Origin of the sequence: Synechococcus sp. YX-04-1, from assembly GCF_030546365.1 — a bacterium.
Taxonomy (GTDB): domain Bacteria; phylum Cyanobacteriota; class Cyanobacteriia; order PCC-6307; family Cyanobiaceae; genus Parasynechococcus.
Window position 1 is genome coordinate 1 of sequence record NZ_JAUONZ010000008.1, and the last position, 54037, is coordinate 54037.

A 54037-nucleotide genomic window follows, 5' to 3' on the forward strand; every position below is an offset into this window, starting at 1 on the left:
GGTCCTATGCCGACGCCCCGGAAATCGACGGTCTTGTCCATGTCGAAGGCCCCGGCACCGAAACCCTGAAACAGGGCGACATCGCCCGCGTCACGATCCGCGAAGCCGACGAATACGACCTCTACGCCGAACCGACGGCATAGGGTAGGACAGCCGCCGTCCTCCCATGGTTGGGCCCGCCGGCCGGTGGGGCGCCGACAAAGTCTTTTGGGCAAAGTCTTTTGACTCAGCCGAATCCTGCGTTAAACACTGTTTCAAAATTGTGACAGGGCGGGTCCTTTCACAGCGCATTTCGGATGGGCTTCGATGCTTTTGCAGGCGAAATCTGTGCAACAGGTCGCCTCGCTTCCTTACATTTTCGTGGGGGGCGAGCCGCAGGTGCTGTTGATCACCTCGCGGGAGCGGAAGCGCTGGATCATCCCCAAGGGCTGGCCGGTCAAGGGGCGGCCCGCGGGCGCCGCGGCCGCGCTGGAAGCGGCGGAAGAGGCCGGGGTATTCGGCATTATCGCGCCGGAACCGATCGGTTACTTCGACTATCTGAAGCGCATGCCGACCGGATATGACGTGCCGGCGTCGGCGGTTGTCTACCCGTTGCTGGTGCTGGAGCAGCGGCTGGAATGGGCCGAGCGCAAGCAGCGCAAGCAACGCTGGTACACCCTGGATGAAGCGGCGCGACGCGTCGAGGACAAGCAACTTGCCGCGCTGATCGGCGGGTTGCGGCGGGATGGATACGGCGCATTGAAGGCGCTGGCAGAAGGTATGGTGGATGGCGCGTCTTAAGGGTTCTCTCGATAAAGACCTCGAAAAAATCGTTCATGTAGAATCCGCCGCGCGGGCCCTGTCGGGGAATTACGCGGCGCTGGGCGTGGCGATCGTTTTCCTGGGCCTGTCCGGTGTCGTGGCGGGTTCGGTCTCCGGCGTTTCAAGCGATGCAACCATTGTCGTTTTCGCGGCGATACTGGGGGGCTATATGGCCCTCAATATCGGTGCGAACGACGTTGCGAACAATGTCGGCCCCGCCGTTGGCGCGCGGGCCCTGACCATGGTCGGGGCCTTGTTGATCGCGGCGATCTTCGAAAGCGCCGGCGCGTTGCTGGCGGGCGGAGATGTCGTCGACACGATCTCGAAAGGCATTATCGATCCGGCTCTCGTTCCGGACAGTGAGACCTTCGTCTGGGCGATGGTCGCGGCCCTGGTTTCATCCGCCCTATGGGTCAATCTCGCGACCTGGATCGGGGCCCCGGTTTCGACGACGCATGCGGTTGTCGGCGGTGTGATGGGGCGGGCTGGCCTGAGCAGCATCGTCAGCCCAGACACAGTCACAACAATGGTGAGACCCCCTAGCAGGATTGGGTAGACGGGCTGAAGGTTGAGCCAGCCGAACTGTCCTGTGTGCAGCTTGAGCAGCCAGAAAGCATCAATGTTTTTCTCCAGCAGCAGGCTGTAGAGGGAGCCGGTTCCAGCGGTGATCAGCAGCGGTGCTGCGGCGATCGGCACCAGTCAGCGATGGATGCGCCGCGCCTGTCGACTGGTTGTTCTGGACCCTTTCATTGCTTGCGCAGATGTTGGTGGAGTTCCCGTTCATCACTGCAAGGCATCCAGCGACCGTTGTTCTCGTGAACGCTGCTGCAACCGATTTCAGCCGCCCGCTGCCTGGCTTCGGCTTCGGTGCCATAGAGCCCCTTGCCGTGGGCCATCCCTGGTGTTTGGTTCATTAAAAGGGCCAAAACGCCGAAGCCGAGAGCCGATAACGGTTGGATGGCGCGCATCGGTTCAGAAGCCTTCGCAGTGTTCGACGGCTTTGAGGTAATTCATCTTGCCGGGATCTGTTCCTCCCTTGGGATTGATGCTGGACCGCAGGGCGATCTGTGCGTCAATGCAGCGGTTGTAGCGATGGGTTTTGACCGCTTGCGGGATCAGCAGAACCGCGATGCTGATCAGGCTCAGACTGCTGATGGCCGCCAGCACGGGGTAGGCGTGGGCTCGCACCATCTCGCGAGCCGTGAGCTGTTGTTGGTTGTGATCGACCATGCGTCGCTTTTTGGGTTCCAGCGTATGGACAGCCTTACGCGTTGATTGGCATCGAGCAACGTGGCTGTCAGCCAAAACCTCGACCCGCAACATCGGAGGGTTCTCCCGCAATTCGAAACTCGATGTGATCGGTGGCGGGGTCGTAGAGGGTGTAATGCCTCCCCCCGCCGATGCCGATCACGCTTCGCTTGGGCACAGCCTGTTCGCTCTGATGTTCACCGGCATGGTCTTTGACGTGGGATTGGATGGACCCACCGGAAAGCTCCAGTCGGAATTGACGCTGACAGCGCGCCGTAAACAGCCGGTTCACATCCAGCCGTGTCAGTCGATCCAGCAGCACCAGGGCTGAAGTGTCTTCCGTCAGCCGGTCGCCGACATCAGCGGAGCTGCCATGAATCAGAGCGCAGTCGAGTTCGATGAAGCCGAACTGCAGTGATGCCAGCCAGTTGAGATGGTCGGTGTCTACCGCAGCAAGAAGCTCGCCGACCGCAGCCTCGCCTTGCTCTGCTCTCAGGCCTTCAGCCTTGCGTTCGCCGCGGTAACCACACTCCGCCAGAAGTTGCTCTTCCCACCAGCCGTAGATGCAGTCGGGCTGAAGATCAGCGCGCTTCGGCTGCCTCAGGCGCTCGAGCAGTGCATTGCACTTGCGTTGTGATCCGATCAGATCACCCAGAACGAAGAGATTGGCAACACCCCGCTGTTGCTTTAACTCCTTCTGAATCTGCTCGTACAGATCGAGGTCTCCTTGGAGACCACTCACCAGGGCCCAGCGTTCCATCAGCGCTCACACACGTGGCTGGCGTCTTCAGCCCGCTCGGCGTATTCGAAGCCGTGGCTGAGCCTCCAGGCAAACACCTCAGGTAAGCCCGCATCAACGATCGCTCGACAGGTTTTGGCGACGTCGTAGTCGACCTCTCGAATCGTCACCTCTCCGGTGTTGTCGTTATGGATGACATAAGTCGCTTTGGTGCTGCCATGACGCGGTTCCCCAACGGAACCTGCGTTAACGATTTGCCGCATCGGCAGTTCCAGCTCCTGCTCTGTTGGTGCGCCTTGAGCGCGTTGTTGCACCTTCACCCGAATGGACCCCTGCCGTAGCTCGCGCACATAGGGCTGGTGGGTGTGGCCGCAGAACAAGGTTTCCGCCCCTGCAGTTTCCACCCGCTCAAGGGCCGCAAAAGCATTCATGTCAGGCAACAGATATTCGTGCTGACTGTTCGGACTGCCATGCACAAACAGCAGCCTGTCGCGCCGCAGTGTCATTGGAAGTTCAGCCAGAAAGGCCTTGTTCTCGTCCGTCAGCAGCTCGGCTGTCCAGTGATGGGCGCGATGGCCTCGTCGTTCCGCCAGCTGGGAGGGATAGCTGCATTCACAGGCATTCAGACCGTCAATGATGTCTTCGTCCCAGCACCCCTGGCAGCTGGGAATTTCGCGCTGACGCACCAGTTCCACCACTTCATTGGGTTGGGGTCCATAGCCGACAAGGTCGCCAAGGCAGGTGATGGTTTGGATGCCCTGGGAGTCGATGTCGTCGAGCACGGCCTCCACGGCCGCAAGGTTGGCATGCAAACAGGAGATGACGGCGTGGTTCATGTCGATCAGCCTTGCGATGTGGGTTGTTGTTGCTGGAGCTGTTGTTGCTGTATGGCGAGCACGTCATCCGCGAGCAGACAGTCGTTGATGGTGGCTTGCATGCCTTCAGGGTTGAGTGCCTTTCCCTGAACAACGAGCTCTGAGGTTCGACTGGGGCGACCTTGCGGCGGTGCTGTGGTGTCCAGGGGCAGGAACTGGGATGACTCCTGGGAAACCATCCAATTGCAGAAAAATGCCCGCCCGTCAGGAAGATTCATCAGGCCTTTGGCTCGGTACACATCGCCGTAGGCACCGTTGACGAGTTCAAACCAGAAGCTGCTCAGGCTGTTGGGATCCCAGACAGAACGGGCAAGGGAGGTGTGCCAGGCCTCGAGCTTGCTGAACTCCAAGGTGTCCTTAGCGGGCAATTCAGGGTCTCGCCCGAAGTGCAGCAGTTGGTCGGGGTGCAGCTGCAAGGCCTCCAGCTTGGAGCGAACGTCGTCTCCGAGACCTTCAATGCCCTTCTGGCTGGGGGGATGAAACTGCTGCACTTCGATCAGGGTCAGCCCATCGTTGTCCTGCTTCAGTTCCGCACCATTGGACGGCGTCGGCTCTTCAAGTCTGGGCACTTGGTCTTTAAGCCAGGCCAGGTCGATTCCGCTGTCTGCCCCCTGCTCGAGACCTGCTTTCTTGTCTCCCTTCAGCCGCAGGTAGGCGCAGGGGCCTTGATGCTGCTGAAGCCTTTGGAGCGCCCAGGTTGTTTTCCCGCACCCCGGAGGGCCTGAAATCAGGCATACCTGACCCATCGCAACCCCCTCGAAATTCGAGAATCATTCTCATTATGAGCCGTTGTCGCCGCCTTGTCCCGTCCTCTTCTTGTTGTTGGACGCTTGGTATCGCTTGCTGTGGCGCTCCCTGCTTCTCTCGCTAAGGTCGTCAGAACCCGGTTTTGATCTATGCAGGCCTTGGAGTTCCTCGCCCTCGTGCTGGTGAACTTGGCTCTGACGGTTTATCTGGTTGAAAAGGGGACCAAGTTCTGGAAGGAGCAGCGCCGCCTGAAGCGCCTTGTCAACCAGCATCCTGAAATGAACGGGGTGCATCCCGATGAGGATGGTCTCTTTGTGTTTGAGAGCGATGATTCGCTAAAGGTGCTTGTGCTGGAGAACGATCAGCCCGGTGCTGATGAGCCCTTCTACGTCAGAGAAGAGGATCTCGAAGAGGAGTGAATGGTTTGGTGCAGGAATGGAACGATGAGTTCATTACCCAGGCTCAGCACGAGCTCAAGGGGATGGTGGCTGACTGGAAATATGACTACGGCGTGAGTGACCGAGATTGTTCGGCCATGTTGCTTTGGATGCTGATCAAGCTCAATCCCGACGCCAAGATTGATGCCGGCCTATTGGATTGGTGAACTGACCACTGGCTAGGTGCAATCACTGATGCCGTTAAGTTCCTGGGAATACACAATGAATGAGTAACCCCCAGCTCAGAACAGGGGGAAACTGCGTCGAACAGGGGGGGATTAGGGAACCCTCCCTTTTTTGTGCCCTGCCTGCAGTGTGTTGGTCCGGCGCTAGATCTGGGGTCTGGCCACAAAAAAGCCCGCCGAAGTGGCGGGCCGGGTGATGGGGGACCCCAATATAACGACCATGGCCACCATATGCAGCGTCTGTTTGTGATCAAGGGCGATGCATAAGTGATATTGCTCCCCCTAGATCTGGGGCTTCAAGAGTATTATCGAGCCATCGGATCAAGATCTGGTGCAGTTGGCCGGGTGATGGGGATTGCTCCGGCTTGATGATTCGCTCCATGGCTGGGGAGAATTTTTTTGTTATCGATGTGAGCGGTTGTGTTGCTCCACTTCAGGCACGTTGCGGCTCAGGTAAAGGGCGTTGCTGAGCCCCATCACAACGGTGCACCCGGCCGGTCCGCAGACCCGATACAGATGATTGCCGATCGATTCCACTGTTCCGTTGCCTTGAACGGAGTAGGGCAGGCGCAGGGTTTCGGCCATGGGATCACGCTTGAAACTGGAGTCGTCCTACGGATCCGCGATTGGACCTGACTGCGACAACCGATACGGGTTTGATTTTCTTCGCGTCTCTCAGCATTCCTTAAGAATCGACTTCCGGGACTGGTGGTGCCTTAGGTGCCTGGAAAATCGCTTGTCTTAAGGCGATTGAGGTGATCGCGCACCTCCAGATCCGGCATGCGCATCACCCGTTGCAGCAGGTTCTGCCGATGGGCGTAGACCCCTTTGCACCCCTTGAGCGGTTCAATCAGCAGATCGAGTTGTCCACACATCACCCACTCGAGGGGTTGTGGGCGCGGATCCAAGGAGATGTCTCCCACTTTTGAGGGGACGTCGTCTCACCACTCCCCTTAACGTGACATGTCTTCTGGGGTTCCGATGAAGGTTCTGCAATCCGTTCTGGCGGTGCTCTTGGTGCTGGTGCTGGGTTGTGCAGCAACCTCAACCGTGTCTGCTGCAACGATTGAGGAGTCGGCCAGTGTTGATCTGATTGCCACGCTGGAAAAGGCTCGGGATGTGCGCGAGCAGGCAGACCTCAAGATTCGGGAAAATCTCAAATTGATGGCGTCGAGTTGTCTGTATATGAGTGATTCGTTGAAGGAGTTGATGGCTCTGGAGAATCAGTTTGAAGACCGCCAGATCGAAGATTTCACCGTAGGAATGGCGGACGCGGTTGAGCTGGAATTACTCGATGAGGAGTCACGCAAGATCAAAGCGCTCTACCGCAGATCTCACTGTGATGATCCGATCATCCTGCGGGAGCAACTTCGGCAGGCTGATCAAAAGCGCAAGGCCTGATTCAGCAGCAGACCCCCGGTCCCTGTGACGGAAGGGGCCGGGGGTCTGTGTCTGAACAGTGTTGTTCAGGGTTGACGTGGCCGTCCCGTTCCGATGAACAGGCGGCCTAACTCGCTCGTTTGTGCATGACGCAATCCATCAGGTATCGCTGAAGGAAGGTCGAAGCGTCTGGCTTATGGCGCCTGGGGCCATGTTCCAAGGGGTCGGGTGATGGGAGCTCCTTAGGGCACCTGGCACGGTGCAGATGGAGTGCCGATCGGCCTGGCCTTTCGCACAAGGCCTGTCGAAGGGCTCACCCAACAAGAGGTGTGAAAACTGTTGGAGCAGGGGCCTGAAAGTCAGCTTGCTTCTGATGTCTGCTCGGTTGGACCGTCGTCTCGCATGGACGCCTCCGATCTCGATGCACACAGTCTTGGGGCTGGGCCAGGCCCTGACAATCCGCACGAACACGCATTGCCTTTCAGGGGAGAAATAGCTGAAAGTGGGGGTGGCGTGGCAGACATCTCATTAGCCTTAACCACCGTGCGAGGCTGATGACCATTCCCTTCGGCACGCCTGAGCCTTCGGATGGTCTGCTGAACAAGTCGGTGTCTTCCACCCGACTTCGCGCTTGGTTGAACACTCGTCTCCGCCAGCTCGCGGTGGGGCAGCGGATTCAGGATGCGCGTGCCCTGCGAAATGAATTTCTGGTGGAGTGATGTTGATCGCGTGCTGCTTGGGTGAGCGTCAGAGCTCGTCCTGCTCACCCTCCACACGGCTTCGATCGATCCAGGCACACATTTGCCGAAGTGCAGCTTCATCCATCTCCACCAGATGATCGGCCCACTCCTGCATGATCAGTTGGAGGTGATCAGGATTGTGGATGGTGAGCTCCGGGCCCATCAGCACGTATTTGATGCTGAGCAGTTTCCAGGCCTGGGCCTCGAGCAACCAGGGGTGAGCTGCCAGTAACCGTTCCACCCGGCTGATCGGCTGATATTCACTGTCCATGGGCTGATTCAGTGCCGAGACACCTACGCAGCCTTCTGGCTTCGCTGATGGGCCTGAAGCGCAAGAAAAAGCGCGCGGGGATTGCCGTAACGGTCAGGGAGGGCCTGATGCAGTCGGTTCAGTCGTTGCCAGCAGACGCTCTCTCTGGCCTCTCCTTCTTTCACGCCATCCGCCACCAGGTATTCCATGGCGCGGGTGTACAGCGCTTCAGTTTCCCGCAGTTCTGCCAGGGACGGTTCTTGGGTGAAGGTGACTACTGCCATCTCGTCGCGATATCACTGATCGCTACCCATTGACGCCTGGGCAGGGTCTTGACCTCTACCCCCATCTGGGGTGAATCGTTCGCTCAGATTTGAACCATCCCGCAGCGCATTCCCTTCAACACCGCCTGAACCCGGTTGTTCACTTCAAGGGTGCGCAACAGCCGCTTGGTGTAGGTACGCGCGGTCTCTTCGGTGACGATGAGATCTTCGGCAATTTCCCGGTCGGACATGCCGCGGGCGAGGCGGTCGAGAACTTCGTATTCCCGTGGTGTTAGTCGCGGGCAGCTGAGATAGGGAAGTTCATCCGAGCGCAGGGATGGGCTGCGGTAGGAGTGATGCCCCATTACCGCAAGCACTGCTGCCTCAAGGGGTTTGCGGTCTTCGATGATGTCGGCTTCCGCAACCACGGCTTCCAGCCAGGGTGCATTGTCGTACTCCACCGGAATGGCATCGCTCAACGCCAGCACCACAACTTTCAGGCCGGGTTGATGTTCTCGGGCTTTGCGTGCCAGCTCAAAGCCATTGCCTTTTTCAAGCAGATCCGTGCAGAGAAGCAGCTCAAATGAATTCCTTTTGAGATAACTCAGGCAGGACTCTTCATCAGTGACAGCACATCCAATGCGAGATCTTTCGCTGAAACTTTCGCAGAAACAGCGCAGGAAGAATCTCCCCTTCATTGCTAAGGCAATGCTTCCGTTGATGGCAACGGAAAGCAGGGGCTCTTCGTCGGGAGATGAGGGTTCGCTCTGCAGGTATGGGGTCAGATCCATGGGATTCCCTGCATCTTTTATCCATCTTTGCGGGCCACCCGGCCCATATGGTTTCGACCGTCGTCAGTCGTCATAGACCCGGCATTCCGGAGCCTCGGGATTCAGGTCGCAATGGACCTCGAGGGAGGTGGGATCCTTGTGCTCATCGGGATGGTGGCTTCGATAGGTCTCGAGCCCTTCGAGTTCGGTGGCGTAGTGACGCGCCTTGGCCTGGTCTCCGCTCGCTTCCGCCTTGGCTAGTTCCTCACGGTCTTTGGCGATGTGGGTTTCGATTGATTCCACGCTCAAAATTGCAATCAAAGGCATCTAACGCACTTACTGGATCGTTCAGCTACCCCCATCCGGGGACAGAGCGATTGTCCCCATATGGGAGGCGATGCAATGGCCTCATGCGCTGCAGAGTTCTCTATGGAGCGCGAAGAATCCATGAGCACATCCAACCTCAGCATCGGAGAGCTCGAGGCCAAGTATCCGCTGTACTGCAAGGCCTTGAAGATGCTGATCAAGCAGAGGAAAACAAGTGCTGAACTTGAGCGAACACTCTGTTGGGATCGTTTGCGATTGTTGCACCGCTCCTTGCCAAGGCAATACAAATCTCCTGAGCGGTTGATGTTGATGATCCAGGCCGAATTTTTGTCAGAGACCGATGCCTAAGGAGGGATGATGTCAATCGAAGCTGATTCCATCAAGGCCCAAGTCGTGATCGAGGTGATGCAGAGGATTACAGCCCTTGATCAAGCGCAACGCTATGAAGACAGCTACGCGCTGACTCAGGAATTCAGGGAGTGGTTGCTCGACCCTCGGATTCAACCGAGCTCGAGGCAGGCCAAGCCATAAACGTTGCGGTCGTGGCCCTCCGGCATCAGGCCCTTGTACATGCGCACAGTCGAGCCCATTGGTTTGAAGCCCTTCGCTGTCGTGATCGTTTTGGCAGACGGGTTATGCCCCGGGGTGTCGATCAGAACGACTCCCTTATGTCGGTCGATGGCGTTGTTCAGCAACAGCGATGCCATGGCGGGATCTTCCGCCAGCCAGGGCCCCACCCGCCAACCTGCACCGATCGGGAGCAGGCAGGGCCGAATGCGCACGTAGCCATGGCACTCTCCCTGAGGATCCCTGGCCACAAAGACGTCTCCTGCCCGGTGGCGTAACCACAGTTCAAGGAAATGGGGACGCGGGCTGATTTCGTGGCGTTCGTCGTAGAGCTGAATCGCCTCGATTGAGATTTCACGCAGTGGCACAACGGTGATGTCGCTGCGGTGGAGCAGGGTGGTGTTCGGGTGTTGTGGTTGATCACTGCGGCAGAGCATCTGCCGGCGTGTGGTGACGCAGTCCTTCTGAAATCCGGCTTTCTCGTAAAAGCCCACCATCTGGACTGCGGCTTCCAGGCCGATGCACTCCACGCTGCTGAGGGTTTTCAAGGCGTGTTGCCAGAGGCGACGGCCGATTCCCTGCCCCCGATGCTGCGGCTTCACCACGAACAGGCCGATGAAGGCGTAACTGGGGTTGTAGGTGACTGCGGCGATGCAGCCCACCGGCGCATTGTCTTGCCAGGCAAGCCAGATTCCCTGACGGTCGGTGTTGGCATAGATCTCGATATCCCCAACCCCTGGAGCGAAATCCTGTTCACGGGCCATCCCTGTGACCACGTCGAGGTCAGATGGCGTGAACGGTTTGATCTCCAGCATCAACATTCAGTTGGCGTCAGGCGGCCTGAAGAATCGAATCCACACTGGTTGGGTAACGGCGCACATAGGCATCGGTTTCCATGGCGACGATGCGCGCCTCATGGCGATTGGCCGCCTTGAGTTGCAGCGTGTGTTGGCTGCCGTCGTTTTTCTTGATTCGAACCAGAAAAAGTTGAGGAGTGTTTGTCATTGCGCTGAAACCTTTCGTCCGATGCGCACAGTTGCTGGCCGCAGGGCGCAGGCAAGGGCGTGGAATGGGCGGTGGGTTCCCTCAACAATGAGGCTTCCCATGGGTTGTGCTTGAGCAAGGTCGAGCTTCATGGCTTTGCCTCGAATGGAACTGTCTTACTGCGACTCAACGCGCTGATCCATCCCCCATCTGGGGACAATTCGTTCAGCGCATCACTCGGTGCATCCAATCAGTGCATGAAACAGCGCGTAGGAGATCCGAACCGTTGCGGCCGGTTCTCCTCTCCCCGCTCTTCAGCCTCCCAGGCGACGCTGATATCGGACGGATGTTCATGAGGGGACCAACCCCTGAGGCTCGCCCCTCAGGGGTTTTTCATGGCTGTTCTTGGTGAACAGTTGCTCTCTAGGGTGCTGGTCACGACTCCTCTGCCCTGCGGGCTTCTGATCCCCATGACTGCTACGAAGCTGTTCGATTTCCTCGGCCGGGTACTGATGGCGGCCGTGTTTGTGAATGCCCTGCCGGCCAAGTTCACCAACTTCGCTGAAACCGCAGGCTTCATTGCTTCCAAGGGCATCCCCGAACCCCTGGCTTCTGTGCTGTTGGTGGCGGGGATTGTGGTGTTGATCGCTGGATCGATCCTGCTGGTGTTCGGCAGCAACACGGTGCTGGGGGCCTCGCTGCTGCTGCTTTTCCTGGTGCCCACCACGCTGATCTTCCACACCTTTCCGGTGGACAGTGGCTTTGCGATGAACCTGGCGCTGATCGGGGCGCTGATCCTGGCCATCACCCGTGCCTGGGGCAATGGTGTTCCGAGTTTCACTCACCTGCGCTCCAAGGGCTGATCGCTGGTTTGCTGGATCAGGGCAGGGCCAGGGCCGTGCCTTCGCGGCGCGGGTCAGCGGCCCCCTGCCAGCCAGTACCGATTTTTTGCAGCAGAGCGGTGCCGCTGGCGATGCTCTGACGCCGCGGGCTTACCTCGCTTGTGAGCTGCTGCAGCGGAAAGGGCCAGTGCAGCGGGGGATCCTTTTCCAGCACCAGCGTTGTGCTCCGGCGTGAGAGATGGGGAAGGCCCACCGCCCGCGCCGGCGGTTCGTTCCAGACCAAGGACGCCAGCAGCACCCGGCTGAGTAGATGGGGAATGCTGCGGCCGCCGGGGCTCCCAAGGGCGAGAACCGGCTCGCCGTTGCGGAACACCAGCGTCGGTGCCATCGACGACATCGGCCGCCGTCCCGGCAGGCGGCGGTTAGCGACCGGTTTGTCGCCAAGGCTGGGCTTAAAGGCGAAATCGGTGAGCTGATTGTTCATCACCATGCCTCCCACCAGGTGCCGACTCCCGAAGATCGTCTCCACCGAGGAGGTGTAGGAGGCGATGTTGCCGCGGGCATCCACGATCGTGATCTGGCTGGTGCCCTGTTCGATGCCCCGATCCGGCCGGCCGTAGGGATAGCGATCGATGCCTGGGGGCAACCCCGGCGTTGGCCTTGCGCCGTTGGCGCGCTGCATGGCTCTGGCCCGGCTGGCGATGTAGGCCGGATCCAGCAGGTCTGTGCTGGGCACCGCTCTATCGATCGGGTCATGCACCCAGTACAGGCGGTCGGCATCGGCCCAGGCCTGGGCGCGGGCCAGCTGCCGCCACACCTGCGGCTCCCCAGCGCTGGAGCTGGCCAGGTTGGTGGTTTGGTTCAGCAGTGCCAGGGTTTGCAGCAGCGCCAAGCCACCGCTGCTGGGGGGTGGCATCGTGCAGATCCGGTGCTGCAGCTGCTCGCTGCAGAGGGGGGTGCGCCGGACTACGGCATAGCTGCTCAGATCAGTGGAGCTCCATCCCCGGAAGTTCGGCTCGCTGGCCTGCAGGGCGTTGATCCCGCCCAGGATCTGCTGCGCCATAGGCCCTTGATAAAAGGCCTGGCCACCTTCCTTGGCCAGCAGACTCATGGTGCGTGCCAGGGCTGGGTTGCGAAAGGGTTGATCTGCTGCGGGTGGCTGGCCGCCGGGCAGGTACAGCGCTTGAAAGTCAGGGCTGTGGGCCACGCCAAAACGCTTGGCCAGGCGAATGGAGCGCAACAGCCGTGGGCTCGGCAGGAAGCCATCGCTGGCAAGGCGGATCGCCGGTTGCAGGGTTTGTGCCCAGGGCAGCCGGCCGTGGTTTTGATGGGCCTGCCAGAGCAGGGCCACGGTGCCGGGAATGCCGATGGCGTTGGCTTGGCTGGTGGCCTGTCGCCAGGGGATGGGATTCCCCTCAGCATCGAGCAGGTCGCCGGGGCGGCTGCGTTCGGGGGCCACTTCACGGCCATCCAGCGCTGCAAGCTGGCGTTGCTTGGCATCCCAGTGCAGCAGAAAACCGCCACCCGCCAGGCCGGAGCTCTGGGGTTCCACTACTCCCAGCACCGCCTGGGCTGTGATCAGAGCATCGATGGCGCTGCCGCCGTTCTTCAGCGCAACCAGCGCCGCCGCGCTGGCGAGAGGATTGGCGGTGACCACCACGGCGGATCCGCGGGCGGTGGAGATGCCTCTGCTGTTGGGGATGCTGGATTCCGGATCGTCGCGGCTGATCGGGGCTGCCGCTGCGGGGAGGCTGCTCCAAAGGCTCAGCGCCAGCAACAACGCTTTGAGCTGGGGGAGCACGGCGGTGGATCAGCTGGTTGCAGTCTTGTGGCTGGTGAGGCGGACTGCTGGCCTTCCGATCAAAAAAAGAGCCGGCCCCTCAGCCCGCTCCTGCTTGGCGCGTCTCAGGTAGCCAATAAAAAACCCCTGCCATGGGCGAAGGGTTGAAGAAATTGATTGTTTTGGCTGATCGGTTCAGAGGCCGAGGAATTTGGCGGGAATGCCATCCAGGCTGTTATTGCCCATCATCTGGAAGATGACGTTGATCAGCATTCCTCCGATGTGGAAGGCTCCCACCAGAGCCAGGCCTCTCCAGAGTTTTTCGGCTGCTGCTGGGGGCTGATTGTTGGCCCAGGTGCCGGATCCGTTGGTCATTGGTTGATCGCAACTTCGATCAAGTTGGCGAAAGAGTTCGCAGGGGTCCAGCAGTCGTCACTGACATTCATCAGCTCAAGGTTGGAGGGCCTTGGTGAGCGCCAAGACACGTTAGGTATTGCTGCTCTGGAATTACTCCATCAATCCGTCGTAGGGATCAAATCATCAGCCCAAAGGAGGCTGCCATGTTTGAGGTCCTCAAGGGTCATACCGGCAGCTGCCAGCGCAGAACCTGTCTGAAGTGGGAAATCAACGGTGAGTTGTCAGCTCTTGATCGAAAGAACCTGATGCAGCTGTTGTGCCAAGTGGACAAACAAGCCTGTATCGATGATGTCGGCCTCGAGCTCGATGCAGAGATGGATGGAAAGTGATTCACTCTTCTTTCTCCATGTCTGATCGCCCTTTCTTCAATGCGCTATGGCGCTCATGGTTCCCCTCGTGCACCCGAGCCATAACTGAGGAGTCCAACGGAAAGGGCTAAGGCCAAGCCAAGTGTTTCTCTGATTGAGTCATACCGGTCCCGTGGGGGAGAGGTTTTTGATGCCATCAGCGCACCGGTGGTGGACAGCGCCGCCAGCCTGTTTTGAGCATCGTGTTCCAGGCTTCGATGGCGTTGTGCCGCAGCATCCGCCGCCGGGTCTGGGGCACCGGCGGATTGGGCGGGATCCAGCTGTAGGTGCGTATTACTACCCACTGGGCATGAACGGTGGATGCATCTGGCTTGAACTCCACCACCTTCTGCTGCTCTGGGCTCACCAGCCAGCCTTCTCCGCCGGGCTGTTCCGGTGGTTCGTGGGTGGCGCGGTAACGGGGCAATGTGATCGGTAGACGGCAACAGATGACAGATCCGCAAAGCACCTGCTGCCGTAGCGATGCCTCAACGTCACGATGGCAAGTTCACAACTTGGACTGTGGACCGGTTCGAGCAGAAAGCCGTTCAGCTGCATGGCTTGGAGGACGCTGCCAATTCCAGCGGGAACAATGTGGATGGATGAGTTGTTGTTCTCCAGAGAAAGAAGCTTGTCTCAGTCAAAACGAGGCTTGAGAGAAGCTTCTGGTGGCCTTGGCTTGCGACCACGGTCCAACCAAGGCATGACACCTTTGCACCGGTTAATGCGTGGGTCGAGCTCCTGAAAAAAGATGTCGAGCATCTTTTTGTTTCTCCAAGAAAAAATATAAAGTTTTGTTTTTGCGTGATAAGCAAGGATTCGAAGTTTAAATCATTGGTTCAAAAAGTTATTGGTGCTTCATCGTTTCCTCGCATACATTCCGGCAAATCCAGAAAACGATGCCCTGCCGTCAGGTTGAAGATTTTTCCCAGAAAATTGCCTCAGACTTTGCCGCAGCCTGCAGAAGTGATGAGGAGAGTGATGATTGTTTTGGGACTGCTTACAACTACGGTCGCGATCATGTGACCCGTCTGACGCACGAGATCATTCGACTTCAGCGGGAGAGTGGTTTGTCGCGAAAGGAGATCGTTGCATCGATTAAAGATCTAGCCAGTCATATGAATGCACTCTCCTATGTGTTTCTTGTGTCGGCCGATGTTGCCGAGAAAGCCTTGGATCATGATTAATCCTGAGGACGCGCCCGCGCATAACGAGACAGCTGAAGATGCTCCTTGTTACGCCCCGCGGGGCGACTTTCTGATCGGTCTTGCTCAAGAAGCGCTTTCCTTCACCAGGAGACGGAAGCTTGAGCAAGAGATCGCTGTGATTAAAACAGCGTTGAAGGGCCCTAACGACAAACCCACAACCCGTCGCGCCAAGCAACTTAAGAATCGTCTCGACCAGCTCAAGAATGAATTGAACAGCAATCCATAGGCATCGCTGCCAAAACCCCTGGCACTTTCACCATCGGTCGCTCAGACCCTGCTGTATCCGAGCTTGGTTTCAAAGATTTTGAGTGGAAGGCCAAACGACTCCATGAGCTGCAGGCATTCATTGCCGACCGTGCCGTAAACCTCAATGCTGAAGCCATCGCCGAGCTCGGCGTGCTTTTGCAGATACTCCTGAACAGGAGGGTTGGAGACATGGGCGCTGAACGCCTTGTCGTTGGCGTAGACCTCTGACCACACGAACGACTGAGGATCGTCTGGGTCTTGATCAAAGGTGTGATGAATCATGCCTGGCTCAGAAGCCTGAACGGCTTCGTCGGTGACGCGGGCAAGCTCCAGGTACTGGTCCACACAACCTGGCTTGACGTGGATTCGCGCCAGCAACATGAAGGGTGTGGACTTGTCGAAGCTGGCCATGGGCTTTCAGGCGGTGCCCAAGTGTTCCACGGATTCAGGTTGAAAACCCCTGGAGGTGCACTCTCCAGGGGAACCCATGCTTGTGGTCAAGTCACGTTCTAATGGTGACGATCAGGCGGCCAAAGGCTGTTGTTTCAGCGATAAGCGACCGCCAGCCATCGAGTTGTGAACCAAGTCTTCGGCGTAGCGGCGGCCTGCTTGTTGTGCTTCTCGAACGCTTTTGAAATTGCCGACAAAGTCGTATTCCTTTCCATCAACCGTCGCCGCAACCGCATAGAGCCTGTCAGCAACCTTGCTCACAGACCAGCGCAAAAAGCAGGTCGGGGAGTTCTTCTGACTGTGCATACTGTCCTCCATGAAATAACGGGATGACTTAAGCACTTGCTTGCTTGTTCAATTTCAAAGCTTTAAATATCGCAAATAGGTAATTATATTTTTTTCATCATTTTCTTATGAAGGTCTCATTGGATCGAATGGTGCTGGTGGCGTGACCGGCATCTTCGAGCAGCTCCCTCTGCCGCGATGGCTGACCTTCAACCAAGCTGCGACTTAACGATGTGGAGCCACGGAACCGCGAGGAGAAACTGGTCCTCCCCGAGCGATGCGATATCCGCATCAACAAGTTCGCTGAGTCAGATTGATTTGTGCCTGATGCACTGAATTTCTACAGCTTTAAGACACAGAGAGATTTCCCCGTCGATCGCTCTCGATGGGGAAAATCTTCTGCCAGCACTAGGGTCGCTCTCCCCATGCTGCTCAGCACCACTTCTGGTGTGCGGCAACTGAGAATTCAATGATGAGGCCATTCAGCAGGCTTGTCCGGGAATTTCTGAAGATGTTTTGATCCGCCAAAAATTTCGGCTGATCCAGGCGATGGTTGCAATTGATACGGACTCATTCAATGCTCGATTGGACCCGCCTTTTGAGGAGGTTCTCCCCGGCCTTGTGATCGATGGGGCATGGGAGAACAGCTGGATTCGCTAGGCAAACGGACCCAGCAGTTGCCGCTGACATGGGTCCGCGTCCCGGGCTAGGTGCATGAAACCAGGACTCGTCACACTTAAGCCACAAGAGTCAGGCGATTCAGCGAAATTCGCTACTCAAATGGCTCCACTCGTAAGGCTGGCGATTTGCGGAAATTGGTTGAATAGGGGAACCGGTAGCCAAGCTCCATCTCCTCCAGCTGCTCTTCGGCGAGATAAAGGCTGCGCGTGAAGAAGCAAACGTTCTCGCTATCGCACACCAGAAACTTGCCGGCTTCGATTTTCTGGATGGATGAACCGCGCGGGGTCTGAGCTATCAAGTTTGCTTGAGCCATTGAGCTTTCTCGCAAATCACCCATGTCATGGCTTCCATCGTTGTCATCTGGGCGTTACAACGCTCACACTTCGACAATGTCATTTATTCAAGCTTTTTGGTAACAACAGATACTCGAGTTAAGCGTTAAAAAGAATCTCTCTGGCCAGCCTAAATATGGGCTATGTACGGTTTCGGTTGACAGCGATGCGATGAAATGGCTGCTCTCGAAACTCGGTTGGCTCAAGCAGGTCAAAAAGCCCCAGAACCGGAAGGACGATCTCTCGTTTTTTAAGACCTCGATTCGCTCCAATGCCATTGCGTGTCAATGGGTTCTGAGAAAGCAAACTCAGCTCTTGCTGAGGCAAAGCAAAGGATCAGCGTTGATGATCAGAATCAGGGATGCATCCGGTGATGGAACCGTTGCGAGCAAGCTGGTGGAGCTCAGCCTCAACGCAACGCAAGCACAGATCGATACTCCATCTGCGAGTGGCCAGATGCTTCTTGAGCTTGGTTATCGAACTGTTGGAGGTGACTTCATTACGCTTGAGTATTCATTCGTTGATCTGGGCCCCAAAAAAGTTATGCAGCCAGAGTTGGCTAATTGGTTCAACAAGGAATCAGATAATATTCACCAGGAAATGTATGACTTGGCGACCAAGGGAAGAGCTCTTGGTGGATCAGAAGTCATGCCCGTGCGCCGCTAGGCGAGGTCGTTATGGTGAATGGTTTGGGTGTGGGAGAGTGAATATTGTGAGTGATGAAAACAACAGTCACTGACCGGTTCATCAAGGCGGGAAGACGAACGAAACAGGACGGTTCGCCTCTTTGTATTTCTGTGCGGCAGATCTAGACAAAGATCAGACGAAGGGAGGCTCAGATGCTTTACACCCTGTTCCTCACAGCTGCAGCCTGCGCGGCAATCATTGGCGTGATGGTCCTCGTCTACGGCACTGTTCGGTGGATGCAGAACACTCAGTGACGCTCAGTGTTTTGAGGGGCTGGCAGGCTCTGTACAAGACAACACTCAGGCATTGAGTGCAGCTGAGCCTGAGCCTTCAAGCCCTCGGCGTGGATGGCTCAGCATGCGTCAAGAAAGGACCTCTGTGGGTGATCCACTCGCAGGGGTGTGTGCCCCTCGTTTGACGCTCTTTGACGCCATCGGAACAGCGGGGCGGTCAGAATGATTCTTATTCCGTGAGAACAACTCTCAGTTAATGCTCATTTGAGTTTGGTTAATTTCGCTTTTTTGGTGCGCTTTCTGGTCATAGCTTTTTGCTTATTGGAGCAGATCATGCATTTCCCCCCGGAATCGCAGCAAAAACGCTTGTCAAAAGCGCAGTTCTTGCATCTAGCAAAGGAAGCAGAAGTCGAAGCGAACAAGCGACGTTGGAGTGCCATCTCCGAGCGTTATCTCCATCCAGTCAAGTAAGCCACCGCCGACTCCCCCTTAGTGTTTACCAATGGTGCTGGCAGCGTTACAACACTGCTCACGCTCATTTGATTCAGCCCCCTGCTCTTGATCCGCAGCCGATGGGCCTTGGATTGCAGCGCCACAACATTGGGGTAAGTCATTTGTGCCGCCTCAACGCTTCATCGGCACACCCATGTCTTTCCCACCGAAGGCATGGTGGACCCGGAAGGTGCAAACGAAGGCTCCTTCTCCCCAATGGTTGTTCCGTTGACCATTGGGCGCTGGTCACTGCACTGACTCCCTTCTGGCGATGCGGGGAGTCAGGCCAGCGTTATTGCCTGTTGCCGCAATGTTTCTGCTGAAAGCGGAGAGGCCAAGTAGATCAAGAGTTAGAGCAAACCAGCTCTAACGTTCTCTTTTTGCTTTAACTCCACCTTTGCGGACTCCGGGATAGATCCCTTTGGAGCAGGGGATCTGCAGAAAGTGTTGGCAGTGACGCCCCCACCAGCTAACTGTACTAGTACAATTGTATTGCTGCGGAAGGTTATGGAGGAGTGGGGCTATGTCGATGAATGCGAGCTGCAGAACTGGAAGGGCGGCGTGGTCTGCATGACATGCCAGCACTTCATCTATGGCGTCGACCAGCACTGCCACACGATGGTGGGCTGCAACCTCAGGCAGAAGCAGCTGCAACAAGGACAGCACCTAAAAAAGCGGTGCAAGCTCTGGGCACCCACCTGGCAGAAGGAAGTGGGCTGGGCGCCTGAAGCTGGTTAACCCCAATGGGGAAACCAGGCTGGTAGAAGTCCTGCGCGGGCTAGGCCAAATACGACCGCCAGCGTCGCGAGCTTTACTCCCGTCAGGATGCCTGCCGTCTTCCAGGTGAACAGCGATTTCGTCAGGGTGCTCACTGCGTATGTTCAGCCAAAGGCATCATGTGCCATTGACGAGCTGGGCACCGGAGGCGGGTTGGCGGCGTAATTGTTGACTTGATGCCGGCGTCATCAACTGGGTCAATGCCGATCTAGTGACTCACATCGTTCCAAGGGTCTGAATCGCTACCGCTGACATCCTTGACCTCAGCCTTAATTGGCGAATGAGAAGGCGTTACTGGATTCCCTCTGCTCTGCTTGTGACCCTGGCTGGCCTTGGCGCTCGGGGCTACTACAGCCATGCAGACGCATTTCTCCCATCAGAGTCGGCTGGAAATGACGCTGCTTCTCCAGCTGTAACCGACAAGCAGGCCAAAGCCCACTTTGATTTCAAGAGTGCAGGGATCGTCTCTGACTACAAGAGGTGCGACTGGACCCGTGACCAGCTCAACAAGGCTGAACCGGGCACAGGAGACGAGCATTTCAAATGCGAAGAGCTCAAGTCTTATGTGCAGCCTGTTGAAAGGTTGAAGGCCGCTTCGCGTCAGGGCTTGGTTCAAAACTGTGAGCAGGCAATCAAAGCTGCTCTCTGGGATCCAGGCAGCTATGCCTTCGTAGATCACCTGTACGTCGCCAACAAAATCAACGGTGTCGATGTTCGTTTGACCTACTTGGAAAACGACGGTTATGGCGGTCGTGATCAGTGGCAAACAACCTGCAGTTACCAGCTGTGATCAGACGTTGATCACGTTGGGCGTTCCAAGGGTCGGATTTGAACGCTGACCTCGTATCAAATGACGTGTCATGGGGGCTTTAAACGTCGTTAACGTCTTCTCCATGAAACTCTCTATCGCCTACATAGGTGGCGGCGTTGTCGTCGCGGTCATGTTCCTGGCAGTTTTCGTTGGCGGTGCCAACGCTGGTGACTGCACTCGCAGCCAGTCAGCTGAAGCACCAGCTGCAAAGGGCCATGACTGAGCCTGTGCCCCACATCGTTCCCCGCTGCTGAAAACTCTCAGTGAGGCCTCAGAACAAACACGAGTAACGCTCTTATGAATGGAGGGTCGCTCAACGAGGGACCCAGGGGGAGCTCACTCCTGGGTTTTTTCTTGATTGCTCTGAGTGTTTCCCGCTCTGCTGAAGCATTAAAAAAACTTGCCTTGCGACACCGTGAATGTTCTGGTGGGCACTGGATGGCGACAATCACCCGGTGCGACCCGGAACAGTAGGAACGGTTGAGCCATCAGGGGGTGATCGACTACCCCTGTGGCAATGAGCCATTAGGCCGATTTCTTTTGTATCGCTTGGCCACAAACTAATTGAGGGGCAAGTTTGGCGGCTTGCCTGCGTCGTGAAAAGGGGAGGCAGGGGAACGACCTTGCCTTTTTATTCACCAGCTTTTCCTCCAGACCGATGACCTTTCAGTGGTTTATGGCAGCTCGCAAGATTGGTAAACGCCTGGCATCAATCGAGCCACCCACTCTCCGCGAACTGAGCGACGAGACCCACGAAGTGATCTGTGGTGTCGCTGGCTGCGTGGTCAAAAAGAAGAAGCTGAGACGCATCACTGAGTAACTGCCCTCATCATTTGGTGTCGAGCCATAAAAAAGCCCACTTCAAGAGTGGGCCGGGTGATGGCGGCTTTAAACCTGAAGCTAGTCACCGCTACATGCAGCGTCGTATCAACCCAAAGAACAAACGAGATTTAAAGGCACCGCGCCCTTAAGTGACTGTGGAAGGATCCATATCTAGGTGATCTATGAGTACTATTTGTCCATGGCATCAACAAGTGGTGCAGATGGCCGGGTGATGGGGATTGCACGGCTTCGAACAACCGCTCCACATCTAGGGGCGGTTTTTTTTGTCTGCAGATTGGATTTATGGTTCGGTCAGCTGTAAAGCAGCAGCCACTGGCCTTGCGAGTCTTTAACGATGCTCAACGATTCGCTTCAGGCTAGGTCTCATTTTTTTTGAGCTTCTCGAAAGCTGCCATCACATTTGCAGTGGCTACCGCTTGAGACTCTCCAGTGTTTTGCATTCGTCTCTCTACAAGCTTTTCGATGAGTCTCTGCGTGGAGTCCATTCAGTCGTCGCTGCTTAGAACTCAACGGTGAACCAGGAGCGCCAGGACGTACCCGATCACGAGACCTTTGCTGAAGGTGAGCCAGAGCATTTGGTACTTGCTCAGACCAAACCGCTGCCTGAGCCGCTTGATGAATGTCTGATGCCAGAGAAGGACCGAGTTGGTCTCTTTGGCCTTTTTCGCTTTTTTGGATTTCTTGCCCATGATCCAAGGATGGCAGCGATTCCCTGAAACGCCCAATCCGCTCGACGACTCGGTGAGACAACAAAAAAGAGGGCGGCCCCTCAGCCATCCCTCTAGACGCATTCGGAGGCACCACTGCCTCATGAATCAGTCTGGTTCAGGTCGGTATGCAATGTGTAGCCCTACGAACTGAATTGCAGATGAATTAGGCGTTTTTTCCTAATGAGAGTCGTCATCGAGGCGTTTAGGAATGGACTACGCGCGTGCATCACTGCTTTTGCGCGAATGGGGGATGAACGATGCGGGTTCCCTCGCCCGCGTCTCCCTGGCTCCTCATCGACTTGTCAGAGTGCAGCGTCGCAACCTTGCTGCGGATCATTTGGTCACTGCCACTGCCTCGTTGGGACGTCACTGAACCAATGGAACCTGCATGACCATTGGCCGTTCAAAAGCATCAAGCCCCCGGGGGTGATTTTGTCCGCAGTTGAATCGAGTGACGGCTTGAGCCAGAACTGGTTTGTCGCAGCAATTCAGATGGCTTTCAGCACTGAGCAAGGCAAGGTAGAAACCACGAACTCCATCCGCATTGCAGCTGGACTCATCCTCGGGTTGGGTTGTTTCTCTGCGGTGCTCACCGGTGGGATCTTTGTTGGGCAGACCATCGGGGAGGGGTTGAGCATGCTCCAGACCATCGCTCCGGTTGAGGTCGACCCTCTTCGCTGAACCGTCTGATCAGATCAGGCTTCGACTTCAGCCTTGTCATCGGCTTTGTGATGGGCCTCAACTGAGGTTGCTTCAGCTGACTTGCTGCGAGGGCAGTCACCAGCGTTGGCGGCGCCGATAAAAACAACGACAGCCATGATCGTGACGATCACGGAGCCACCAAAGAAGGCAAGGTTCTGACCTTTCATGCGAGGTGTGTGCCGAGAGTGGGAAGAACCTAGTGCTGGATTCAGGCCTTGGGGGTGATGTGGGTGGCAAGGTCAGTGTTCACCCACCTGATGACGTCTATTGATCCTTGTTCTCTTTGTATCTGGGCAGGTCAGTCGGCTGAGCCAGCACGTAAACGACGGCTGCAGAAATGACCACAGTGACCACGATGAGAGCTGTGATGGCTGCTGAGTAATCGGTCACTGAGATCTCTTCAAATTGAAAGGTTAGTGCTGAAGCTTTGCTCTCCGCGTTTATTGCCTGAAAGCCCCTGCTTCAGGGGCTTTCAGGCAATAAACGTAATCAACGTCTAGCTGGCTGCAAGAGCCTGGCCGTGAATCGTCGTCATCGTGTTGTTCAGATCGCCTACGTCCCGAAGACCTTCGGCACTGAACCAGGGTGCGTTCTCCCAGCTGAAGCCTTCTCCAAATGTGTTGTCTGGTGCAGTGACGTACCAGTGACAATCCACGTCCGGCGTATCAACAGAGCACTGAGACCAGTCCGGCTGCCACTGAGGCACCTGAACCCACATCACTGCTGCAAAAACCAGGGAGAACAAGGCTTTCAGCATGATCTTAGGGCAACTTATCGAAACTTTACACGAATTAGTCTCAGTATTGGACCCGCTGAGCGACGTGCGCTGCAAGGTCAGCGTTGATCCAGTTGATGACGCCGGTTCGACATCAGCCACCTGAAACAGGATTGGAACCATCGATGGCAGTGACGATCACAACCTGAAGACTCAAGCGAGAACGGTCATCGGTAGTAAGTGACTCGATTCCTATCTGTCGAGTGGGGATACAACCGAAGTGCCGTGTTGTGCGTTCGAGGGCACACCGGTGGCGGAATCGCATCCCTCATCGCTCGACGCGATGTGATTCCGTCTTGTGCATCCAAACGTGATCGACGTCTAGGACGCAAAAGCAACCTTTGAGCGTGAAGGCTCCATGCTTCCCGTCACCAACTGAAGACGTGATCCCGAAGCTGACTTGTAGATCGAGGGCAACCAGCCGCAGCCTCATCAAGCTGCGTGTCCTCTCTGCTCCAAACGATGTACTGCGTTGAACGAAGCGATGGCCCCGATCAATGGGTTCAAGAACAATGCTTCAAGACTGAGTTCAAGGCGTTCATCAATGCACGAGCCAAATCGCTTGCTTTGTCGAACGTGTATCGAGTCATGTATCAAAGCCCTGGACTCTCAGGCGAAGTGGTGAGAGTTTCGAAAGGAAAGGCACTTTTGAATTCTGAAGACCGACTCGTTGGATAAGCCCCGTTCAGATCAGGGATCTTGTGATGGTTCCCCGTGGGGAATGGAACTGGAGTTGAGTGTCGATTTGTCCGCCCCTTGGGTCACCTGTTCCGCTGTAGCCAATCTCTCCACCAGGCTGAGGGTGTCATGAGGAGATAACTCGCCGTCATCGCCCCACTTGAGACTGGAAAGGTCAAGTGGGCACATACGGGAGCGTGATACTGCTTGGAAGCTATGAGCACCGAGATGCCTGCTGGGGCAATGCTCCCCGAAGATTCACGGAAGAAATCCTGAATTCGGTAACCCCTCGATACTCATTGGTTGGTCACGGCTTCATCCAGTCACGATCCTGCCTTCATGGCGGCAGGCAATCGGGAAGGGTGACTTCCTTTTTTGTGGCTTCTCCTCTGCCACATACCTCAACCACAAGCTGCTCCAAAACAGAAAACCCTGGAGTGACGGCTCCAGGGCTTCCCTTATTCAGCCGAAAAAGCCAGTTTCAAAACTCTCTCGGATTCGAGGAGGAAAACCCCAAGAGCATGGAAGATCTCAGGGTATTCACTCGACGACCGCCGACAGACTGCAGCATCTGCCGCCGGTGTGATCAATCAAACCGGTGCATCCGCTTCTCGATACCCCCATTAAGGGGGGGGGGCATCTGAGCGGTCATCGCAGCCACGGCGATTGCGTCACCTCCAGGGTGTATTCACCCGTTCGGGTGAAGCGCAGTGGGATGGCGTTGATGCGGATGTAGGTCTCGCCCTGCTCGGCAGCCAGAAAGCTGAACTCGTGCTCAGCGCTGTTCACCAGAACGTTGCCACTGCGCTGCATGAAGTCACAGCGGAAGGTTTCCACGGTGGTGTATGGGCCCTCGTAGCTGAGTAGTCGACAGGTCGAGGGCACCATTTCGGCTGCTGCCGGAATTGCTGAAGTGATGGCCAAGACTGCAGCCGCCAGGCTGGTTCGAATGCAAATCATCGGAGCACTCCGCAGTGCGTTGCGTTCGATTCGTGAACTCACTGTGCTGCCTCAGCCCCCTCCAGGCTTACCTTCTCGGTTGACTCGTCAGATTCTCTTAACTATTGCGGGGCGCGTCTGAAACTGATCTGCGCGATAGTTGAGCCACGCGTAGGGGCCGAGAGACCACGACGCGAGATCTGAATAACAGGAAGTCCCAATGAGCAGGAGAGGTATTCATCCCCTTTTGATGGGGTTGGACAAGCCCGACCGCAAACCAGATGAGTCTTCGCAGCCAATCGACCTCTCTGGCAATGAATCCGCTCAACGCAAGCGTTTCATTCGGTCGAAGGAAGAAGAAACAGGCAACCAGCAGGCTGCATGATCTTCCATCAAACGAGTGATCAGGGCGCAGGTTAGACCAACCATCAGCTTGATCATGCAACCGCTTTTCCTGACGGAAGAGCGGTTTTTTTGTGTAAAGGAATGCGTTAAGTACCTATTGATTTTGCAGGGGAGAGGAGTAGAGATAAGTCAGCGACAAGGAGAGAGATGGTCACGATTTGTTCAGGTTTTTTCGATCTGTGCATTCCCCTCAATGCATTTGACAAGACGCAGCTAGAGCAGGCTGATGAGCCCAAGCAAGCGATGAAATCCCAGCACGATCTGTACTGGGAGGAACGTTGCGACAAATCCCCCACTGCGCCTGGATGCAAGATCTACGACGACTGAGCGCAGCACGTCTCAGTTGAGGTGATTGTGGCAATGCAAGCCATTGTCGTTTGTTGAATTGGGAGGCTCTGGCGAACCGGCTTGCGTTTGTTGTTCACATCCGCTGATCTCCCCGCTTCTTAACTGCGGGGAGAAGGCAACCGCTTGCTTCGATTTCTGCGGATCACACTTGATTGAATTTTGAACACCAATTGATCATTCAATGGTGAGAATAAATGAAAAACAAAATTGTCGTTCTCGACACGAATGTTCTGCTTCACGATCCTGAGGCTCCACATCGTTTTGGCGACTTGAGAGTTGTGATCCCCATGCAAGTGGTTGAAGAAATCGACCGCTTCAAAAAAGATCACTCTGAAAAAGGGCGGAATGCTCGGCGGATTTCAAGGCTCCTGGATTCCTATCGAGCCCGCGGAAGTCTTGCTGATGGTGTTCCCATCGAGGGCACCAATCACGGCTTGCTGCAGGTGATCTTCTGTCAGGCCCAAGCCCTTCAGGAATTACCGGCAGAGTTGCAGGGGGGCGGCGGCGACAACAACATCCTCGCCGTGGCTCTCGAGCAGATGCGATGCAGTGGGCTGAAGCAGGCGCCCGAGGTTGTGCTGATCAGCAAAGACATCAACCTGCGAATCAAGGCTGATGCGGTGGGCCTGCAAGCCGAGGACTACGTCAACGACAACGTCTCGATCGACGATCTCTACTCAGGGTTCCGTGAACTCAGCACCGATGCGGAGACGATCAAGACCCTGCATGACGAGGATCAGCTGCCTTTGGAGGCTGTCACCGATCCCGACGGGCAGCATCTCCAGGCCAATGAAGGCGTTGTGCTGGTGGATCAGCGCAACGACAGCCACACCCTGCTTGCTCGGCATCAAGGCAACAGCAACGCCATCAAACCGCTGCACTGGCTGAATCGCGCCCATTTGGGACGGATCAAGGCGAGAAACCGGGAACAGAGCTTCGCGCTGGATTTGCTGCTCGATCCATCCGTCGCTCTAGTGACTCTGGTGGGCAAGGCGGGCACAGGCAAAACGCTGCTGGCCATCGCTGCTGGGTTGCACCAGGTGGCCGATACCCACCAATACGCGCGCCTGTTGGTGACGCGTCCGCCGATCTCCCTTGGTAAGGACATTGGCTATCTGCCCGGCACGCTTGAGGAGAAACTCGGCCCCTGGATGAAGCCGATCATCGACAACATCGACTTCATCACCGGTTCCTCCTCTGGCGAGAATCCTGAGCAGACGAAGAAACAGCGGCACCGCGAACCACGGAATGCCTGGGCCGATCTGCAAGGGATGGGCTTGTTGGAGGTTGAAGCGATTAACACCATCCGCGGCCGATCGATTCCCCATCAGTTCCTGGTGGTGGATGAGGCGCAGAACCTGACGCCCCTGGAAGTGAAGACGATCGTGACGCGGGTGGGTGAAGGGACCAAGGTTGTTTTCACCGGTGATCCTTATCAAATCGACAATCCCTATGTCGATGCCGAAAGCAACGGACTCACCTGGCTGGTGGAAAAACTCAAAGGTCAGCCCCTGGTTGGGCACATGACTCTCACCAAGGGCGAGCGCAGTGAACTGGCTGAACTGGCGGCCAACATCCTCTGACGCGAGACAACACAGCCGACACCAATGACTGTTGAACACATGACTCAATTTCCAGAACCTTCAACACCTGAGCAAGCCAACCTGGATGCAATTCTGAATTCCCCCACCTACAGAATTGCCCATGAAGATCACGACTTGCTGAACAGCAGCGACATGCGTGGTGTGCGCATGCTGCTTGAAATCACCAAGCCGGATCTGCATTTAGAAACAGCGGGGATCGAATCGACGATCATTGTTTTTGGTGGCGCCAGGATCGTCGACAAAGACACTGCTGCAGCGAAGCTGGTGCAAGCAGAGCAGCGCCTGATTGAACAGTCCGACTCTTCAAGCTTGAAGCGAGCGGTGACCCATGCTCAACACCTTGTGGACCTGTCGCGTTTTTACGACGCAGCTCGGGAATTCGCTTATTTGGCTTCCCTGCACGGGCAGTGCAACAGGGAAGCAAGCGATGACTGCTCATCCCACGTGATCGTGACCGGCGGTGGGCCGGGAATCATGGAAGCCGCCAACCGGGGTGCCTTTGAGGCCGGCTGCCGGTCGATTGGACTGAATATCACGCTTCCGTTTGAACAACATCCCAATCCATACATCAGCCCCGATCTGTGCTTCAAGTTCAACTACTTCTCGCTGCGCAAATTCCATTTTGTGATGCGCTCCGTTGGAGCCATTCTCTTCCCGGGCGGCTTTGGCACGCTCGATGAACTGTTTGAGCTGCTCACTTTGCGGCAGGTGGGTACCAAGGGAACCATGCCTATTGTTTTGTTCGGAACAGACTTCTGGAAACGACTTATTGACTTTGACTACCTCGCCCAGATGGGCCTCATCTCAGAGGATGATCTCGATCTGATTCATTTTTCGGATACCGCAGAAGAGGCTTGGGACTTCATTCGCCGCCGCGCCGAAGCAGATCCTGAGGCCTGCTCCTGCTGATCAGAACAACAAATTGGGTGATATCAAAGTAGCCTTCGCCACATCCTTGCTGCGATCCAACTCAGGTCCTCCATGGAGTTACTTGCTTTTCTATTGGCTGTCCTGGCGATTGCTTTCTTTCTCGCCAAGGCGATCGGCAAGCGTGGAGCTCGGAAGGTCAAGATCAAGAGGCCCATCAGGGCATCTGGCTTTCGAGAGGCTCGATCCGCTGAGTTCCGAGCAGAAGCTTCTGAGTTAACGACGTCATCATCGTTGGTGGCTTTGGAGGAGCCGCCTGCACTGTCCAAGCCGCCTCTGGTGGACACTGTCGATGGCGATCTTGACTGGATTTACGGATCCCAGTGCGCGGGCAAAACCCCTGGAGAGATCTTGGGGATGATGTTCCCTCAGGCGCGCCTCGTTGAGAAGCAAGATTGGACGTCTCTGAAGAACTCTGCAGAGAGCAAAAAGGATCTTGATGTGATGCTGGCCTGTTGCAAGGCCGAGATTGAGACATCTCAAAGCCAGCTTGTGTTCCCTCAGCCTGAATGTTTCAAGTGTGTTGCACGGCTTCTTCGCAAGCGGAAGGACTATGCCCGCGAGCTGAGTGTTGTTGAGCTCTATTGGCAGCTTTGCGACTCGGTTTATGAGGAGGTGAAGCGGCGAGTCGGCCTGAGGGCCCAGCTCATGGCCCAGCATTCAGCTTTAAAGGCTGGTTTTCAAAAACGCTACGATAAAGCCCGTATTTTGCTAACCACAAAGAGTGAGAATGCTGCACTAATGCCTCATTAGTTGTACGCAACCTGTAGTTGTCTTTCCGAAGTTGTTAGTATTTAAGTTGTGATACAAAATTATACTTTGAGGTTTAAGTATTACGTCAATGTGGTTCGGCTTTCAATTTTCTTATGTCTTCTTTTACGTGCCATTAACCGCGTGATGCCAATGTTTTGGTGTTGAACCTGCGGACATTTGGTCCTGTCCACTATGGCCTCAGACCTGAGCGATGAAGCCCTCCAGGATTCTCTTTCAGTCCGATTGGCGAGCATTCGCCGCAGCCGTTATTGGATGAATGTCACGGACATCGGCGAGGCGCTCCATGATTTGCGCCCGGCGGTGATTGACTTGATTGACTTGTTGGAGGAGGTTCAGCAACTCAAGCCAGAGGTTGTCCCCTATGACCCCAGCCGAGATGCCGATGTTGCCCTGCTGGAAGATATCGCCTACCTCCTCACTCGTTTGGCGAGGCTGATGAAACATCAAGACGAGAGTCTTCCCTCCAAGTAATGCTTGAAGTCTGAGCGAGAACTAATCCATTAGCCAGTCAAAATCATCGTCTGTTTCCCAATCCCTGCTCTTTTTTGACCTGCGTTTCCTTGGTTTGGCCTGTTCATCGACAAACGGCGGTGGAGGAAGCAAGACCGGCAGGACAGGCGTGGCTTGCTTGTTCACTTGATATGGAATCACCTGCAGCCGTATTGGTTCCCCCGCCTGTGCAGGCACCACAGCGCAAACCGCCAATGCCAACATGAGCCTTCGCACGACACTCTGTTTTTGAGTGATGCTCATCTTCGGTTACAGCGTTGATCAGGTGCCTGTGCTGTAACGCACATTGGCTTGGGCTCAAAAGTCGTGAAATTCTTTGTCGCGTGTGTTCCTCAATACGTACATCTCTTTGTGTCGCATAGCACCATTGAGGTTGGTGTCATGGTGCGGTGACTTTTCAGCAGTTGCTACGTGGATTGAGATTCTTGGTTGCAGCTGGCTTGTTGGGATGGGTTGTTTGGTTGTTTGTGGAACACCAGCGCCTCCACGATCGGGGTTGCCTGACCGAATCGGCATGGACCACACAAAATGATGAAATTTACGATCGCGAGCTGAAGGTTGAATGATGTTTAAGCGCTTTTCGTTTTCCAGCCCAGTTTGGCTGATTCCTGCTTTTATAGTCACAATTGCCTGTGTCATTCAGACCATGCACGTCGTTGAGCATGGCCGCTATTGCAAAACCAGTGATGAATGGCGCCAGATTTACGATCAGTAGGTTTCATTCCTGAATCTTCCGATTCGTGGCATTGGTTTTTCAAGGCATTCTGATCTGGTGTGCTCCATGATACTTGCATTCTGGTTTGATTGAATTAGATATGGTCGATATATTTTTGGCCAATGTCTTCTAGCTCCCTTTCTCTTGAACAGTCACTCGATGCTCCTCCGGATCAACATTTAAAGCAGTTGATTCGTGAAGCTCTTGGTGAACTGGCTAATTCACCGCTGGATGGCGCAGATTACAACAGGGTTGTAGAGGCCTTCGTGCGTCGGAATCTGATTTAAATCCTTGTCTGGATTATGGCGGTAACGCTCAAAACCTGGTCATATTGTTTCTTGTCAAGCCGATGACTTTGCGCCGCCGCTCCGTTCTTTCCCTGCTTGGTCTCGGCACTGCCGGCATGGTGACAGCCCGCGTCCTCTCTGATGGATCTTTTGATCCATTGGCTGAACGGGTGGGTCGTCGGAGTCGACCTTTCGACCCCGTTCGTGTTCCCCTCCCGGTGGAGGGTGATGGCTTAACGGCTTCCGAGCAGCACAACGTTTATCGCGACATCTCTCTAGGAGACCGCCTCACGCTGCCAGATGGATTCAGCGCCGATTTGCTGGCGGCCTGGGGAGACCGTCTTGGAGACAGCCGTTTCGGCTTCAACAACGACCACCTTGGTTTCGTGCAGTACGGGGCTGATCAAGCCTCGATGACCGTCAACTTCGAATACATCAGTGCGTTGCCTTGGGCTGAGGGTTTCGAGGATGTGATCGGTCAAGCTCTGCCGTTTTCACGCCTGGTGGAGCAGCTGGCCCCGGCCGATGGCGAAATCGATTGCACAGCACTGCCCGCTGGGGATCCCTTGCTGAATCTGATCCGGGCTGTGGCTGATCAAGCCATGACGGATCTGGGGGTCGGGGTGATGAGCTTGCGGCGTGATGCCCAGGGGCATTGGGTTCGTGCCGACGCCGCCACTGATCGACGCATCACCGGCATCACGGGGCTGAGCGATCCCTCCCAGCGATTGGTCAGTACAGGACCCGCTGTGGCGGTGTTCCGCGCACGACAGCGCCTCGGCTACGACGATGGCCTTGGTGATGGCATCGTTGGCAGCTTCGCCAACTGCGGTGGTGGCATCACCCCCTGGGGCACGGTGCTGAGCGCCGAAGAAAACATTCAGTCGCAGGTGCCAGAGGCGGTGTATGCCGATGGCAGCTCAGTGCCTCCATCGGAACGGCCGTTTCTCTGCCGCGAAGGAAAGCTGGCCGGGCTGGGCAATGTCTACGGCTTGGCGGGCAACAAATACGGCTGGATGGTGGAGGTCGATCCGCAGCGCTCAGGCAATGCGGTGTGCAAGCACACGGCCCTTGGACGCTTCCGTCACGAGGCTGTTGCGGTGAGGGCCCAGGCCGGTCTGCCGCTTCAGGTGTATTCGGGTTGCGACCGCCGCGGCGGGCATCTCTACAGGTATGTCAGCAGCGGCAGCGTGACCGACGTCGCTGACAAAGCGAATTCAAGGCTGCTGGAGGCTGGTGAGCTTCAAGTGGCCCGCTTCCATGCCGATGGCTCTGGCGAGTGGTTGCCATTGACTCCAGATGCCGTTGTGGATCCTTTCCGGCCGAGTCGTTTCAGCGAAGCGAACCTCACCTGCCCCGTGGAGCTGCCCCACCGCGACCGCGCCCAAGCCGGTGCGGAGCTGTTTCGTGACGATGCCTCCGTTGAAGCCTATGCCCGTCAGTTCCGCACGCTGGCCGATCTGTATAGAGGCGAGGGTGATGGACTCCAGGGAGCCATCCTGATCGATGCACATCTGGCCAGCAGTGCCATCGGTGCCACGCCAACAGCCCGCCCGGAAGACACCAAGATTGACCCGATCAGCGGTGATCTGCTGATCGCCTTTACCTCGGGTTCCCCCGGGGGTCGGGGCGGTGCCGATCCGGCTGTGTTCCGTGGTCCGGAGGGCCAGAGCAGCTGGGGCCATGGCTGGGTGATGCGTCTCACGGAGCGTGGGGAGCGCGGTTTCCGCTGGACCATGGCTGTGACCGGCGGCGAGCCCTGGGCTGGAGGTCTTGGGCTGACCAATCCTGACAACCTGGCGCTGGATCAACGGGGCAATCTCTGGATCGTGACCGACCGCTCGATGAAGTCGGCCGCCGGTGATGTGTTCGGCAACAACAGCTGCTGGTGGGTGCCGCGGGATGGCGGCTCAGCTCTTTGCTTCGCTACCGGCCCGACGGAATGTGAGCTCACTGGGGTATGCCTGGACCAAGAGGAAACCAGCATTTTTTTAGCGGTGCAGCACCCCGGTGAGGTCAATGGCGCCAGGTCGCCCGGTGATTTTGAGTTTCAGTCGCACCGGCTGGTGGATCGTGAGGGTGAGACCTTCGATCAGCTGCGTCAGGTGCCATTGGGGTCCAATTGGCCGGCCCAGGCTCCGGGTCGCCCCCCCCGTCCCGGTGTGGTGGCCATCCATCGAGCCAATGGCAAACCCCTTTTGGCGGGTTGAGTTGGCTTCGGGAGCATTCATAGGTTCAGGCCTGCACCACCCAGGACCACCGCTTGAGATCCATCTGAGCTCTCGCTCAGATGCCTGGGTGCTCCACAACACACGCCAGCAATGAATCCGCTGCAACGCTGAATTGCTCTGAGCAATGCGCGCAATTGCCGTTGTTGACGTCCCGTCGCGTCCTCATCGCCGCTGCCCTTTTCGCCGTGATCTGCCTGGGTCTGCAGGCCTGGCGTTCTTGGGTTCTGCTGGCTAGCTACGACCAAGGCATTTTTCAGCAGGTGCTTTGGAACAGCCTGCACGGCCATTGGTTCGAGAGCACCCTCTCCTCGCAGCTTTCCACCAACGTGGAGCACGCCGGAGAGCTGCCTTCGGTGGATTACGAACGGCTTGGTCAGCACTTCACGCCAACCCTTCTGCTCTTTGCTCCATTGCTGGGGCTGCTCGGGGGAGCCGCCCTTCCGCTCGTGCAGGTGGGCCTCATCACTGCCGCAGGTCTTGTCTTGCATCGCCTCGCCAGTGGTTGTTTGCCGGAACGCATCGCCAACTGGATCGCCTACGGCTACTACGGCGGCAATGCCTTGATCGGCCCCACCCTCGGCAACTTCACGGATCTCTGTCAGCTGCCTTTGGCCGTCTTTGTGCTGATGCTTGGCCTGGTGGAACGGCGCACCATGCTGATCCTGCTGGCCGCCGGCCTGATGCCCCTGATCAGAGAGGACACGGGGGTGCTTCTGGTGGCGGTTGGCTTTTGGCTAGTCGTGCGCCAACGCGATCGCTGGCTCTTGGCTTTGGCACTGATCAGCTGGGGCGGTGGATGGGTGTTGCTGTGCACCAACGTTTTGATGCCGCTGTTCTCCGATGACAACGCCAAGCGTTTCATGGTGGAGAACTTCGGTCAGTACCTCCGCGGCGAGAACAGTGAGGGAAGCAACAGTCTTGTGGTTCTCCAACGGATGTTGACTCAGCCACTTCTGCTGCTGCAGCAACTGGTGGATCCCCCCGGAGGGACCATTCGCTACCTCCTCGGCCACAGCCTCCCGTTTCTCTTCTTACCCCTGATCAGCCTCGATGCCTGGCTGCTGGCGGGCCCAAGCCTGTTGGGACTGTTCCTGGCTCAGGGAGCGAACAACCCCCTGGCGATCACCATTCGCTACACCCTGCTGGTGGTGCCTGGCTTCGCCCTTGGCACCCTGTTCTGGTGGCAGCGGCGCCCCTATCTACAGCTCGGCCCTCGGATCAGGCTGGCTTGGGGTGCAGCCATCAGCCTCTCTCTGCTGCTCACGTTGACCAGCAATCCCCATCGCAGCCTCTCGTTTCTTGTTCCTGCCAGCGTGCAGCCATGGGTGCACAGCAGCCCGGCTGAGCAATGGAGCCATGGTGCAGCTGCACGGCGTGCTTTGGCTGTGATTTCTCCGCAGGCCAGCGTTGCGGCGAACACACCCCTGGTGCCTCTTCTTGCCCGCCGCGAGGTGTTGGTGCGCTTTCCTTTCAATACCGGCTATCTGGATCGCAAGGGCCGGCCTCAGAGCGTGGACTGGGTTGCCGTGGACCTCGATTTGCTTGAGCGTTACGGCCAGGCCTTCGCAGGAGATTGGCGTCAGCTCCGCAACAGCAAGCGCTGGATTGAACAGCACCGCCAGGTCTATCGCGTTCAATCCCTGGATGATGGCGTTGTGGTGCTCCAGAAGGAAGGCCCGATTCATGCCGAATTCGAAATCGCTCTGGACCAGCACCTGCAGCAACCACTCCCAGCCAATCCGCGCCGACGGGGCTCATGAAACGCTGCCGTACCAGCTTCGTCGGATGAACTAAAGCCAGGTTCAGAACTTCATCGACGGGCAGGTGATTGATCTGGATGTAAAAAATCTTCAATGCGGAAGACTTGCACTCACTCGATTCACTTCATCGCAACGAAATGAACTCACTCCTGTACCTAAGCAAGGGGGTAAGTTGTATCTGTCTTCTGTCCGTCTCGCGCTTGATCTCGGATTATTCCTGAGGTGAGGTCTTAAGAATCCATGCGCGTCTGTTGACGGGTAAGCCTCTACAGGCGTTCATCACGGCTTACTAGCGGCCTGCGCATTGTTCTGTTCTCACGCTTTGTTCAGCGAACGCACGCTCGGATGCCAATTTCCAGGGGTTCGGTATGACAAGCGCAAAGATCAAGAGTGCCCAAGGAAATAGGCTGAGTGGTTTTTCAGTCATTGATATCGAGCACTAACCAATAATCTTTGCTGAGCTGGTTTAAGTGAAATTTGTGGATGGCTTCAGGAGCAATTAAGCCATGTTGGCCGTGTATTCCAAAGCACATCCTTCGGTGATCGGAGCCTGCTGGAGGTAAGGTTCTTCCATCAAGAATTCTTGATGTATTAATGGGTCTGTTCGAGCGCTATCTCTCTGTCTGGATCGCCCTGGCGATCGTGGCTGGGGTTGGCCTCGGCGCTTTTTTTCCTGATGCGGCGGCAAGCATCGCAGCCCTGGAGACTCTGGGGATCAACCTGCCGATCGCGGTGCTGATCTGGGGAATGATTTTCCCGATGATGCTGGCGGTCGACTTCTCCTCCATCGGAGCGATTCGCCAGCAGCCACGGGGGCTGTTGGTGACAGCTGTCGTGAACTGGGTGATCAAGCCCTTCACCATGACAGCCCTTGCCTGGCTGTTCATCCGTGGCGTGTTTTCCGCGTGGATCCCGGCAGCCGTCGGCCAGGAGTACGTGGCCGGGATGATCCTTCTCGGGGTCGCTCCTTGTACGGCGATGGTGTTTGTGTGGAGTCGCCTTAGCGACGGTGATCCCAACTACACCCTGGTGCAGGTCGCGTTGAACGACGTGATCATGGTGTTCGCCTTCGCTCCGATTGCGGCGCTTCTTCTGGGGGTTTCGGAGGTGTTGGTGCCTTGGGACACGATGCTTACGGCGGTTGGGCTGTTCGTCGTGGTTCCCCTAGTGGCCGGGTGGTTGACGAGGGTGAGTTTGAGAAGTGCTCGCCGGATTGAGCGGTTGGAGACGCGGCTTAAGCCCCTGGCGATTGGCGCCTTGATCGCCACCGTGTTGCTGCTGTTCATGGTGCAGGCCCAGGCGATCCTGGCCAATCCGCTGGCCATCGTCTTAATCGCCATTCCTCTCATCCTCCAGACCTATTTGATCTTCTGGATCACAGCGTTTTGGATGCGCTCAGCAGGCCAGCCGCGATCGATTGCGGCACCTGGGGCCATGATCGGCGCGTCCAACTTTTTTGAGTTGGCGGTTGCGGTGGCAATCAGCCTGTTCGGTTTGAACTCCGGGGCTGCATTGGCCACGGTTGTTGGTGTGCTGGTGGAGGTTCCAGTGATGCTGTCGCTGGTGGCGGTTGCCAATCGGAACCGACGCCTGTTCCCTGCCTGAGAGGAGCAGCGTGATGCCCAGGCCGCTGCAGGTGTTTGTTCAGTTTTTCGTGTTGGGGCTGACCTCCTTCGGAGGCCCCGTGGCCCATCTCGGTTACTTCCACGAGCGCTTTGTGCAGCGGGAGCGTTGGATTACCGCTGAGGCCTACGCCGATCTCGTTGGGCTCTGTCAGCTGTTGCCCGGTCCTTCGAGTTCCCAGGTGGGCATGGGTCTGGGGCTGATGCGGGCCGGTTGGCTTGGAGGGCTGGCGGCCTGGGCGGGGTTCACCTTGCCCTCCGCCGTGTTGATGGTGCTGGCAGCGTCGCTGCTTTCGTCCCATCCCACCTGGATGGACGGGGGCTGGGTGCATGGCTTGATGGTGGCGGCTGTGGCTGTGGTGGCCCAGGCCGTTCTGGGCCTGCAGCGCAAACTGGCTCCCGATCGGCAGCGGGCCAGCTTGATGGTGGCGGCAGCTGTGCTGGTGCTGTTGGTCCCACGCGTCTGGGCTCAGCTGTTGGCACTGCTGCTTGGTGGCCTGGTGGGGTTTTGTGCTCTGAAGCCGCCAGAACTGGAGCCATTGGCGCCTGAACGTCTCGTGGTTCCATTGCAGCGCTCGGTGGCGCTGGGGTTGCTGGCCTGTGTAGTGCTGCTGTTCGTGGCTCTGCCCTGGCTTTCCGCTGAGGCCAGGCCGCTGCTGGTGCAGCAGCTCAGTGGATTCCTGCGCACGGGTGCCTTGGTGTTCGGTGGTGGCCATGTGGTGCTCCCTTTGCTGGAGCAAGCGCTGGTGCCCAACGGTTGGATCGACCTGCAGCAGTTCCTTGCGGGGTATGGCGCCGCTCAGGCGGTGCCGGGGCCGATGTTCAGCTTCGCGGCCTTTCTTGGCTTTGATCTGCAGCCTGGGCTTCAGGGCATCGCCGGTTCTGTGATTGCGCTCATCGCTCTCTTTTTACCTTCGTTCTTTTTGATTGGCGGGCTCTTGCCCTTCTGGAGTGATCTGGGCCGATTGGCTCCGATGCGTCGTGCCCTGCTTGGCATCAATGCATCGGTGGTGGGCATCTTGCTGGCGGCCTTGTTTCAACCCGTCTGGCAAACGGGAATCCGCGGTGGCGCTGAGTTCAGCCTGGCGTTGGTGGCGTTTGTATTGTTGGTGAGCTGGCGGCAACCGGCCTGGCGGGTGGTGCTGTTCTGTGCCGGGGTGGGTGGTTTGACCTTGGCCTGATGGATTCCTTTGCAGAATCACTGAATTGATGTGGAGCCTGTTGGGTGGAGCTTCTTATGAAAGATTTCTCCAGTGCCTACTTGATGATTCGCATTAGCGGAGGGGCCTTTAGAGCGATCTAACTCGCAAGGTCAATTGCCTGGATCGACTCCCATGGCATGACTTTGATTTTCCTTGGCGGCAGAAAAATCATCACTCAGCTTCTGCCAGGAGGTGCCCAGAGCTTGCACCGCTTGGTCAGGGGAGTGCGACAGAGGTCACCAACGGTTAATGGGCGGTTCCTTCTGGCGCGTGGAGGGAGCAGAGCAGAGGCCTTAGGAAATCGATTGCTCATCCGATAGCCAGGAGCCTCATCTGCTGATGGTGCAGAGTGCTGTTATGAAACAGCCGAACACTCAGCAACTGCGATCGCTTCGGCTTTATGCGCTCGCTCGGGATGACAGGGCCGTAGCGGAACTGAATTCACGCATATCCAACTCTCCGGATTACCTGATTGACGAACTGATGATTCGTCACGGATGGCCTGCCCACGAAGCTCTCTGTGCAGTCCAGCAACTTCAAGAGGAAGCCCTCCGGGGCACGTCAGATCAGCAAGTCTCCTGATTGGTTCCCATTCAAAGTGGGCCAATAGGCACAGCTGATGAAACAGCTCAGTCTCAATTACAGCTCCCCGGGCTGATTAGGGTTATTCGCAAATTCAAGGTCATCCCAAGTGAGCTCAACCCAGTTGAGACCCTCTTCAATCTCTTGTTTGAGAACCGCAGCCTTTTCGTGAGCGCCATCGGCGACGAGGCTTAAATATCTTTTGTATTCAGCCAACCAGGCAACGATGTTTGGAGTGCTGTTGGTCATGTTCTGATCGACAAGTTGCACAGTGAAAAAAATTTCGACTGTGGACGCTTACCCGTGATGCGATGAGGGCAGGTTGCTTTAACCCAACTGTTCCCTCATCTTGCCACCTCAGTTTGACCCGGATGAGAGAAGGGTCGGCACGAGCATGACGCCCACACACTGATACCAGTTTCACGGTTTGGCATCAGTAGTAATTCAGGAAATCCGCCGCAATGACGGCTTGGTGATGGCCATGGAGTGAGTGCCGATATGCCTTTATTTCCGCTACGCAAGGTCGCCCGGCGGCGAAGACCAAGCCCACTAATCGGTTGTTCATTTCTAGAGAATGCCTCGGTGCAGAGGGCCAGCACATTTCTTCCAGCCCATCGACTTGAGCATGTTCCATTTCTCCAGAGCCTCTTCATGTGTCATCAGTTGACTCCCCTGAGGGATCGGGTCGTCAGGTGGTCGCCAATGGAAGCTGCGCAAGCAGATCAAATCATTTCGAGAGTCAACTTGATGGCTGGTGAACTGGCAGTAAAGCCGCTGTGGCTCATTAGCAAGCCAGGCGACAACATGCTTGTACGAAAGCTTTTCAGTGATGAGTTCGCTCCATAAGAGATGAACCTGGTTGATCCCTCAGGCGTCTTTTTTCGTAGTTGAGCTGGCGAAGCTTCTCGATGTGCTGCTCATGCTCTCCGCTGCTCCAGTGTTGGGGGAAGGCGACTCGGGCTTGAAGCTCCGAGATCTCGTTGTTGAGTTCTCTCGCTAGGTCCTCAGACCAAATTTCTCTTCCACACTGATCCATGACTCGCTGTAAGGGGCGAAAATACAGAAAAAAGGCAGAAGAGCTCCTCACTCCAGATCAACATTGACGAATGAAAGTGGCAGTTTGTCTTTCATTAGCGTGAAATTAACTCTGGAGTCATCTGCAGCCGACTTCGCAGGTTGCACAACGCCCTGGTCTCTAACCGACGAACCCATTCCCGGGAAACACCCATTTTTTTGCCGATTTCGGCAAGGGTGTGTCCTTCAAAGAAGCGCATCAGAATGATTTGGGCATCTTGCTCATTGAGCCGACTGAGTACGGCTTGGACTGCTTCTTCCGCATCAGTCACCTCCGGCTCGTCCCCATTGGACGCGATTAGATCCATAAGGCTTCTGCCTCCGTCTGTGAGTGCTGAATCGAGAGAGAAGCAGCGGGTACGTAAATCGTCTGCAAGGGTCTTCGTTACTTCTTCCACTGTTACGTCCAACTGATCAGAGATCTGTTGCACCGTCGGCTGCTCCTCTAGCTCCAATGTCAGCCGGTTTCTTACAGTTTTGATTTTTGAGAGCAGCTCCCTCCGGTTTGAGGGAATTCGAATCGTTCTGGTCTGCTGGCTGATTGCTCTGTTGAGCCCCTGACGAATCCACCAGTAGGCGTAAGTCGAAAACTTGTAGCCTCTGGTTGCATCGAATTTTTCGGCGGCTCGGCTTAGGCCCAGAGAACCCTCTTGGACCATGTCTTGTAACTCAAGACCACGCCCCAGGTTTTTTTTGCAAACGGAAACAACCAAGCGGAGATTGCCTGACATCAGCCGTTCCTTAGCCCGCTTGCCCCGCCGCTGAACTTGTGTGGGTGCGGCTTCGGGTCCGCCAACGTATTGGAGCCATGCCTGGATCTGATGCGAGCAGTAGATCTCCTCTTGGTCCGTTAGTAGTGGAACCCGTCCAATCTCTTGCAAATAGTCGCCGAAAGAGTCCATGAGGCGACCATTGATTCAGCGATCGTTGCAGGTGTTTCTGCAGCGATCGCAGAACCATCCAGATTTCTCCGCACATCTGCTTGCATTCAACATCTTTCACCTGTGCCGTACTAAAGGCGACGGAGGCTGCGCGATTACGCGATCGTGGCTTCGCAGAAGATGCGGAGCGTGATCGAGCCAGCTGAAGCTCAGTTAAATCCTGCGCTTTGCTCTGACTTTGAGGGCCTGCTTGTTGCTCCAAATAGCGAGGTAAACCCCAAGCCCTAAGCCGATCAGCAGAAGAAGAGGGCTCATTTTTGGGAGATCTTGCTCAGGTTGCATCCTGGTGAACGCCGCAAGCTCTGGATTTAGACATTTCTGGATCTGCAGAGCAAAGGCGTTTGATCAGTTCATCGTGATCGTGCTCCGACAATGAGCCGTCAGCAGACCACTTCAAGCAAGTTCTTTCGGTCCAAGTTTTGGGAATGAAGGCCGGAGTCATGAACACCTCCTGTCTTGATTGTGCCAATCTCCCATTCGACACAAGCTCCTCAATACCCCTGCATGGGGACAAAAAACCTGGAGTGTGACTTCCCCAGGTGGCTTCTTGAGAGAATGAGGAAAGCCCTGTTGTCTTCGGTTCAGGGCTTCCGCTCACTGATCAGTTGAAGGTTGGTGAATGCAGCTGATGGGATCAATCAACTCAGCCTTCCCGGCATGGGGTCTATTTGGCTTCCGGGCTAAGGCCTGAGTTTCAAAGCAATCAAAAGAATTAAGGGCTGATTCCCCCTTCTGTTTATTGGCTCGGATCTGTTTCATGTGAGGCTGAAGTGGACAGGCGAGAGCGCGAAATGGATGATGTTTGCCGTCGTTGATGAGAGTCCCCATCGGTTCTGCGTTAACCGTGCAGATGATCTGCATTGGAATCTTGGAGCTGCTATTGGTCTAACCATCACCTTGTACCTGTCGAGGCATCAAAGCAAACATTCCAACTGTCTTGATAACGTCTTGGTAAGTCGCGATTTTGACTAGCGCTTTTGATGTATGCAGACAGGTTGAAGCATTGCGACTAGCCCGTGGAGGCTGACGGCGAGCAGCTTTCATTTACTTCGTCTGCGTATTCCCGCTCGAGGTGCTCAAGGCGAGCCAGGCACTTTTCTGCATCTGCCCAGTGGCCAAAGCGGCTGAACCATCTGCTGCGTAGCCCTTCCCACCTAATGCCCCAACGCAGCGACTCGGCGTAGCTCCGTGATGCTCCGCCGCTGTAAGTGAGCCGACTTCGCGTTGAACGTTTAGAAATTGGAGCCTCCTCCATGAAGGAGACCCTTAGGACGGGCATCCGCTGAACCACTTCTAGTGGGTTGGCTCACCAGCTGTGGATGTCAACCCCACCACCAGCCTGTGCATTGACGACTGTTGTAATTGAATCTTCTGCTGATCAAGCGATTTTGGCCGTGAGGAGGTCCTTGCGACAACTGGTCTGCTGCCGCGATGAATTCGAACCCTTCTCCGAACGATGCCCGATGTTGCCTGATCCCATAGATGAATATGGGTGGAAATAAAGAGGCTTAGTTGGTTTTGAAGAAAGGGCAGTTTTTTAATGAGCCGGAGATGCCCCACTCTCGGATTACTTCCCCTATGACGCCTTGCTGTTTTTGCATGGGCGTCCACCCCTCTTCAGGTTGAGCCACATTGCTTTCTCAAGCGACGTGAGCTTTGGAGACGTTTCATCCAAGGCAGCTGTTGCACGTGCCCTTGCCGCAATGATGAAACGCGCTGTCTTATCTACCCCGTCGAAAGCCATTTTCCTAAAGAGGCAGAGCAATAAAATCTAGGGTTGTGAAATTTGGCTTGCATCGAATGACAGTGAGCCCTCACTTCAAGCGAGGGCAAGAGCTGCCTGGGATCGACTCTCTCCAGAGAACCCCTTTTGCAGTGCCGAGCACCGACCGCAACGATTCGCATCAGCAGCGGTTAACGTTTCTTTACAAAAAGGTGCGCTCTGTGCTTTCTGGCTTATTCCCTCTCGCTTACGCCATTGTCTTGACGTGCTTGCTCCTGCAGGCGTTTCGGATGATGCGTTTGTCTTCTGCCTCAGTGGCCAGCGCGCCGAGGGACCGGACAGGCCTCAAAACCATTCATCCAGAACTGCTGGATGAGAACGGTCTGATGACCAACGAAGAACTCTGGACTGTTCGCTTCTCGGACCAGGAGGGCGTTGTTTTCCCTGAAGCTTGAGCGTGATTATCGACTTTGGTTTCAGCAGGCTCGACATGTCGCGTCGTTTCCGGAAAGTCGCCGCGTTCAAGGGACGATGATGTTGGCCCTCTGCCTCACCAAAGACCGGCCTGTTGCTGTCTGATCTGACAGCTCGGCTTCCGATCCTGTTGCTCGACCACGACAAACGTTCCACATCTGATCGATTTATGTCGCTGCTCGCATTCCGGGCAGTGATGCGCGAAAGTACCAAAACGCGAATGGGCCGAGAGACCACAACGCGAGACCCGAATAAAAGGACCTCTCAATGAGCGGAAGAAGAATGCATCCCCTTTTAATGGGTGTGGATAATGCGCGAAAAATCGCGAAACAGCACGTTGAGCTGACTGGTAATGAATCGGCTCAGCGCAAACGTTTTCTCCGTGCTGTAGCAGAAGAATCAGAAACTAAGGTGAAAGCGGAGTCGTCGCCTGAGCGTCAAAAGCCGCGGCATCTCCAAGTGGTTGTTTCCCCCTAGTGGATCGCCCCTTAGAAAGATGTAAGTGACAGGTCAGATCTATTTAGACAGCTCGAAGGCTCCAGCGCCTTCATCGGGGAAGGTCCATGGCTTTTCCACCTCGTTCGATTTGCGCTTCAGCCAGGCCTCAAAGCTGTCCTCGTCTTGCTCAAGGATCGGTCGGTCGGCTGGATGGATTCCCATCCAAACACCTTATTTTGATTTTCCTTGGCGGCAGGAAAAGCACTACCCAGCTTTAGAAAAGCTGCCATTTTGATTTAACAGCTAGGTGCTCAGAGCCCGCAGAGCAAAGAAACCAGTATCTCGGAGCAGTCCCAACTGTGTGGGCGGGTTTGCGATCCTGGAATGGCGGTTCTCCTAACTCAAATTTGCAAGAGTTGGGTGTAGAACTAGATCAGTAGATAGAGGTGTCAATGCTCAACCAATTCACTCTCACGGCCACCACTTCCGTGGCCATTATTGGCCTAATGGCACTGCTGTATGGCGGTGTGCGGTTCCTACAAAACCATTAATCACAATGAAGAAGGTTTTACGCCCACTTCGCCGGGCGGCTGTCTACGGATCTTTCAGCTACCTGGGCTTAGTCGTGATCAATAACAGCGGCCTTGACCTACCCAGTCTTTGGATTGCTTACCTACCAATGTTTGTCGGTGTTTATGCCCTTTCGATATGGATCGATCAGAGATTCAGCTCATAATGACCTCTAGCCCTAGGGGTGATTGTTCGACTCGAATACATATTTAAGACTCCCTGACTGACTTGTACCTAAGAGTGCTAGGCATGTTGGAAAAGCTCAATTCAACGATTCAGCTTTTCAGGCAATGAGTCTTGACTCCGACGTCATACAGGAGTCTTCGTTGTGGTGGGGTGGTGGTAACGGCGATTCCGCTGCTACTTGGCTCCCAGTTGGCCTTGGAATGTTTTGCAATTGGGTGTGTTCAAGAGCAACTCGCGATAATGCAGAAACCGATCCCATATGCCTGAGAAGGCAATCCATGACGGCATTCCGATTTCTTTGTCAGTGTTCAGCTGCTGTGCGCACGGGCTTGGTTGGAGTTTTTGTGGTTGGCTCGCTGCTTTCGGTGATTCAGCCGGTTCAGGCGCACGGCGATATCAAAGGGGGTGCTGCGATGCCCGACACCAGCAGGGCGACGGGGCCCCAGATGACGGTGTATCGATCGGCGAGTTGCGGTTGCTGTATGTCATGGGGATCGCACATCGCTTCAGCGGGATTTCGCATTGATGACCATGTCACTGAGGACATGGATGTTGTGAAAAAGGCGCGTGGTGTCAGCCCTCAACAGGCTTCGTGTCATACCGCGGTTGTGGAGGGATATGTGATCGAAGGGCATGTGCCTGCTTCTGCGATCCAGAGGCTGTTGAAGGAACGGCCCAATATCCGTGGTCTTGCTGTTCCAGGGATGCCAATGGGTTCTCCTGGGATGGAGGTGGCTGGCGTCGAGGCTGAACGTTTCGAGGTGCTTGCAATTGCCCATGACGGAACAACCTCCGTCTTCGCGCGTTACTAAGCGGTTTCAGGGAGACCGCTTCAGGGAATGAGGAGTCATCGCGATAGTTTCAAGAGCATCGCTGCACCAGACACTGTCACGATGACGGTGAGCCCACCCAAGAGCACTGGGTAGACGGGCTGAAGGTTCAGAACACCGAAATTCCCGGTGTGGATCTTGAGCAGCCAGAAGGCATCAATGTCTTGCTCCAAAAGCAAGCTGTAGAGAGATCCCGTGCCTGCGGTGATCAGCAACGGAACAGCCGCTATTGGAACCAGCCAACGGTGAACCTTGCGTGCTCGCCGTGAAAGCGAACTTTGGTTCATTGCTTGCGAAGTTGGCGATGGAGTTCACGCTCATCTGCGCAGGGCATCCACTTTCCGTTGTTCTGATGCACCGTCGTACAACCAATTTCACTTGCACGTTGTTGCGCGTCAGCTTTGGATTGGTAGATGCCTTTGCCGTGAGCATGGCTGGCCATGGGATGAACAATGAAAGCAGCGACGAGGGCGAATGAGATGGAGATCCAGCCCATCATCCTTGGGGTGAAGGCATTAAAAGTGATTGCTTTCACAGCGCGAAAAGGCCATCAAATTTGTAGTGGTCAGGCTTATTCATGCCCTTGCTTTGCAGCATTTTGCGGAGATCAATGATCTCTTTGCGCTGGGCGACGATGATGTCCCGTGCAAGGCGAAGGATGGTGGGGTTGGTGGAGTTTTCGCGAGCCTCATGGGCCATCTGAAGCGCGCCGCCATGGTGCTCAATCATTCCCTCTAGGAACCACTGCACCCTGTTGTCGCGTGTCGGCTTCGTCCCCGACATGCGCATCGCTGCAATTACATCAGGACTCATGCGCACCAGATCTGCCATGGAGTTGGGGTCCCCGTTAGGGCGCAATGCCACGGGATAAACCGGTGCATCGGGATACCAGGCTTTGCGCCATTGGCGCATCGCCTTGATCTCACGGGCCTGCTCGTTCCAGATGCCGTTTGCCAACGCCCCCACCCCAGGGGCGCCGATGTTGAAGACGTATTCACTCATCCGCAACGCACCGGCGTGGTGCTCCACCATTCCGTCGATAAAGCGCAGGTCATAGGTGCTGCCTGCGGGGCCCATGCCATGGGCGTGGTGCTGATGCGTGCCGGAATGGGTGGGTGCTGCCTCTTTTGTTTCCTCAGGCGCTGCGTGATGCATCTCATGGCCGTGATGCCCATGGTGATGGTCCTTTTGGGCTAATGCAACCTGCGAGGTCAGTGCCGAGATCGCAGTCAGGGCAAGGGCAAGACGTCGCACTTTTGGGAAGAGTCAGTTTGGTTACTTTAGAAATCTCGAGCCTGGTTTGCACCTTGATTCTTGGTTCTGGGCTCGTCTGAATCTGAGCTTGCGCTGCGGGTGCTCGATCGGTGATCAAGACCTGTGATCATGGGGCTGGAGCTATCGAATCCAGGGTGCGCGAGAGGCTTGGCAATGAATAGTCGTGTCGACCAGTACTGGGGTTTCTGGCCGCTGCTGCCACTTGAGGCCAAGTCCTTGCAATGGATTTGAAGGTCTTGTCCCTTAGTTGTCCCTGGAATTTGGTGCAACTGGGTGTGTTCATGAGCTACCCGCGATAGTGCCGTGACTCGATTCAATGCGCTGCATTGCGGAATCCATGAAGGCATCGCGTTTTGCGCTGCAGTGTTCAGCTGCCGTGCAACAGGGCTTTGTTGGAGCCTTCGTGGTCGTCTCGCTGCTTTCGGCGATTCAACCGGTTTAGGCGCATGGTGATGTGAAAGGGAATGCGGCGATGCCCGACACCAGCAGCGCTACCGGTCCGTAGATGACGGTGTATCGATCGGCGAGCTGTGGTTGCTGTACGTCATGGGGATCCCATATCGCTTCAGCGGGATTCCGCATTGATGAACATGTCACCGAGGACATGGATGCCGTGAAGAAAGCGCGTGGTGTCAGCCCACAACAAGCTTCTTGCCATACCGCGGTTGTGGAGGGATATGTGATCGAAGGGCATGTGCTTGCTTCTGCGATCCAACTTCTTTTGGCGGAACGGCCCAACATCCGAGGTCTGGCAGTTCCAGGGATGCCAATGGGTTCTCCGGGGATGGAGGTTGCTGGCGTCGAGGCTGAACCTTTCGAGGTGCTCGTCATAGCCCATGACGGAACAACCTCCGTTTTCGCGCGTTATTAGCTGTTTCAGGGAGACCACTTCAGGGAATGAGGTGTCATCGCGATGGCTTCAAGAACATCGCTGCACCCGACGCTGTCACGATGACGGTGAGGCCACCCAAGAACATTGGGTGGATGGGCTGAAGGTTCAGAACACCAAAGTTCCCGGTGTTGATCTTGAGCAGCCAGAAGGCATCAATATTTTTGCAATTAACAGGCCTTGCTGGCCTGGATGGAAAGGATAAACAGACCGTAAAAGTAGGTTTATTTTTCGGTCGACAAAAACATTCCGCCTTATGCACTTAGTGCATAAGGCTAGTTTCCCTACCTATGTTAATATTAGGAAATTAACCGAGGATGGTCTATGGCTAGCATCCGAGGCAGAGTAATAAAGCCTACAGTTCTTTCTGGATCTGGAGATACTGTATCAACCCATTTGCGATGGGATGACACACAAAGCGACACCCCCTTTTCTTTTCATTGGATTCAGGAAAATGGCGATTCCATATTGATTGATGGAGAAGCCCCTTATGACAACTACCATGCAATCGTGCATGAAGGCGAAGGAATTGAGATTAATGTCTCGTATCCTGTTGACTTAGGTGAGCGGGGATATTTAAAAATAAGCGGCGAAGACCTTGATCTAAATGATGATTTCTCAATCTACGACAAAAGATCAGGGGGTATTTTAGAGCCAATTAACAGTGGCGAGGCTGCAATCTTCTCTTTTGATGCAGGGCAATGGAATCAAGATTGGTTTCATTTTACTTTTCGTAGAGACGAAAGTATTGAAAACCCCAAAGCAATCAATTTTGAATTATTTTACGATAAAGATCTTGCCTCGCCTGCAAATCAATCCTTTTCTTTGACACTTAAGGATAGTAATGATCGGATTTATCTTGAAGAGGATATTGCAGAGCTTGGCAGAGAAGGCCAGCCTGCTATCAGTAAAAATGGGCATTACTTAGCTATTGGACTTGATAATGCGATTCTGGTCAAGGATATCAGAGATAATAGCTCCAAAGTTATTGAGCTTGACAGGGCTACGCCCTACGGAAATTATCAGATAGAGGCAATAACAAATGAAGCTGATAAGATATATCTTCGAACTTGGAATAGTTTTAGCCCGTCAGTCAATGGAAATGATTCGGATAATAATACTGGTTCTGGCGGTAGCGGGTTGTATGAGATCACGGTCTCAGAATCGAATTCTATCGATAGAGCCCAAAGGCTAGATGTTGATCAAAATGGTGAAACATTTACTTATCAGGGATGGAGCCCTGAGCATGGCGACTTTGATCTGTCCGGCGACGAAAAATCAATTGTATTCGCCATTCGCGATACTGCAGACTCAGTAACGTGGGGAGATCAGCAAGTAAAGGTCTACAAAAAGGATTTGTCTAGCGGTGAAATATTGAGGATTGATCAGTCAACCTTCAGTGACTCATTAGGATACTCGTCAAGACCAAGAATTAATTATGACGGATCAAAAGTACTCTTTGAGTCAAGCCTGGATCTCACAGGTGAGCTTGGCATCATTGATTCATCACAAGGAAATAACATATACCTATGGGATGAATCTTATGGTCTGAGTCTTGTCTATAGGACGCCAGAAGGAAGCATCATTGACTCCCAGTATGGGTGGCATGCAAATTTTGATCAAGAGGGGAGACAAGTAGTCTTTCAAACCGGCAAAGCGCTTGCTACAGAAGATATTAATAGCATTTCAGATGTTTATCTCAAAAACTTGGGGTCTGGGGCGATTGACCTGATCTCTAACCAGACTGTGCTCAAGCAAGAGCCAGGTGGTGAATTTGACTCGCAAGTTGGTGGCATTTATCCTCAAATATCGCCAGGTGGTAAATATGTGTATTATCAAAGATATGACTACAACTCTGAGGGTTCATATCTATTCGCTTATGACATTGAGTCTGGTCTTACAAGCGAGATTCCAGGAGTAGCCCATAAGAACTCTGAATATCACACTTCTGAAAGTATAGAGGCGCTCTCAAGTGAGGGTGCTCTGCTTTGGACTTGGCGAGATTATGCAGCCTCTGATAATGATGGAGATGCAGATTATTACTTTATAAGACACGTAAATGATGGATTTGACTGGACTCCAGATTCGCTAGGAATTAGCTATCAGCTTAATCACGCCTCTTCCGAGGCTGCATTGTCTCAGCTTGCAGTCCTTGGAGATTCGGTGAGCGAAGGGAGCATCTTTCAACTTTCTGTCTTTGCTGAATCGTTTCTTGCTGACCACTTAATTGAGTCTACGGATCTCACCATTGACTTTGACCCAGAACTTTTTGGCGAAATTAATGCATCTGACATAACAATCGGTGGCTCCCTGCCAATTGTAAATGCTGTTCAAATCGATAACGAAGCTGGGACTATTCGAATCGCAGCAGCGAGTCTGGCCGATTTGAACCAAGGCTCTAGTATTTCGGCTAATACTCCATTGGCATCCATTAATTTGGACTTCGATGAAGAGCAAATAAAGCTGCTTGAGAAGAACGAAGACGGCAGCCTGAAAATTAACCCCTTGTCTTTCCAGATCACCGCCAATGATCAGGAAACCGTCTTCTCCAAGACATTTACTGATGACTCTGGACTGACGAACCGCGAAATCGTCTCCCTTGCAGATCTAGGAGGCGGCATTGAAGTCACAGGGCAAGACGTCACTCTCTATGAAGCCAAGGTCAATCTTGCTCAGCAAGGTGACGGCCTGGTGTTGGGGACCCAGCGCGTTATCGGTTCTGATGCGTCAACAACGAACCTGGTTCGCTCTGGTGACACTCTCACCACCAGCGCTGAATGGCTCAACGTTGGCAATATTCAAGCCAACAACCTCAGCTACGAGAGCCTCTACAACCAGAATGCGTCACTCGTCAGCGCTGACTTCTCCAAGAGCAGCATTGCTAGTGGTTCATTCATTGACGGTGTGTTTGTCAAAGATGCACGTGAGTCGACAGTCCTCACGACGGATATCAAGATCACCGGTGAAGCCGGCAACGTCGTTGATCTGTCCGATGGCATCGTCTCTGTCAAAGCAGACGCTGAAGGATCTGATTCCTTCTCCAATGCAGGCAAAGGCTCATCGAATCTGATCACCTTCCAGGGTGACCTCAACTACGACGGCCGTGTCTCGATGAAGGACCTGGCCTATCTCAATGCAGGTGCGGCAAGGCAACAGCTGGTTGATGGCACTGATGAGAACGGCAATGCAGTGCAAGTTGCATCGGAAGCCAGCTACGCACGCGATGTCGATGCTGACTTCAGCGGCAAGATTGATCTGGCTGACTTGTCTGTGCTCGATGCCGACTGGGGCAAGACCCTCCACACCGGTGATGAACAGTTCCAGGGCTCTGCTGATGTGTCTTGGAGCGAACTCGACAGTCAGGGCACGAGTTCCACCTGGGAGAACGATTCCTTCAAAGACCAGAACGCCATTGAGGCTGAAGACAGCTATGTCGGATCCCTTGAATCACCTGCAGCAGCAGGCGTGATCGGTGCTGATGGCAATACCACGGCCAACGACAACGACATCACTGGTACTGAGTTCCAGGATCAGATCCCTGCCTAATTTGGGGTTCAACTCATAGGGTCATTGCCTGGAGCTGTGGAAGCAAGGTGATAGGGAGGTTGGTCGATGGCTAGAAGTGCTGATCAGTACTGGGGTTTCTGGCCGCTGCTGCCACTTAGCTATTTGTCGTGGCAAGAGGTCTGAGGGGCTTGTCCCTGAGTTGTCCCTCGTTTTTTGTGCAACTGGGTTGAATGATGGGCAACTGGATGACCATCCGAGAACACCGCAAAGATTGGCTTCGGCGCGGTGCCTACAGCAAGTGACCGAATGGTTGATTTGATCTGAGTTCAGGATTGGAGCACTCAGTTGAATGATCGGATCGGCTCCCTAGCGTTAATCAGGGATGCAGGAATGAAAGAGGCGATGACATGAGCCAAACATCAAGGCTCGCCCGGCAGGTGACGCTCGACGAAGCGTGGTCGTCTTCAGCGCATAGTGAAATTTGCTGTCTGATCTATGCCACCCAAAACGGCTGGAAGCTCCCCATCCTGTTTGAAGAAATGGGTGTGCCCTATGACTGGGCACTGGTGGACTTTGAGAAGGGTGAGCAGCGCAGTGAGCGTTTTCTTTCCATCAACCCAAACGGTCGGATTCCAGCACTGATTGATCGTGCGCGCGGAGTAACAGTCGCCGAGTCAGGAGCCATCTTGGAGTACAGCGCGGCTCGCTTCGCGAGCCCTTTGCTGCCTCCTGCCGATGAGGACCTGCAGCTGCACCTGCAGACGAAGCAATGGCTCCATTGGCAGGTCAGCGCCCTCGGGCCTTCGATGGGGCAAGCCATGTACTTTCAGCGTATCGCCAAGGTTCGCGGCCACAACGATCCCTTCGCCATTGGTCGCTTCATTGCCGAAGCGGAACGTTGTTTGCACATGCTCGACGACCAGCTCGCGTCATCGGGCGGCCCTTTTGTGCTCGGCCAGCGCTGCACACTCGTGGATGTCGCCTGTTTCCCCTACTGCGCTAGTGCCTATTGGGCCAATGTCGATATCTCGGAGATGAGTCATCTGCTTGCCTGGATCGAGATGCTCCACCAGCGTCCGTCCTTCAGTACCGGCCTCACCGTGCCTTTTTCTAGGCCTGCTTTCTTTGGCCCTCCTTATGCAACACCGGACGAGATCGAGTCGGAGATTGCGCGTAACGCCGGTCAGTTCGCTGTGATTTCAAAATCACCCAGTTGAGCTGCCAGGGGTCTCGGCTCCATGAATCCTTGCTGGCAGTGATTTCCGGAGGTGATCCTGTTTGTGCAGAATCACTGCATTGATGGGGAGCGTGGTGGCTGGAGCTGGTGTGAATCCTGCTGATCAGCACTGGGGTTTCTGGCCGCTGCTGCCACTTAACTGTCAGTCACTGGAACAGGTCTGAGGTGCTTGTCCCTGATTTGCCCCTCGTTTTTTGTGCAACTGGGTTTATTCATGAGCAACTCGCGATAATGCAGAGGATCGATTTAATTCGCTTCCTATGCAATGAGGGGCCTGCCGTGACGAACGATCGAGGTCACTTCGTTAGTGGTCGCGTCAACCACCATGTAAGTGCACATCAGCGCCTTCGACTTTGTGCGAGCACACAAATAAGCTCTGAATTCAGTTTGGAAGTAGAGCTCCTTGACCCAACGGTCGGGAGCTTCTTGCTTGACGACGTTGTACACGACTATTACCTGGACCCTTGCTCTAGCAATGCCTTTGCTGCGTCATTGCAAACCACGGAATTTCCGCTGTTTAGGCACCAGCACTTATCCAACGAGTCGGTAATCTTCAGCCAGAATCGCTTTCCCTTTTGAAATCCTCAGCACCTCAGCTGAGTTGCCGGGACTTTCGTACATGACTCGATAGAGCCCGAAAGTATTCAGCGATTTTGCTCGGGCGTTGGTGAAAGCCTTGAACTCAGTCTCGAAGCACTGCTCCTGAAACCAAATGTCGGGCCCATCGCTTCGTTCAACGCAGAACATCATCTGTATTCCTTGAGGCTTTCAGCTTGGAGAGGGCAGAGCTGCTCCCTTGCTATCTCCAAATGAGCTTCGCGATCATTTCCTCAGTTGGCGACCAGTGAGCAAGGGACCCAGTCAGCCTTAGGGCCCCAGCTCGTCAATGGCACAGGATGTTCTTTGGCTGAGCATGCGCATTGACCACCTCGACGAAATCGCTGTCCGCATGGAAGACGGCAGGAATCCTGACGGGAGTGAAGCTGGCAACACTGGCAGCTGAGCTGGGACTTGATTGGCGGAACGTGATAAAGCTGGCGAAGGACAGCTAACGCCTGCGCCTTGCTTTGACTTTTAAGGCTCGCTTGTTGCGCCATACGGCGAGATAACCACTGAGACCTAAGCCAACCAGCACAAGAAAAGGGCTCACCTTTTGTGGGCCTTGCTCACATCTGAATCTTGAGGAAAATTGCAAGCTCCGGATTTAGCCATTTCCGGATCAGTCGCGCAAAGGCGTTCCATCAGTTCATCTTGATCGTGCTCGGACAATGAGCCGTCAGCAGACCATTTCAAGCAAGTTTTACCGATACATGTTCGCGGAATGACGTACGGAGCCATAAGCCCTCCTGTCTCGATTGTTGCAATCTCTCATCCGGCACAAGCGCTTCAATACCCCTGCCTGGGGACAAAAGAAAAACCCTGGAGAGTGACGGCTCCAGGGTGGTTCTCGAGGCAAAGACGAAAACCCTGTCGTCTCAAATCCAGGGCTCTCGCTCGTTGACCGAAGGAGGTGCTGACGCCCCTTCGATCTGTTTAGTTGACTCCTGTTTGGCTTTTTCCAATACCCCCGCATAGGGGTATTGGGCACCTCAAATACATGAGAGGCTCAACTCACGCGGAAGGGCCGAGAGACCAAAACGCGAGACTGATTAGGAGGTCACAGCAATGGCCAGAAGAGATATGCATCCCCTGTTGATGTGGTGGGAAGAAGAACGTCGCAAAGTCGAGAACAAAGCTCTGGAAAGGCTCGACGCTCAGATGACTGGCCTTGAGTCACCTCAACACAAGCGTTTCCTTCGTGCTGAGGCAGAAGAGGTAGTACAGGGCAAAGTCGAATGAATGAGATGAGGCCGACCAAGCTCACCGGTACTTGAGGCTTGCCAGGATCGCGAGAATCAGCGCAATTCCAAGGGTGTGATGTCTCGCCTGTGGCGCTGGATCAGGTGAAGTACGGGAAGCCGATCGGCCACTGGGAACTTGACGTTCGTAGACCGTTTGAAGATTTTCCCAGTTATGACAATCCACCTTTCATGCGGCGCGCCAATCGGTTCGGTCATCTTTGAAGGCATGCATGCTCCTTTTCGTGCTCTCGCCTGTCCATTGCACGCAATATCAACGGGCTCAGAGGAATCTCCTTTGGATTCAGCTCAAAGCCGCCGCGCACGTCGCGATTGAATATTCTCTAGTGGCGCCGGGTCAGACGCTGGGACAACAAAAAAGGGGTAGGCCCCCTAGCCATACTCTCTAATGCGCGACGCATGAAGGCACCACTACTTTCGCTGCAACATTGGTAAAGCAAGTGCCCATGTGTAAGCCCTCCGAACACAAATCAGGCATTAAGACTTAGTGGGCCTTGGGGGTGGCCGTCTGGATTCAGGGGAAGATTCGGTTGACGCGAGCACCACTGCCAAGTCTTGAGAGACGAAATCCAGCGGGTTCCCTCGCCCGCGTCTCCCCCTTCAGCCGCGATGGCATCATCCCGACTCAGGAGCCCAGCCCGTCTCCTTCTGCCACGTCGGTGCCCAGAACTTGCGCTTCTTCCTTAGGCGCTCACTTTGCTGTTTTTGCAGGGGCGTTCACCTCGCTTCAACTTGAGCCACATCGCTTTCTCAAGTGCCGTCAGCTTTGGAGACGTTTCATGCAATGCAGCTTCGGCACGTTGCCTGGCAGCAATGATGAAACGGTCTGTCTTGTCGACTCCGTCGAATCCCATGTCCCTGAAGAGGATGACACTGGCAACGTAGACATACGAACCGTGCGTGCATCGAATGCCAGTGAGCCCTCACTTCAAGCGATGGAAAGGGCTGACTGGGGATTCAATTACCCAACCAAATCTTGGCCGTCGCGAACGATCGCTTTCACATTGTTAGTGATCTGGTCAAAAACTCTGTAACGGCATGCTTTAACCCTCGACATTACACGTGCCCGTAGATAGGCTCACACCTCCTTTTTAAAACACAAATCCTTAATCCATGATGAGGAGCGTCCTCTTGTTGTATGCAGTACAAGGATCGTCCTTACTCACTCCTATCGGTGCTAACACAGCCTGGCGGCCATGTTCGAGGCTTGATCAAGCAGCTTTCTCGTCTGCAAGAGCGGTCATCGGCAGCGCACGGCACTGGGCTGGGCGCAAGTTGAACTCATCGATCAGCAGGCGCTGAATCGCGCCATGTTTCCTTCGTTCTCGCGCCAGCTCACGGGCGCGTTGGATTTGTTCTGAGGAAAAGGTCATTCCTCCCTCGAAGCAAGTGAGTGGTACTGCGTGACAAGTTCTCAGAGCGTGATGGCTTTAATCAGGGGATCTTGGTGACATTCAGACCAGGTCTCTTCTCAAGAAGTCGCCGAACTTCCTCCATTCCCCTGACCACATGACAGACG

General features: G+C 55.3%; 64 protein-coding genes and 2 pseudogenes (1 of these 66 cut by a window edge). 33 read left to right on the plus strand and 33 right to left on the minus strand.

From position 1 onward, the window contains the following. The 3 genes from Q3Y53_RS13140 to Q3Y53_RS12060 all read left to right on the plus strand — a co-directional run. A partial coding sequence (locus Q3Y53_RS13140; protein WP_368506450.1) for a hypothetical protein occupies positions 1-143 on the plus strand: 143 nt, incomplete at its 5' end. A gap of 163 nt (positions 144-306) precedes the next feature. Continuing rightward, positions 307-780: an NUDIX hydrolase gene (locus tag Q3Y53_RS12055; RefSeq protein WP_303536420.1), complete on the plus strand. Its 474-nt coding sequence runs from the start codon at positions 307-309 to the stop codon at positions 778-780. A 262-nt stretch (positions 781-1042) separates the two neighbouring features. Beyond that, the gene (locus Q3Y53_RS12060; protein ID WP_303536569.1) at positions 1043-1357 is read left to right on the plus strand and encodes an inorganic phosphate transporter; all 315 of its coding nucleotides are present in this window, start codon (positions 1043-1045) and stop codon (positions 1355-1357) included. On the opposite strand, the pseudogene Q3Y53_RS12065 reads toward Q3Y53_RS12060, so the two are convergent. The 6 genes and pseudogenes from Q3Y53_RS12065 to Q3Y53_RS12090 form a co-directional block, all read right to left on the minus strand. Then, positions 1282-1500, minus strand: a pseudogene (locus Q3Y53_RS12065) (hypothetical protein); the annotation flags it as partial. The gene Q3Y53_RS12060 and the pseudogene Q3Y53_RS12065 sit on opposite strands and share 76 nt — an antisense overlap. 47 nt (positions 1501-1547) lie before the next feature. After that, a complete protein-coding gene (locus Q3Y53_RS12070) occupies positions 1548-1769 on the minus strand; it encodes a DUF3721 domain-containing protein (RefSeq protein WP_303536422.1) in 222 nt (73 codons plus the stop codon). Positions 1770-1773: 4 nt separating this feature from the next. After that, positions 1774-2031: a hypothetical protein gene (locus Q3Y53_RS12075; RefSeq protein ID WP_303536425.1), complete on the minus strand. Its 258-nt coding sequence runs from the start codon at positions 2029-2031 to the stop codon at positions 1774-1776. A gap of 67 nt (positions 2032-2098) precedes the next feature. Continuing rightward, complete coding sequence (locus Q3Y53_RS12080) at positions 2099-2809, minus strand: phosphoesterase (RefSeq protein ID WP_303536428.1); 711 nt, start codon at positions 2807-2809, stop codon at positions 2099-2101. Further along, positions 2809-3624, minus strand: coding sequence for a metallophosphoesterase (locus Q3Y53_RS12085; protein WP_303536430.1), 816 nt, complete (start codon positions 3622-3624; stop codon positions 2809-2811). The genes Q3Y53_RS12080 and Q3Y53_RS12085 overlap by 1 nt, the downstream gene beginning before the upstream one ends. A 5-nt stretch (positions 3625-3629) precedes the next feature. Then, on the minus strand, positions 3630-4409 hold the full coding sequence (locus Q3Y53_RS12090) for a GTP-binding protein (RefSeq protein WP_303536433.1): 780 nt from the start codon (positions 4407-4409) through the stop codon (positions 3630-3632). Positions 4410-4559: 150 nt separating this feature from the next. Between Q3Y53_RS12090 and Q3Y53_RS12095 the strand changes: the two genes are divergently transcribed. Further along, positions 4560-4829 carry a hypothetical protein gene (locus Q3Y53_RS12095; RefSeq protein ID WP_226424127.1) on the plus strand — a complete coding sequence of 90 codons (270 nt, stop codon included), beginning with the start codon at positions 4560-4562 and terminating at the stop codon, positions 4827-4829. 8 nt (positions 4830-4837) lie between these two features. After that, entirely contained in the window at positions 4838-5014 is a 177-nt protein-coding gene (locus Q3Y53_RS12100) for a hypothetical protein (protein WP_303536437.1), read from the plus strand. Between the two features lie 420 nt (positions 5015-5434). Here Q3Y53_RS12100 and Q3Y53_RS12105 read toward each other — a convergent pair whose 3' ends face one another. Continuing rightward, the gene (locus Q3Y53_RS12105) at positions 5435-5617 is read right to left on the minus strand and encodes a hypothetical protein (RefSeq protein WP_226424126.1); all 183 of its coding nucleotides are present in this window, start codon (positions 5615-5617) and stop codon (positions 5435-5437) included. Between the two features lie 131 nt (positions 5618-5748). Beyond that, complete coding sequence (locus Q3Y53_RS12110) at positions 5749-5955, minus strand: hypothetical protein (protein ID WP_303536439.1); 207 nt, start codon at positions 5953-5955, stop codon at positions 5749-5751. Between the two features lie 58 nt (positions 5956-6013). Between Q3Y53_RS12110 and Q3Y53_RS12115 the strand changes: the two genes are divergently transcribed. Both Q3Y53_RS12115 and Q3Y53_RS12120 read left to right on the plus strand, forming a co-directional pair. After that, complete coding sequence (locus Q3Y53_RS12115; protein WP_226424124.1) at positions 6014-6433, plus strand: hypothetical protein; 420 nt, start codon at positions 6014-6016, stop codon at positions 6431-6433. A gap of 533 nt (positions 6434-6966) precedes the next feature. Continuing rightward, complete coding sequence (locus tag Q3Y53_RS12120; protein WP_226424123.1) at positions 6967-7131, plus strand: hypothetical protein; 165 nt, start codon at positions 6967-6969, stop codon at positions 7129-7131. Between the two features lie 28 nt (positions 7132-7159). On the opposite strand, the gene Q3Y53_RS12125 is transcribed toward Q3Y53_RS12120, so the two are convergent. From Q3Y53_RS12125 to Q3Y53_RS12140, 4 genes are all read right to left on the minus strand, one after another. Next, on the minus strand, positions 7160-7423 hold the full coding sequence (locus tag Q3Y53_RS12125; RefSeq protein ID WP_226424122.1) for a hypothetical protein: 264 nt from the start codon (positions 7421-7423) through the stop codon (positions 7160-7162). A gap of 23 nt (positions 7424-7446) precedes the next feature. Next, positions 7447-7686: a DUF3136 domain-containing protein gene (locus Q3Y53_RS12130; protein WP_226424121.1), complete on the minus strand. Its 240-nt coding sequence runs from the start codon at positions 7684-7686 to the stop codon at positions 7447-7449. An 83-nt stretch (positions 7687-7769) separates the two neighbouring features. Further along, entirely contained in the window at positions 7770-8456 is a 687-nt protein-coding gene (locus Q3Y53_RS12135) for a response regulator transcription factor (protein WP_226424120.1), read from the minus strand. A 63-nt stretch (positions 8457-8519) separates the two neighbouring features. Further along, the gene (locus Q3Y53_RS12140; RefSeq protein WP_226424119.1) at positions 8520-8738 is read right to left on the minus strand and encodes a CP12 domain-containing protein; all 219 of its coding nucleotides are present in this window, start codon (positions 8736-8738) and stop codon (positions 8520-8522) included. Positions 8739-8882: 144 nt separating this feature from the next. Between Q3Y53_RS12140 and Q3Y53_RS12145 the strand changes: the two genes are divergently transcribed. Continuing rightward, complete coding sequence (locus Q3Y53_RS12145) at positions 8883-9110, plus strand: DUF3136 domain-containing protein (RefSeq protein WP_226424118.1); 228 nt, start codon at positions 8883-8885, stop codon at positions 9108-9110. A gap of 152 nt (positions 9111-9262) precedes the next feature. Here Q3Y53_RS12145 and Q3Y53_RS12150 read toward each other — a convergent pair whose 3' ends face one another. Then, complete coding sequence (locus Q3Y53_RS12150; RefSeq protein WP_226424117.1) at positions 9263-10144, minus strand: GNAT family N-acetyltransferase; 882 nt, start codon at positions 10142-10144, stop codon at positions 9263-9265. Between the two features lie 16 nt (positions 10145-10160). After that, positions 10161-10334: a hypothetical protein gene (locus tag Q3Y53_RS12155; RefSeq protein WP_226424116.1), complete on the minus strand. Its 174-nt coding sequence runs from the start codon at positions 10332-10334 to the stop codon at positions 10161-10163. Between the two features lie 449 nt (positions 10335-10783). On the opposite strand from Q3Y53_RS12155, the gene Q3Y53_RS12160 reads away from it, so the two are divergent. After that, positions 10784-11176: a DoxX family protein gene (locus Q3Y53_RS12160; protein ID WP_303536446.1), complete on the plus strand. Its 393-nt coding sequence runs from the start codon at positions 10784-10786 to the stop codon at positions 11174-11176. Between the two features lie 16 nt (positions 11177-11192). Here Q3Y53_RS12160 and Q3Y53_RS12165 read toward each other — a convergent pair whose 3' ends face one another. Both Q3Y53_RS12165 and Q3Y53_RS12170 read right to left on the minus strand, forming a co-directional pair. Continuing rightward, positions 11193-12956: a gamma-glutamyltransferase family protein gene (locus Q3Y53_RS12165; protein WP_303536449.1), complete on the minus strand. Its 1764-nt coding sequence runs from the start codon at positions 12954-12956 to the stop codon at positions 11193-11195. Positions 12957-13130: 174 nt separating this feature from the next. Next, positions 13131-13310, minus strand: a complete 180-nt coding sequence (locus Q3Y53_RS12170) for a hypothetical protein (protein ID WP_115009204.1) — start codon at positions 13308-13310, stop codon at positions 13131-13133. A gap of 185 nt (positions 13311-13495) precedes the next feature. On the opposite strand from Q3Y53_RS12170, the gene Q3Y53_RS12175 reads away from it, so the two are divergent. Then, a complete protein-coding gene (locus Q3Y53_RS12175; protein ID WP_303536454.1) occupies positions 13496-13681 on the plus strand; it encodes a hypothetical protein in 186 nt (61 codons plus the stop codon). Between the two features lie 175 nt (positions 13682-13856). On the opposite strand, the gene Q3Y53_RS12180 is transcribed toward Q3Y53_RS12175, so the two are convergent. Next, on the minus strand, positions 13857-14126 hold the full coding sequence (locus Q3Y53_RS12180; protein ID WP_303536572.1) for a DUF1651 domain-containing protein: 270 nt from the start codon (positions 14124-14126) through the stop codon (positions 13857-13859). Between the two features lie 56 nt (positions 14127-14182). Here Q3Y53_RS12180 and Q3Y53_RS12185 point away from each other — a divergent pair, with 56 nt between their 5' ends. The 3 genes from Q3Y53_RS12185 to Q3Y53_RS12195 all read left to right on the plus strand — a co-directional run bounded on the left by Q3Y53_RS12185 (position 14183) and on the right by Q3Y53_RS12195 (position 15133). After that, positions 14183-14305: a hypothetical protein gene (locus Q3Y53_RS12185; protein WP_255613463.1), complete on the plus strand. Its 123-nt coding sequence runs from the start codon at positions 14183-14185 to the stop codon at positions 14303-14305. A gap of 293 nt (positions 14306-14598) precedes the next feature. Continuing rightward, positions 14599-14886 (plus strand): hypothetical protein, encoded by a 288-nt coding sequence (locus Q3Y53_RS12190; protein WP_226424113.1) that lies wholly within the window; start codon positions 14599-14601, stop codon positions 14884-14886. Continuing rightward, positions 14879-15133 carry a hypothetical protein gene (locus Q3Y53_RS12195; protein ID WP_226424112.1) on the plus strand — a complete coding sequence of 85 codons (255 nt, stop codon included), beginning with the start codon at positions 14879-14881 and terminating at the stop codon, positions 15131-15133. The genes Q3Y53_RS12190 and Q3Y53_RS12195 overlap by 8 nt, the downstream gene beginning before the upstream one ends. 41 nt (positions 15134-15174) lie before the next feature. Here Q3Y53_RS12195 and Q3Y53_RS12200 read toward each other — a convergent pair whose 3' ends face one another. From Q3Y53_RS12200 to Q3Y53_RS12210, 3 genes are all read right to left on the minus strand, one after another. Further along, the gene (locus Q3Y53_RS12200; protein WP_226424111.1) at positions 15175-15564 is read right to left on the minus strand and encodes a putative quinol monooxygenase; all 390 of its coding nucleotides are present in this window, start codon (positions 15562-15564) and stop codon (positions 15175-15177) included. Positions 15565-15675: 111 nt separating this feature from the next. Further along, the gene (locus Q3Y53_RS12205; RefSeq protein ID WP_115132832.1) at positions 15676-15864 is read right to left on the minus strand and encodes a hypothetical protein; all 189 of its coding nucleotides are present in this window, start codon (positions 15862-15864) and stop codon (positions 15676-15678) included. A gap of 796 nt (positions 15865-16660) precedes the next feature. Further along, positions 16661-16906, minus strand: coding sequence for a hypothetical protein (locus Q3Y53_RS12210; RefSeq protein ID WP_226424109.1), 246 nt, complete (start codon positions 16904-16906; stop codon positions 16661-16663). A gap of 166 nt (positions 16907-17072) precedes the next feature. Between Q3Y53_RS12210 and Q3Y53_RS12215 the strand changes: the two genes are divergently transcribed. The 6 genes and pseudogenes from Q3Y53_RS12215 to Q3Y53_RS12235 all read left to right on the plus strand — a co-directional run bounded on the left by Q3Y53_RS12215 (position 17073) and on the right by Q3Y53_RS12235 (position 22135). Continuing rightward, positions 17073-17567 (plus strand): hypothetical protein, encoded by a 495-nt coding sequence (locus Q3Y53_RS12215; RefSeq protein ID WP_303536467.1) that lies wholly within the window; start codon positions 17073-17075, stop codon positions 17565-17567. Between the two features lie 1253 nt (positions 17568-18820). After that, entirely contained in the window at positions 18821-19051 is a 231-nt protein-coding gene (locus Q3Y53_RS12220; protein ID WP_226424437.1) for a hypothetical protein, read from the plus strand. Positions 19052-19262: 211 nt separating this feature from the next. After that, positions 19263-19328 (plus strand): annotated as a pseudogene (locus tag Q3Y53_RS13145) (DUF3104 domain-containing protein); the annotation flags it as partial. Between the two features lie 42 nt (positions 19329-19370). Further along, positions 19371-19880, plus strand: coding sequence for a hypothetical protein (locus Q3Y53_RS12225; protein WP_226424107.1), 510 nt, complete (start codon positions 19371-19373; stop codon positions 19878-19880). Between the two features lie 1376 nt (positions 19881-21256). Further along, positions 21257-21460: a hypothetical protein gene (locus Q3Y53_RS12230; RefSeq protein WP_226424103.1), complete on the plus strand. Its 204-nt coding sequence runs from the start codon at positions 21257-21259 to the stop codon at positions 21458-21460. Between the two features lie 486 nt (positions 21461-21946). Next, positions 21947-22135 carry a hypothetical protein gene (locus Q3Y53_RS12235; RefSeq protein ID WP_303536471.1) on the plus strand — a complete coding sequence of 63 codons (189 nt, stop codon included), beginning with the start codon at positions 21947-21949 and terminating at the stop codon, positions 22133-22135. 14 nt (positions 22136-22149) lie between these two features. Here Q3Y53_RS12235 and Q3Y53_RS12240 read toward each other — a convergent pair whose 3' ends face one another. The 3 genes from Q3Y53_RS12240 to Q3Y53_RS12250 form a co-directional block, all read right to left on the minus strand. Next, positions 22150-22323 (minus strand): hypothetical protein, encoded by a 174-nt coding sequence (locus tag Q3Y53_RS12240; protein WP_226424101.1) that lies wholly within the window; start codon positions 22321-22323, stop codon positions 22150-22152. Positions 22324-22652: 329 nt separating this feature from the next. Further along, positions 22653-22913: a hypothetical protein gene (locus tag Q3Y53_RS12245; protein ID WP_226424435.1), complete on the minus strand. Its 261-nt coding sequence runs from the start codon at positions 22911-22913 to the stop codon at positions 22653-22655. Positions 22914-24257: 1344 nt separating this feature from the next. Beyond that, positions 24258-24611, minus strand: a complete 354-nt coding sequence (locus tag Q3Y53_RS12250) for a hypothetical protein (protein ID WP_226424100.1) — start codon at positions 24609-24611, stop codon at positions 24258-24260. Positions 24612-24804: 193 nt separating this feature from the next. On the opposite strand from Q3Y53_RS12250, the gene Q3Y53_RS12255 reads away from it, so the two are divergent. The 5 genes from Q3Y53_RS12255 (at position 24805) to Q3Y53_RS12275 (ending at position 29077) form a co-directional block, all read left to right on the plus strand. Then, the gene (locus Q3Y53_RS12255; protein ID WP_255613461.1) at positions 24805-24933 is read left to right on the plus strand and encodes a hypothetical protein; all 129 of its coding nucleotides are present in this window, start codon (positions 24805-24807) and stop codon (positions 24931-24933) included. 562 nt (positions 24934-25495) lie between these two features. Continuing rightward, positions 25496-26884, plus strand: coding sequence for a PhoH family protein (locus tag Q3Y53_RS12260; protein WP_303536476.1), 1389 nt, complete (start codon positions 25496-25498; stop codon positions 26882-26884). A gap of 24 nt (positions 26885-26908) precedes the next feature. After that, a complete protein-coding gene (locus Q3Y53_RS12265; RefSeq protein WP_226424098.1) occupies positions 26909-27814 on the plus strand; it encodes an LOG family protein in 906 nt (301 codons plus the stop codon). A 72-nt stretch (positions 27815-27886) separates the two neighbouring features. Then, the gene (locus tag Q3Y53_RS12270; RefSeq protein WP_303536482.1) at positions 27887-28585 is read left to right on the plus strand and encodes a hypothetical protein; all 699 of its coding nucleotides are present in this window, start codon (positions 27887-27889) and stop codon (positions 28583-28585) included. 192 nt (positions 28586-28777) lie between these two features. Continuing rightward, complete coding sequence (locus tag Q3Y53_RS12275) at positions 28778-29077, plus strand: hypothetical protein (RefSeq protein WP_303536485.1); 300 nt, start codon at positions 28778-28780, stop codon at positions 29075-29077. A gap of 21 nt (positions 29078-29098) precedes the next feature. On the opposite strand, the gene Q3Y53_RS12280 is transcribed toward Q3Y53_RS12275, so the two are convergent. Next, positions 29099-29359 carry a hypothetical protein gene (locus Q3Y53_RS12280; RefSeq protein WP_226424095.1) on the minus strand — a complete coding sequence of 87 codons (261 nt, stop codon included), beginning with the start codon at positions 29357-29359 and terminating at the stop codon, positions 29099-29101. Positions 29360-29413: 54 nt separating this feature from the next. After that, complete coding sequence (locus Q3Y53_RS12285) at positions 29414-29755, minus strand: hypothetical protein (RefSeq protein ID WP_303536491.1); 342 nt, start codon at positions 29753-29755, stop codon at positions 29414-29416. 425 nt (positions 29756-30180) lie between these two features. Between Q3Y53_RS12285 and Q3Y53_RS12290 the strand changes: the two genes are divergently transcribed. From Q3Y53_RS12290 to chrA, 4 genes are all read left to right on the plus strand, one after another. After that, complete coding sequence (locus Q3Y53_RS12290; protein WP_303536494.1) at positions 30181-32328, plus strand: PhoX family phosphatase; 2148 nt, start codon at positions 30181-30183, stop codon at positions 32326-32328. Between the two features lie 164 nt (positions 32329-32492). Continuing rightward, positions 32493-34109, plus strand: a complete 1617-nt coding sequence (locus tag Q3Y53_RS12295; protein ID WP_303536497.1) for a DUF2079 domain-containing protein — start codon at positions 32493-32495, stop codon at positions 34107-34109. Positions 34110-34703: 594 nt separating this feature from the next. Further along, entirely contained in the window at positions 34704-35714 is a 1011-nt protein-coding gene (gene arsB, locus Q3Y53_RS12300; RefSeq protein ID WP_303536501.1) for an ACR3 family arsenite efflux transporter, read from the plus strand. A gap of 13 nt (positions 35715-35727) precedes the next feature. Further along, positions 35728-36912: a chromate efflux transporter gene (gene chrA, locus Q3Y53_RS12305; RefSeq protein WP_303536504.1), complete on the plus strand. Its 1185-nt coding sequence runs from the start codon at positions 35728-35730 to the stop codon at positions 36910-36912. A 660-nt stretch (positions 36913-37572) separates the two neighbouring features. Here the strand turns inward: chrA and Q3Y53_RS12310 are convergent. After that, a complete protein-coding gene (locus Q3Y53_RS12310; RefSeq protein WP_226424089.1) occupies positions 37573-37764 on the minus strand; it encodes a hypothetical protein in 192 nt (63 codons plus the stop codon). Between the two features lie 881 nt (positions 37765-38645). Next, positions 38646-39491, minus strand: coding sequence for a sigma-70 family RNA polymerase sigma factor (locus Q3Y53_RS12315; RefSeq protein ID WP_303536508.1), 846 nt, complete (start codon positions 39489-39491; stop codon positions 38646-38648). 1983 nt (positions 39492-41474) lie between these two features. Between Q3Y53_RS12315 and Q3Y53_RS12320 the strand changes: the two genes are divergently transcribed. Beyond that, entirely contained in the window at positions 41475-41708 is a 234-nt protein-coding gene (locus Q3Y53_RS12320) for a DUF2973 domain-containing protein (RefSeq protein ID WP_303536574.1), read from the plus strand. 535 nt (positions 41709-42243) lie between these two features. Here the strand turns inward: Q3Y53_RS12320 and Q3Y53_RS12325 are convergent. Next, positions 42244-42387 (minus strand): hypothetical protein, encoded by a 144-nt coding sequence (locus Q3Y53_RS12325; RefSeq protein WP_303536511.1) that lies wholly within the window; start codon positions 42385-42387, stop codon positions 42244-42246. An 863-nt stretch (positions 42388-43250) separates the two neighbouring features. Here Q3Y53_RS12325 and Q3Y53_RS12335 point away from each other — a divergent pair. Further along, on the plus strand, positions 43251-43733 hold the full coding sequence (locus tag Q3Y53_RS12335; protein WP_303536514.1) for a DUF411 domain-containing protein: 483 nt from the start codon (positions 43251-43253) through the stop codon (positions 43731-43733). A gap of 35 nt (positions 43734-43768) precedes the next feature. Here the strand turns inward: Q3Y53_RS12335 and Q3Y53_RS12340 are convergent, their stop codons facing one another. The 3 genes from Q3Y53_RS12340 to Q3Y53_RS12350 are packed head-to-tail and all read right to left on the minus strand — an operon-like array spanning position 43769 to position 45005. After that, positions 43769-44038: a hypothetical protein gene (locus Q3Y53_RS12340; protein WP_303536517.1), complete on the minus strand. Its 270-nt coding sequence runs from the start codon at positions 44036-44038 to the stop codon at positions 43769-43771. Next, a complete protein-coding gene (locus Q3Y53_RS12345; protein WP_368506451.1) occupies positions 44035-44250 on the minus strand; it encodes a DUF3721 domain-containing protein in 216 nt (71 codons plus the stop codon). The genes Q3Y53_RS12340 and Q3Y53_RS12345 overlap by 4 nt, the downstream gene beginning before the upstream one ends. A gap of 32 nt (positions 44251-44282) precedes the next feature. Next, positions 44283-45005 carry a DUF305 domain-containing protein gene (locus Q3Y53_RS12350; RefSeq protein WP_303536520.1) on the minus strand — a complete coding sequence of 241 codons (723 nt, stop codon included), beginning with the start codon at positions 45003-45005 and terminating at the stop codon, positions 44283-44285. A gap of 625 nt (positions 45006-45630) precedes the next feature. Between Q3Y53_RS12350 and Q3Y53_RS12355 the strand changes: the two genes are divergently transcribed. The 3 genes from Q3Y53_RS12355 (at position 45631) to Q3Y53_RS12365 (ending at position 50639) form a co-directional block, all read left to right on the plus strand. Beyond that, positions 45631-45897 carry a DUF411 domain-containing protein gene (locus Q3Y53_RS12355; RefSeq protein WP_368506449.1) on the plus strand — a complete coding sequence of 89 codons (267 nt, stop codon included), beginning with the start codon at positions 45631-45633 and terminating at the stop codon, positions 45895-45897. A 414-nt stretch (positions 45898-46311) separates the two neighbouring features. After that, the gene (locus tag Q3Y53_RS12360) at positions 46312-49461 is read left to right on the plus strand and encodes a hypothetical protein (RefSeq protein WP_303536525.1); all 3150 of its coding nucleotides are present in this window, start codon (positions 46312-46314) and stop codon (positions 49459-49461) included. A 368-nt stretch (positions 49462-49829) separates the two neighbouring features. Further along, positions 49830-50639, plus strand: a complete 810-nt coding sequence (locus Q3Y53_RS12365; RefSeq protein WP_303536528.1) for a glutathione S-transferase family protein — start codon at positions 49830-49832, stop codon at positions 50637-50639. Between the two features lie 3090 nt (positions 50640-53729). Here the strand turns inward: Q3Y53_RS12365 and Q3Y53_RS12370 are convergent. Together Q3Y53_RS12370 and Q3Y53_RS12375 are read right to left on the minus strand one after the other, a co-directional pair. Then, positions 53730-53891: a hypothetical protein gene (locus Q3Y53_RS12370; protein WP_303536531.1), complete on the minus strand. Its 162-nt coding sequence runs from the start codon at positions 53889-53891 to the stop codon at positions 53730-53732. Between the two features lie 61 nt (positions 53892-53952). Beyond that, positions 53953-54037 carry the 3' portion of a hypothetical protein gene (locus Q3Y53_RS12375; RefSeq protein WP_303536533.1) on the minus strand. Its footprint extends 68 nt past the window's final position, so only the last 85 of its 153 coding nucleotides appear in the window; its start codon lies off the right edge, out of view; it ends in the stop codon at positions 53953-53955.

What these genes read in the sequence shown, in the direction of transcription:
- Q3Y53_RS12185 (WP_255613463.1), top strand. Translation starts at nt 14,183, where the DNA reads ATGCCTCAACGTCACGATGGCAAGTTCACAACTTGGACTGTGGACCGG.
- Q3Y53_RS12220 (WP_226424437.1), top strand. Translation starts at nt 18,821, where the DNA reads ATGGAGGAGTGGGGCTATGTCGATGAATGCGAGCTGCAGAACTGGAAG.
- Q3Y53_RS12135 (WP_226424120.1), bottom strand. Translation starts at nt 8,456, where the DNA reads ATGGATCTGACCCCATACCTGCAGAGCGAACCCTCATCTCCCGACGAA.
- Q3Y53_RS12125 (WP_226424122.1), bottom strand. Translation starts at nt 7,423, where the DNA reads ATGGACAGTGAATATCAGCCGATCAGCCGGGTGGAACGGTTACTGGCA.
- Q3Y53_RS12280 (WP_226424095.1), bottom strand. Translation starts at nt 29,359, where the DNA reads ATGAGCATCACTCAAAAACAGAGTGTCGTGCGAAGGCTCATGTTGGCA.
- Q3Y53_RS12290 (WP_303536494.1), top strand. Translation starts at nt 30,181, where the DNA reads ATGACTTTGCGCCGCCGCTCCGTTCTTTCCCTGCTTGGTCTCGGCACT.
- Q3Y53_RS12150 (WP_226424117.1), bottom strand. Translation starts at nt 10,144, where the DNA reads ATGCTGGAGATCAAACCGTTCACGCCATCTGACCTCGACGTGGTCACA.
- Q3Y53_RS12340 (WP_303536517.1), bottom strand. Translation starts at nt 44,038, where the DNA reads ATGAACCAAAGTTCGCTTTCACGGCGAGCACGCAAGGTTCACCGTTGG.
- Q3Y53_RS12260 (WP_303536476.1), top strand. Translation starts at nt 25,496, where the DNA reads ATGAAAAACAAAATTGTCGTTCTCGACACGAATGTTCTGCTTCACGAT.
- Q3Y53_RS12270 (WP_303536482.1), top strand. Translation starts at nt 27,887, where the DNA reads ATGGAGTTACTTGCTTTTCTATTGGCTGTCCTGGCGATTGCTTTCTTT.
- Q3Y53_RS12355 (WP_368506449.1), top strand. Translation starts at nt 45,631, where the DNA reads ATGGATGCCGTGAAGAAAGCGCGTGGTGTCAGCCCACAACAAGCTTCT.
- Q3Y53_RS12070 (WP_303536422.1), bottom strand. Translation starts at nt 1,769, where the DNA reads ATGCGCGCCATCCAACCGTTATCGGCTCTCGGCTTCGGCGTTTTGGCC.
- chrA (WP_303536504.1), top strand. Translation starts at nt 35,728, where the DNA reads ATGCCCAGGCCGCTGCAGGTGTTTGTTCAGTTTTTCGTGTTGGGGCTG.
- Q3Y53_RS12090 (WP_303536433.1), bottom strand. Translation starts at nt 4,409, where the DNA reads ATGGGTCAGGTATGCCTGATTTCAGGCCCTCCGGGGTGCGGGAAAACA.
- Q3Y53_RS12190 (WP_226424113.1), top strand. Translation starts at nt 14,599, where the DNA reads ATGCCCTGCCGTCAGGTTGAAGATTTTTCCCAGAAAATTGCCTCAGAC.
- Q3Y53_RS12310 (WP_226424089.1), bottom strand. Translation starts at nt 37,764, where the DNA reads ATGACCAACAGCACTCCAAACATCGTTGCCTGGTTGGCTGAATACAAA.
- Q3Y53_RS12200 (WP_226424111.1), bottom strand. Translation starts at nt 15,564, where the DNA reads ATGGCCAGCTTCGACAAGTCCACACCCTTCATGTTGCTGGCGCGAATC.
- Q3Y53_RS12075 (WP_303536425.1), bottom strand. Translation starts at nt 2,031, where the DNA reads ATGGTCGATCACAACCAACAACAGCTCACGGCTCGCGAGATGGTGCGA.
- Q3Y53_RS12245 (WP_226424435.1), bottom strand. Translation starts at nt 22,913, where the DNA reads ATGCTGAAAGCCTTGTTCTCCCTGGTTTTTGCAGCAGTGATGTGGGTT.
- Q3Y53_RS12365 (WP_303536528.1), top strand. Translation starts at nt 49,830, where the DNA reads ATGAGCCAAACATCAAGGCTCGCCCGGCAGGTGACGCTCGACGAAGCG.
- Q3Y53_RS12240 (WP_226424101.1), bottom strand. Translation starts at nt 22,323, where the DNA reads ATGAAAGGTCAGAACCTTGCCTTCTTTGGTGGCTCCGTGATCGTCACG.
- Q3Y53_RS12055 (WP_303536420.1), top strand. Translation starts at nt 307, where the DNA reads ATGCTTTTGCAGGCGAAATCTGTGCAACAGGTCGCCTCGCTTCCTTAC.
- Q3Y53_RS12095 (WP_226424127.1), top strand. Translation starts at nt 4,560, where the DNA reads ATGCAGGCCTTGGAGTTCCTCGCCCTCGTGCTGGTGAACTTGGCTCTG.
- Q3Y53_RS12145 (WP_226424118.1), top strand. Translation starts at nt 8,883, where the DNA reads ATGAGCACATCCAACCTCAGCATCGGAGAGCTCGAGGCCAAGTATCCG.
- Q3Y53_RS12210 (WP_226424109.1), bottom strand. Translation starts at nt 16,906, where the DNA reads ATGGGTGATTTGCGAGAAAGCTCAATGGCTCAAGCAAACTTGATAGCT.
- arsB (WP_303536501.1), top strand. Translation starts at nt 34,704, where the DNA reads ATGGGTCTGTTCGAGCGCTATCTCTCTGTCTGGATCGCCCTGGCGATC.
- Q3Y53_RS12285 (WP_303536491.1), bottom strand. Translation starts at nt 29,755, where the DNA reads ATGACACAGGCAATTGTGACTATAAAAGCAGGAATCAGCCAAACTGGG.
- Q3Y53_RS12345 (WP_368506451.1), bottom strand. Translation starts at nt 44,250, where the DNA reads ATGATGGGCTGGATCTCCATCTCATTCGCCCTCGTCGCTGCTTTCATT.
- Q3Y53_RS12060 (WP_303536569.1), top strand. Translation starts at nt 1,043, where the DNA reads ATGGTCGGGGCCTTGTTGATCGCGGCGATCTTCGAAAGCGCCGGCGCG.
- Q3Y53_RS12275 (WP_303536485.1), top strand. Translation starts at nt 28,778, where the DNA reads ATGGCCTCAGACCTGAGCGATGAAGCCCTCCAGGATTCTCTTTCAGTC.
- Q3Y53_RS12130 (WP_226424121.1), bottom strand. Translation starts at nt 7,686, where the DNA reads ATGGCAGTAGTCACCTTCACCCAAGAACCGTCCCTGGCAGAACTGCGG.
- Q3Y53_RS12085 (WP_303536430.1), bottom strand. Translation starts at nt 3,624, where the DNA reads ATGAACCACGCCGTCATCTCCTGTTTGCATGCCAACCTTGCGGCCGTG.
- Q3Y53_RS12155 (WP_226424116.1), bottom strand. Translation starts at nt 10,334, where the DNA reads ATGACAAACACTCCTCAACTTTTTCTGGTTCGAATCAAGAAAAACGAC.
- Q3Y53_RS12105 (WP_226424126.1), bottom strand. Translation starts at nt 5,617, where the DNA reads ATGGCCGAAACCCTGCGCCTGCCCTACTCCGTTCAAGGCAACGGAACA.
- Q3Y53_RS12315 (WP_303536508.1), bottom strand. Translation starts at nt 39,491, where the DNA reads ATGGACTCTTTCGGCGACTATTTGCAAGAGATTGGACGGGTTCCACTA.
- Q3Y53_RS12170 (WP_115009204.1), bottom strand. Translation starts at nt 13,310, where the DNA reads ATGACCAACGGATCCGGCACCTGGGCCAACAATCAGCCCCCAGCAGCA.
- Q3Y53_RS12080 (WP_303536428.1), bottom strand. Translation starts at nt 2,809, where the DNA reads ATGGAACGCTGGGCCCTGGTGAGTGGTCTCCAAGGAGACCTCGATCTG.
- Q3Y53_RS12370 (WP_303536531.1), bottom strand. Translation starts at nt 53,891, where the DNA reads ATGACCTTTTCCTCAGAACAAATCCAACGCGCCCGTGAGCTGGCGCGA.
- Q3Y53_RS12195 (WP_226424112.1), top strand. Translation starts at nt 14,879, where the DNA reads ATGATTAATCCTGAGGACGCGCCCGCGCATAACGAGACAGCTGAAGAT.
- Q3Y53_RS12265 (WP_226424098.1), top strand. Translation starts at nt 26,909, where the DNA reads ATGACTGTTGAACACATGACTCAATTTCCAGAACCTTCAACACCTGAG.
- Q3Y53_RS12115 (WP_226424124.1), top strand. Translation starts at nt 6,014, where the DNA reads ATGAAGGTTCTGCAATCCGTTCTGGCGGTGCTCTTGGTGCTGGTGCTG.
- Q3Y53_RS12120 (WP_226424123.1), top strand. Translation starts at nt 6,967, where the DNA reads ATGACCATTCCCTTCGGCACGCCTGAGCCTTCGGATGGTCTGCTGAAC.
- Q3Y53_RS12235 (WP_303536471.1), top strand. Translation starts at nt 21,947, where the DNA reads ATGGCTTTCAGCACTGAGCAAGGCAAGGTAGAAACCACGAACTCCATC.
- Q3Y53_RS12160 (WP_303536446.1), top strand. Translation starts at nt 10,784, where the DNA reads ATGACTGCTACGAAGCTGTTCGATTTCCTCGGCCGGGTACTGATGGCG.
- Q3Y53_RS12325 (WP_303536511.1), bottom strand. Translation starts at nt 42,387, where the DNA reads ATGGGAATCCATCCAGCCGACCGACCGATCCTTGAGCAAGACGAGGAC.
- Q3Y53_RS12225 (WP_226424107.1), top strand. Translation starts at nt 19,371, where the DNA reads ATGAGAAGGCGTTACTGGATTCCCTCTGCTCTGCTTGTGACCCTGGCT.
- Q3Y53_RS12215 (WP_303536467.1), top strand. Translation starts at nt 17,073, where the DNA reads ATGAAATGGCTGCTCTCGAAACTCGGTTGGCTCAAGCAGGTCAAAAAG.
- Q3Y53_RS12175 (WP_303536454.1), top strand. Translation starts at nt 13,496, where the DNA reads ATGTTTGAGGTCCTCAAGGGTCATACCGGCAGCTGCCAGCGCAGAACC.